Origin of the sequence: Enterococcus eurekensis (assembly GCF_042654605.1) — a bacterium.
In the GTDB taxonomy this organism is placed as follows: domain Bacteria; phylum Bacillota; class Bacilli; order Lactobacillales; family Enterococcaceae; genus Enterococcus_I; species Enterococcus_I eurekensis.
This window is the reverse complement of the sequence record NZ_JBHSGT010000063.1, coordinates 57,672-115,342: the sequence shown is the minus strand read 5'-3', so window position 1 is coordinate 115,342 and position 57,671 is coordinate 57,672. Positions and strand designations below refer to the sequence as shown.

Here is a 57,671-nt window from a genome sequence, read left to right as displayed (position 1 = left end):
ATTTCAAGAAAAAGCTTGATTGAAACTTTTCCTTCCAAACTAAATCCAACAAAATATAAAATTAATGGGAAAGAACTCAGAGAAGCGATTCATTTATCTTTTGACGACGAAAATATAAGAAGAAGTGGCAAAGGGGCAGGGTTTAGGGGAAGTGTTTTGGGGACTCTAGGATTTAGTCGAAATGTTAAAATTATTGAAGAGTCGCGTGTGATTACTATAGATGGTCAGCTGCTGGAAGATGATAAGAGCTATTTAATCATTACTGATGATTATCTCCAAAGAGGTAGTGGTTATCCTAGTCTTAAAGTAGCTGATAGTGAGGCGATCTTTGAACCAGGATTCATTCGAGACCTAGTCGAAAAGTATTTGATGGATGAAGAGCTATTTAAATTTTCTAAAGAGATTAGAATTTTTTAATACGCACTTCATATAATTAAAGAAGACAAATAAAAAGGTATTTATACTAAACTGGACCAAAAAAGATCAGCCCCTGAATACACTGTGACGAAAATCATAGCGTACTTCGAGGCTTATTTTTTTAAATACTGATTCATCTAATTGTTAATTTTTTATTGTATCGCCTGATCTAAGTCGGTAATCAAATCTTCAATGTCTTCAATCCCACAAGACAATCGGACTAAGGTTGGGGTAACGCCCATTTTTAGTCGTTCTTCTTCAGAAATGGCGGCATGTGACATTAGCCACGGTAAAGAAAGAATTGATTCAACGCCACCTAAACTGACTGCTACAATTGGTACTTTACAATTTTTTAGTAAGGATTCAACTTGTGCTTGGGACTCTAATTCAAAAGAGAGGACTGCGCCATTATTTTTTGCTTGTTTTTGATGAATCTCATAACCAGGATGTGTCGGAAGTCCAGGATAATAGACTTGTTTGACTTGTTTTTTGGTTTGTAAGAATTCAGCGATTTGTTGGGCGTTTTCTATTGAACGCTCCATCCGTAAACCCATTGTTTTCACACCGCGAAGTAGGAGCCAGCCGTCTTCAACAGAAAGAACAGCACCGAGCGCTTTTTGATGAATTTTTAATCGTTTATGCAAGCTCTCATTGTTGGTTGCAACAAGTCCTGCAATCACATCGCTATGGCCATTAATAAACTTTGTGCCGGAATGAATAACAAGATCAATCCCTAAAGGTAAGGTTTCTTGTCCAAGAGGGGTCATAAAGGTATTATCACAGGCGACTAAAATATCACGTTGTTTCGCCATATTTGTTACCGCTTTTAAATCAGTAATGGTTAATAATGGATTTGAAGGGGATTCTAAGTAAATCATTTTTGTGTTCGGTTGAATGGCGTTTTCCCAAGCCGACAGGTCAGCTTCATCGACCATCGTATATTCAATGCCAAAACGAACAAGAAATTCTTGAATCGTTTGAAAGGTTCCACCATAAATGTTTTTTGCTAGTAAGAGGTGATCGCCTTTTGAGAGTAAAAATAGTACGGCATTGATTGCTGCCATGCCAGAAGAAAAAGCCAGTCCGTATTCCGTGTCTTCAAGGATTTTAATGCATTCTTCTACCGCTGTAATTGTCGGGTTTCCAAATCGGGTATAATTATAACCTTCGTGATGGAATGCGTCCGGTTGATGAAATGTCGATGCTTGAAATTTTGGAATAGAAGAAGCGCCTGTGTCTTTACAAATAACAGGATATCCATGTAATAATTTGGTATTCATTTTCATGATAAATCCTCCCAATCGTCCATACTCTTAATAAATGAAAAAATATATAATAACTTACCGCCAAAGTAACATAGTTTGAAAGGGCTTGTCAATCACACTCAAAGAAAAAGAGTTTCACTCTTTTTTCAAAAAATGACCTAGCATGATAACGGATTCATTGCTTTTTTACAGAGAATAATGTAAAAAAAGTTAAATAAGATTTAGATGATAAAGCACAAAAAGCGATTGACCCCTATTGCATAAAATGGTAAGTTTTGGGTGTCATTTAACGATTACTTGTTACAATGACATTTTTTGGAAGATGAAATGATAGCGTTTTCTTTGTCGTTTTCGAAAAAAAATGAAACAAAAAGTGCGTTCTTTTCCAAAAAAAAGTAAAAAAAGGTACAATTAAGACAGTGTTAAATAAGGAAGGAGGAAGTCAAATGGAAATAGTTATCATTGGAGGGATTGCGGCAGGCATGAGTGTTGCTGCGAAAGCTTCAAGAACCAACAAAGAGGCAAACATTACTGTCATCGAAAAAGAGTCATTCGTCTCATTCGGAGCCTGTGGTTTGCCGTATTATTTGGGTGATCAATTTGATGATCAAGGAGAAATGTTTTCACGGACACCGGAACAAATGGAAAAAAGTGGAATCAACTTATTGCTAGAACATGAGGTAACGCAAGTTGATTTTACACAAAAAATCATTCGTTTTACGGATTTAAAGAGTGGTGAAAGTAAAACAAAAAGTTATGATCGCTTGATGATTGCAACGGGAGCGCAACCGATTGTACCGCCAATTCCTGGTATTGATTCAAGTAATGTTTATACGATTACGAAGCCAGAACCGGTGAAAGAATTAAAAGAACGGTTACCTGAGATTCAAAAGGTGGTCGTGATTGGTGGCGGATTTATTGGTGTGGAAGTTGCAGAACAATTGAGACATCAAGGCAAAGAGGTGACATTGGTTGAAGCTGATACGAAAATTATGGGCGGTCCGTTTGATCCAGAGTTTTCCGATAGGCTTGCGATGGCAATTGAAGAAGCCGGTGTACAAGTTCATTTAGAAGAACGGGCAGAACAGTTTGTGACTGACGGTGATCGTGTGACAAGTGTGAAAACCAATAAAGGCGAATACACAGCGGATGTTGTGATTGTAGCCATTGGTTTTAGACCAAATACGAAGTTCTTAGCTGGCCAAATTGAGATGCTTGGCAATGGTGCAATTATTGCCGATGCTTATGGACAAACATCGATTCCAGATGTCTTTGCAGCAGGCGATTGTGCAACAGTACCGCATCGTTTATCAGGTGATATTTATTTACCATTAGCGACAATGGCTAATAAGATGGGCCGTTTAATTGGTACGAATATTGCGGTTGAAAATCCGGAAGAACGCGTAGCATTTCCAGGAACGTTGGGCTCAAGTGCGATTAAAGCCGGAGAGTACGAAGCCTTTAGTACCGGTGTGACCGAAAAGCAAGCCAACAACTTAGGGCTTGATTTCAAAACAACAACCATCGAAACGAATAACCATTCTAATTACTATACGGTTCAAGAAAAAATCATGATCAAATTGATTTATGATGCGAAAACTTATGTCTTGTATGGTGCTCAAATGTTTGGTAAAAACGAAACAGTCTTGCGTGGAACGGGCTTAACAACCGCGATTCATGCGGGATTAACAACGAAAGAATTAGGGTTTGTTGACTATGCGTATGCCCCACCTTTTGCTTCAACTTGGGAAGCGATTAATGTGGCGGCAAATACGGCTAAATAAAGGGGAGAAAATAAATGATTGATTCACCATTTTTTACGCAGTTCTTAAAAATCAGTAACTTTTTTACTCTGATTGCTATTATTCTTTTTATCGCGGCACTCGTATTTTTAAAAGTCTTAAAAGATAAACGAGTGAGCTTTTCACAACGAATGATTATTGGTTTAGTCATTGGTTTAGTTTTAGGGGTTGGATTAGATGTAGTTGGTAGCTCCAATCCAATTTTTGTTGATTATGCACGAACAGAAATTTCCGTTTGGTTTGGATTAGTTGGAACAGGTTTCTTGAAACTAGTTCAATTATTAGCCGTTCCAGTCGTGTTCTTATCGATTATTAAAGTGGTTGTTGATGTTGAAGGTGACCGTATTAAGAGTTTAACGGGCCGGACTTTTGCAACATTATTAGGAACAACAGCAATTTCAGCATTAGTTGGTATTTTAGTTGTAAAACTATTCAATCTACAAGGTGCGAGCTTTGCCGCTGATTTAACCGATTCAAAAGCGGACTTCATGGGGAATATCGCCGCACAAAGTTTCCCAGAGTTTTTCTTAAAACTGATTCCAAGTAATATTACACAAGTCATGAGTGATAATGGTAGTATCGTTTCAGTCGTAATTATTGGAGCGATGTTTGCCAGTGCAATCCGTTTCTTGAAAAAGAAAAAACCAGCAGAAGTGGCTCCTTTTGTGACATTACTTGAATCATTAAAAGTAACCATCAATTCTGTTTTAACAAACGTTATTAAATTAATGCCTTATGGTGTTACCGCGTTAGTTGCAAATACCATTGTTTCAAATGGTATGCAAGCGATTATCGGCATGCTTGGTTTCATCTTAGCACTTTACACAGGTGTGATTATCATGTTACTCGTTTATGTCGTCATGCTTTTAGCAATGGGATTAAACCCAATCACATTCTACAAAAAATCATTTACGACATTAGTCTTCGCCTTTTCTTCACGTTCAAGTGTGGGTACATTACCTTACACGTTGAAAACATTACAAGAAGATTTAGGTGTGTCGGGAGAGACATCAAACTTTGTGGGAACATTAGGTACATCAATCGGAATGAACGGTTGTGCGGGTGTTTTCCCAGCAATGTTAGGAACATTAATTGCCGGCGCTGTTGGTGCTGAATTAAACTTCTCTTTCTACGTTTTAGTCGTTGTTGTTGTAACAATCGGCTCAATCGGGATTGCCGGCGTACCAGGAACAGCAACAGTAGCTGCGACCGTTACATTAAATGGTCTAGGTTTTGGTCATACGATTTCAAGTATCGGTGCGATTTTTGGGATTGACCCAATTATCGATATGGGTCGTACGATGTTAAACGTTGCTGGTGCAATGGTTTCAGCAATTGCTGTTGACCGTTGGGATGGCACCTTTAACCGTGAAATGTACGATGCGCCAATGGTGGCAAAATCAGACGACGAATAAAATCATGAGTCAAGAGCATGGGGTAAATCCCATGCTCTTTTTTGTGAAACAAACAAAAAAATGCTGTATTTTTATCATTTTAAAGAAGTAAAAAACATTGGTTTAAGATAACTAATATACGATGGCTATCTAGCAAGTTACCAAGTAAGAGATCAAAGTAGCCAGTCAGTTACATCCGCTTGCTTTTTTTGATGAAGCACAAATATGTAAATACTTCGGTTAGTCGAAGTGTTTTTTTGCATTTTAAAAGCTAAGATATTCCATTGAAAGGGCTTTTATCCGGTGTTAAGCTAAACTCAACAATCGTTAGGAGTGAAACAAATGACGAAAAAACCGAATATTGTCTTAATGGTCGTCGATCAAATGCGTTTTGATGCGATGGGAGCAAACGGGAACCCAATTATTTCGACTCCCAATTTAGATATGATGGCAGAACAAGGCCATAATTTTAATAATGCCTACGCTGCAGTTCCAAGTTGTATTCCGGCAAGAGCGGCTCTGATGACAGGTATGTCGCAAGAAAATCATGGACGGGTTGGTTATGAAGATGGTGTCTATTGGGATTATGAGCAAACACTCGGTAGTACTTTTAAAGAAGCCGGTTATCAAACGCAAGTTATCGGTAAAATGCACGTCTTTCCTGAACGAAATCGACTGGGCTTTGATCATGTGGAATTGCACGATGGCTATTTGCATGCCAATCGGAACCAAAATAAAAAACATTTAACCCAATATACTGGTAGTGATGATTATTTACGTTGGTTAAAAGAGAAAAAAGGTATGGCAGCTGATATTATCGATGATGGCTTGGATTGTAATTCGTGGGTAGCACGTCCTTATGGAAGTAGCCTTACAGATGAAGAAAGTAGGACAAGTATATGATTAAGATTCCAGGTGGACAGTATTTGATTGGAACAAATGATGGCGTTGGTTTTTCTGGTGATTTAGAAGGGCCGCAAGTCCAAGTGACACTCGAGGCTTTTGAAATTGCCGAAACACCTGTAACAAATGAGGAATTCGCACAATTTGTTGCAGCAACGGGTTATGTGACTGAATCAGAAACATTTGGTTGGTCATTTGTTTTTGATTATTTTATTCAAGAATTAGATGAGCAATACAAACAAATCGTGCCTAATCTAAAATGGTGGAAAGGTGTCCACGGTGCCGATTGGCGACATCCAGAAGGGCCGGGATCGACAATTGATAATCGATTGGATCATCCAGTTGTACATGTCTCACGCAATGATGCGATTGCTTATTGTCAGTGGGCCGGCTTACGTTTATCAACTGAAGCCGAGTGGGAAGTTGCTGCAAAAGGCGGTACGGAATATGAGCGTTATCCGTGGGGCGAAGAATTTTTAGTCGACGGTCAATACCAATGCAACATCTGGCAAGGCAATTTCCCAGTTGAAAATACATTAGTAGATGGCTACGGAAATACTGCGCCAGTTAGAACATTTGAGCCGAATGGTTATGGCTTGTATCAAGTTGTCGGTAATATTTGGGAGTGGTGCGTCAATCCAAGAGGGATCCCTCTAAGTGCTTTTAACCAGCTTCAAGGCAACGAATTTTGGCAGAAATTACAAACAATTGATGATGCACCATATGCGATTAAAGGTGGTTCATTCTTATGCCATGATTCTTACTGCAATCGTTATCGCATCACCGCAAGAAATGGCAACACGGGCATGTCAGCAAGTAATAATATGGGCTTTCGTTGTGTACGATAAAACAGTAAAAAACCTTCTTTTTGAATAATGATATGCTCCCCCTATATAGGACACTGAAATATAAAAGTCCAATATAGGGGGAGTTTTTATGTCTAAAAGAAAAACAAAGTTAGCTCCAGAAAAATTACTAATGTTGGTGGAAAGTTATTTGAACGGAAACAACAGTCTCGGTTATCTTGCAAAATTGGAAGCGATCAGTCGTACAACATGGAAAGATGGATTACAATCTATGAAAATGAAGGACCGACAGGATTGTTCGCCAAAAGAAAAAATACCAATTATCCTGTTGAATTGAAAATGAAAGCAGTCAATGATTATCTGAATGGTTTAGGAAGTTTACAAGAAATTAGTAAAAAATATAAGCTTAGAGACACTTCACCACTACGAGATTGGCTAAAGAGTTATAATACTCATAGAAACTTCAAATCAGAAAGCGGTGGAAGTCGAATGAGTAAAGCAAGAAAAACAACTTTTGAAGAACCAATCGAAATTGTGCATGATTGTCTAATGAATCAACGTAATTACGGACAAATGGCAATCAAATATCAAGTATCCTACCAACAAGTTCGTAATTGGGTTTTGAAATATGAGGCCATGGGTGAAATTGGTCTACAAGATCGGCGTGGACATCGGGCAGGGACTATCCCTAGTCGCACACCAGAAGGAACCATGCATGATCAATTAGCTATACAAGAACGTCGAATTAAACAATTAGAAATGGAAAATAATCTCTTAAAAAAAGTCAGGGCATTCGAAAGGATGTGGAACTAAACCTCACTCGCCACCTCTTTGAATATCAAGCAATAAAAGAATTGCATAAAGCAAACAATATTTAATGAGCAATTGGCGGACCTCATTCAATACATTCATGAAGCAGATGATGAAAAAGGTTACCGGCGAATTCGAGATGACCTCGTTCAGGATTTCGGATTACACGTGAATGATAAGCGAGTCCTAAGAATTTGTCGTATGAGACAAATCAAATCAACTGTAAAACACCGCCCCATGGGATTACAAAGAGTGCGAAAATCCCTTATTCTATCGCCAAAAAATACTTAAATTGCAACTTCCATGCAGATCATCCGAATGAAAAATGGTTAACAGATGTGAGTGAATTCAAATATTTCGAAAGCAATCAAGTAAAAAAGCTCTATCTTAGTGCCAGTTTAGATTTAGCCAATCATCGGATTGTTTCCTTTGTCGTTAGTGATCGAAATGATAATAAATTAGTTTTTGATACCTTTGATGAAGTGGTACACAAGGAGCCGAATGCGCACCCGTTGTTTCATAGTGACCGTGGTTTTCAGTACACGAGCAAGCAAATAAATCAACGACTTAAAAATTTCGGTATGTGGCAAAGTATGTCTCGCGTAGCAAAGTGCATTGATAACGGCCCAATGGAAGGGTTTTTGGGGATGTTAAAACGAGAAAAGTATTATCGTCGTCAGTTTACAAGCCGAGAAAGTCTTGTCTCCATGATTGAAAAATACATACACTATTACAATCATGGTCGATATCAGCGTTGTCTAAATTCCATGGCACCTTTACAAGTGCATCAACAGTTATTGTCAGTGGTTTAAAATCCATCGTTGTTTGGTGGAGAAAGTGCGATTCTTCATTCAACAAATAGAAAGTAAAAAACTACCTGCCAAAAATCGACAGATAGTCTTAAGAAAGCTTATTATATTTCCCTGTCCACTTGACGGGTAGCGCATCAAAATCAATCAACTTTTAAACGTAGAATCCGTTAGATTTTACATAAGCAGCAATTACACCGAGTGATGTTTTCGTCCTATTTTATAAGATGTTATACCTAATATTAAAAAAATCAGTGAACATAACAGAATCGGTGCATAATATGCGTACATGAAGTAATGCCATATAAAAAAACCTAGCATTAAAATGATAGATAACGATATGTATATTGTACCTGAGATTATATACATCATAGGTCCTCCTTTATTAAATCGCCGTTTGTATAATTAAGCGAGACAAATAAAAAAGCCACTTATGTTACACTCAAATTATAAGACCCGCTAAAACATACAAGGGGAGTGAAAATAAATGACTTATACCTATCTTACACCAAATGAGCTTGTAATGATAGAAACATATTTTCATCAAGAAACTCGGGTTGCTATCGTTGCTAAGCAGCTGAAACGTGGACGTCAAGCAATTTACAATGTCTATAACTTTCTCAAGCACGGTGGAGCAGCATTTGAATACTTGGAACAATACAAAGAAAATAAGAGACGTTGCGGGAGAACAGAAATCATTTTTCCTGCAGAGGAAAAAGAATACATTACAGAAAGAGCATCTGAAGATTGGACTCCGGATGTCATTATTGGCCGTGCAGAGCGAACCTTCTCTTGTTCAGTAAGTCCCCTCTACCACCGGTTTAATGCAGGTGAATTCGATGTCCTACATTTACCAATGCAAGGAAAACGAAAACCAAACGGTTATAAGGAAAAACGTGGAAAACAGGCATTCAAAAGAAATATTTCTGAACGTGAAAAAGGTTATGTTGTTTTCGAAGAAGAATTTGGACATTTAGAGGGTGATACGATTGTTGGTATTCACCATAAGAGTCCCGTTATCACGCTAGTTGAGCGACTTTCAAAAGCAATTATCGTCTTGAAACCAGAAGGCCGTAAGGCAAGTGACATTGAAAATGCGATTAATGAATGGCTTCGATCAGTGCCCAAAAATCTCTTTAAATCAATCACTTTTGATTGTGGAAAAGAATTCTCTAATTGGAAAAGTATTAGTAATGTGAATGATATTGATATTTATTTCTCAGACCCAAGAACACCTTCACAACGGGGATTAAATGAACATTCAAATGGACACCTCCGAAAAGACGGACTACCCAAAGAAATGGACTTCAACCAAGTCAATCAAGGATTTATCTCATTCGTTGCGTCCAAAAGAAACCATATTCCTAGAAAATCACTAAATTACCAAACACCACTGGAAGTTTTTTTGAGTTACGTAAATGGAAAGTTTTGTCTCGCTTAATTTGAAAAATGATAAATAATAATCACCACATTGTTTTAATGTACACTGTGGAATTGTAATTTTTTCTAGCATGCCAATTAGTACTTGTGGTACCACTCATATCGAATCCCATTCCTTCCATAACTTCAAACTTGAATCCCATACTGGTACTAACACTTTTGCTAATTTCAACTAAACCTTGAATATTTAAACCTAAACTAGTTGTTGGATATGTTGTATTTCGCACCGATTGGTTTTTATTTTTTAGAACCCAATCTCCAGAAGAATCTGGAGATTGCCATATCTTACTAGGACTTTTATTTATTTGGGCCCAACCTGTACCTGCTGAAATATTACGTAAATTTCAAGTTTAAGTTAGCCACCTTTGGTGACTAAAGATTTCTGTACCACTATTGATTTGTTGTTATGAAAAATAGTGAACCCCTGATAATGAGCTGAGGCATGGCTTGTTGCCAAGGGTTCACGGGTAAATCCACCAATCGTTCTTGCTTGAATGCACGAACAAACGTGTCATATGGTGTCACATCCCCCAAAAGTTTACGAGGATAATCGTTAATCCAACGTTGGATCTGCAAGATATGAATCTCGCTTACATTACTAATCGGGCTACCTTTTGAGATAAAACGGCGGATCAACTTATGCTGGTTTTCGCTCGTCCCACGCTCCTAAGAAGTATAGGGATGGCTGAAATAGACGTCCGCCACATTATGCAAGGCGTCGTGTAACCCAACTCTGGGCCATTATCTGAGGTGACGGTCTTAAATAGTTGGTCAAACGCATCACCAGCTCTTTTCTTCAGACTATGTATTGCTTGGTCAACCGATTCAGCATCTTTCCCAGTTAATTTCAGGATGACCTCAAAACGTGTCTGCCGTTCTGCTAGTGTCAGCAACACGGCAGACGATTTGATTTTGTTTCCTACGACTGTGTCGATTTCCCAGTGTCCGAAGGTTTCCCGGGTTTCAATTTCTTTGGGATGTTCTTCGATAGATTTTCCTAGAATACGCTTGTTAGAGTGATGTCTAGATCGGATCGTTGTGATTTTACGCGACAGTTTTTCGAGCAAATCGATATTCTTTGTTTTCATGGTGCCCCGATTAATCCATTGATAAAGTGTGGTTGTACTAGGAATGATAACGAAATCGAACAGCTCATGTTTTCTGGCAAATCCGACCACGACGTCCGGTGACCATATTTCATTTAACATTTTGTCATCGGCCCAGGCAATGAAAGTATCGGTGTTTGCCCATTTTGGGCGCCTGGCACAGTTCATTCGTTGCTTCTCATAGAAGGCTTGTCCTGCGTCAGCGGCATAAACAGAATAGTAAGTATCATAGACTTTCACATTTTGCGTTTGTCGTTTTAGCTGGGCGATAGTCCGCGACCAATCTCATTGTTTATTGTTTGCGGAACACGCCCTAGGACTTTGGCAATCTGACGATGGGAATAGTTTTCTTTTTTCAGAATGGTAATTTGCAGCGTTCTGAGTAGGAGAGGTGTTTTCCCTTGCGTAAATTTGTGCTGTTATAGATTTGCGGCATGTGAGTTCATCCTTGTCTATTGTTAGTTAGTGATAATTTCAATATATCATGGAATTCACGTGACGTTTTTTATTTCAACTGGTTAAGTTAATTATATAATCCTTTCTACTTTTTTATAAAAAAGTTATTTTATGAAAATGGATGTAACACTAATATACACAATAAACTCTTTCTGAAACATTCATGGTTTTATTGTGTACTCGATAAGTGGTTCGTTAAGAACGCTATGCGCAATAAGTAACAGAGTTTGTAGAGATACGAAAATAAATAAAAATTTTGGATTCATTGACTTATCCAGCATACCAAGGAAAATTTGATAAAAAATCAATAATGTAATTCATTTCCTCACTCCTTCCATACTTGTTATTGATTACAATTTATATTAAAAATAGCCAAAAAGAACATGACATGCATGTCATGTTCTTTTGGCTATTTTTGTAATATGGAAGTTTAAAAAATGAAACCATAGCCACGGAGGGGATTGTTTACTATGATTTTAATATACCTAGTGAATTTAAATGAATTTTAAAAACTCTTAAATGTGATATAATAAGTTGAATGGAACCATTAAAGTATTGTTAAAAAAGATAAAAATAAGTAGTCGAAAGGGAGGTTACTAGAATGAAGTTAGTTTTAGGAAGAAAGATACGAGAAGCCAGAGAAAAACAAAAATTAACTCGTGAAATGATTTGTGAGGATGAGTCTAAAATCACCGTTAGGCAGCTAGTTAGGATAGAGTCAGGAGAGTCGATTCCAACGTTAACGAAATTAATTTTTATAGCAAATAAATTAAACCTCTCTTTAAATCACTTTATTGATGAATCACATATCAAATTACCGAAAGAATACATCATATTAAAAAATAAAATCATAAAACAGACAATTTATAAAGATCCTACTCGAGCAGAGAAAATTAATTTGTTATTTGATCAAATTTATGAAAAGTTTTATGATTATATTGGAGAAAGCGAGCAAGTAGTTATTGATGTTTTAAGAGCTACTACAGATATTCTAGTTTTTGAAAATATACAATTTGAATCAGGTTTGTTAAAGGAATACTTACAACAGTCCTTAATAAAGCAAGAATTAGTTGAAATCGATTTCTTGTTGATTTACTTATATCTTTTATATACTTCTGGAAAAAATACTTTTTATAAGATGACAAATCTGACTAATGAGGTATTAAAAAAGATAATCAGTAACTCTAATTATTCGAATGATTCGAATGCATACCTTGCTATTAGAGTGCATATTTTTGCACTTCATTTCTTATCTGAACTAAAAGACTATGAAACGTACAAACAATTACTCGATATTTCCAAGACAATCTCGGAGGAAAATCAAGAATTTCAAAAGAAACCCATCTTGCAGATGATGGAAGCGAAGTACCTATTATTCCATTTAAGAGATATAGAAAAAGCAAAGGAAATGTATGGTGTAGCAGCAAAAACAGCGATGTTATTAGGGGATGGAATAGCGCACGATCAAATATTGTTAGAAATGGAAAAAGACCTAAATATATTTGAAACAAATCAATAGTTAATTGTATATGTTTGATTAAAAAATTTCAAAATCACTCAACGATCATAAATTAAGGAGGGATGAGGATGTCAAAAAAATGGAAAATGGTTGTTGTCGGTATTGCCGGAATTATCACAGGTATGCTTCTTTCCTACATTCTTAGACTTTTTAAATGATTTTGTATATAGTGGTTAGGAAAAAATGAAAAAGAACATGCTCTCAAAGACATGTTCTTTTTCATTTTTTCTTATGGAGTAATTAAAATCTAAACAGAAGTGTGGATCGACCTTTTTCTTTCGTTACAATCGTTATTTTCAGTAGAACCCAGAAAATCAGACTTAATATAATTAAGCTCATATACATGATGTAAATTTGTTCAGAATGATTTTCAGCTATAAATTTAGGCATGTTAAAAAAGTTGCCAGGATAAAAGCCGTTTGATGCTAGGGCATCGTTGGATAACCCGTTACTTATTAGTATTAACCCAAATGAAATGCCCAGTGTGAGTGGATAATTATGACAAATGGTTGCGATAAATGCACACATAGTAGTCAAGAAAATCACTAAAAGAAATATTCCTACAAAAAGTTGTAACAAGTATTGATAGGCAAATTTCATTGTGACATTCTGTTGATTATCGATAAAAAATAAAGGATACTGACTGTCTCCTAAGCCATTCCAAAGACTAATCAAGCCCGAAACAAGCGTTAATGGCAGCAAAAGGCTGAGACTCATCCAAAACCAATAAATCAAACTCTTTTGTTTTAATATTTTATATGGATTACGTGGAACGGCCCAATTCCAGGCAATCGTTTTATCCGTGTATTCGTCCGTCAAAAACTTAGTCATAAAGAGGAGTAGGATGCCCCAAATTGCGATAAAAGGAATGAATTGACTAAAATAGATTAGATAATTAACTAAGGGAAGCCGCTGGGTTTGTATAGGTTCAAAGATGACCTTTTCTTTTTCGATAAAGTAATCCAGCTTTGCAATCAGAATTTTTTGATCAGTAACTATTTTTCCAATTTGATTGGAGGCTAACATGTCTTCGTAGTCGATTTTGGCAAGATCACTTTCCGCTCTTAGACGATCGAAATAATGATTTTTTGCCATAGAATCGAGTAATTGATTGTATAACGTTAACTTCTTTTCCAACGTTTCAATTCGGTTTGCATTCCCATTATTTTGTTTAAGTCGCTCAATTTCTTGCGTATCGGATACGAGACTTGCTTCGACGGTACGATATTTCTGTTCATCTCTTTCGTTTTGTGAAATGGTTAATTGTATCAATAAAGGAATCATGAGTATCAATAAAAATAAAAGAGGTGGGAGAAAATTTATTTTTCTACTGCGTAGCTTTTGTATTTCCCATTTCATCTGCTCACCTACTTATCGTTTGTTGTGTTTTATTTTTCATAACGACCAAATTTAAAATAAAGAGTAACATAATACTAAGAATCATAAAGAAGATTCCTTTTTCAAAAGAGATTGCTGCGCTCCCCCAAGGGTTATATCCTAGAATTAATCGTGGGAAATCCCAATAATTTGTAGGCAATATTCTAGCAATCATAACGGGAATAAAATCGCTCATCCCACCTAAAGCTAATGGGAAAATACTTAGTTCTAAAATGAAAAAAATTAAAAGAAAGGGTGTAGAAATACTTTGTAGTAAGTAACCGATTAGGGTGAGTAAAAAGAAAAAGAGTAACGTACTAAAAAACAGTAATAATAGATAAGATAGAATCGTCGTTTGGTGGATCGCCTCCTTCGAATCTAAAAAGAAAATGGGATAGTCAAAATTTCCGACGCCACCTTTCAAAGCTGCAAAGATAAAAATACCACTGGTTCCGATGATTAAGAATCCTGAAAGGGTCAGCATCATGACGCTAATTTTATGCCACATAATAGCGCTCGGTTTTTGCGGCGTGATTCGCATAAAGTTCACTGTGTTTTTACGCTGTTCATAACTACAGACCAAAGCAATAAATAAAGCACCCATACTTAGTAAAAGAGGGTAGGACAGCTGTAAAAAAGTATCAAGCAAAAAATTACTAGCGGGAGGAACAGCCGTAAAAAAAGGGTCGACCCATTTGAGCTTTGAATGTTGGAAAAAATTAAGTTCTTTGACTTTTAATTCTAATTCAGGAATTGTAGCGCCAAGTAAATAGCCTTTTTTTGCTTTCTCTAGTTGAATCTCAGCAATCTTAAGCTCGGCTGTGATTTGTTGTTGCTGATTATTACGAGCTAGTCCGCTTAAACCGTCTTGATAAGCAGCTAATTCTCTTTCACTTGCCGCAATCAAATCATCAGGTGCTTCGGTAGCTTTCATCGACTGAACCGCGCTTTGTAATAATTCATGATTTTCTTGATAAAAGCGCTCTTTTTGACTGTTGAGATCCGTTTGATTGTTTTTATTTTGTAGCAATGGCAGGATGCCAATTCCGATAAAAATGGTGATTAAGATCAATACAAGCCAACGATTGAGTTTTAAAAATTCATACTTCATTGAAAAAATACCTCCGGAGAGTTGAAGAGTTGATTGTATTGCTCTTGGAGATTTTTAGTGACACTATTGGTTTCATGTAATTTGCCTTCATGTAAAAAAGCTACTTTCGTACATAATTCAGCAATATTTCCTAAATTGTGAGAGGACATGATGATCGTTTTTCCTCGTTTTGCGAATGACTGTATCAACGAATTGAAAAGTTGAGTATTCGTAGGGTCCAAACCATTCAAGGGTTCGTCGAACAAGAGCACTTTAGCATCGCTCATATAATATAAAGACAGAAGTAGCTGTTGTTTCATCCCTAAAGAAAGTTGTCGTACTTTTTTATTTTGGAAACGATCAATATGAAAAATATTTAGAGTGTCGCTGATTGATAACTCTGATTGCCAAAGGTCTTTCACCATCTCTAAATGTTGCTGAACAGTTAAATCAGGATATAAATTTTGAGAACTTTCAAGGAAAAACACTTCTTTTAAATAAGCTTCTCGCTGTTTTTCATAAGCAATCGAATCATTCAACACGAAAGAACCCGATTCTCGAGGAACTAATCCGACGATACTGTTGAGAAAAGTAGTCTTCCCAGAACCATTCGGCGCAATTAATCCTAAGACTTCGCCTTCGTTCAATTGGAGCGTTAAGTGATTCAATACTTGCTGTTTTTTATAACGGACCTTTAAATTCGATATTTCTAACATATGTACCTCCCTAAAATGGCTGACGTTATTTTTTTACTTATTGTTTAATATATCAATCTTTTAATATAATGAAAAGATAAAAACTGACTTCGCATAACGAAGCCAGTTTATTTCAGGTTTTTATCCAATCGACAAACATTGAAGTACACTAGAGTCATGAGTAAATCATTTGTTTTATAGATTGGAAAATGTATATTGAGAAAAGTACCCCCCTATCTTATCAATCAAGAGTTATGGTATATTTATACTGATACCATCTATCTAAATCGATTATTTAAAATAAATTATATGGAGAGAAATAAATAGTTATTTATTCCTTGAGGTTTAATAGGGTTGTGGAAGATTTGATACAAAGTGAGGTAAAAAAATGACGAAAAAGATATATAGTGCAGGATTAGTTTCACGAGGTTTTTGGTTTCACGAAACAAAACAGTACATCGAACTTCTTAATGAAGGGAAAACGGAAGCAGAAATAAAAATGTTAAGTGAAGAGTCTAATATTTTTACTGCAGTTAGTACTAGTCGTGCGAATGAAATATTTAATGGAGCAAAGAGAAGAGTGAATGCACTTGATTCAGAAATGCATTTATTATTTCCAAAATTGAATATTGATAATCAAAAAATGGTTGTGTTAGTAGCAGTATTGATACTAAATGATTTATTTCTTGAATTTTTATTAGAAGTTTATCAAGAAAAAATAAATAAAGAAATTTATAAATTAACACTTACAGATTATCGTTCGTTTTTTTCCGAAAAACAAAGAGTAAATGAAGTAGTTATGTCGTGGAAACCCTATACATATCATCGATTGGCTAGTGCTTACAAAAAGTATCTTTTAGAAGCTGGACTAATACGAGATGAAAAAGGAGAAGATTTAATTACTCCCAAAATGATTGATGATAGAGTAGTTCAATGGTTGAAAAAAAATAATCGAATAGATATTTTAAAAGCAATTGCTGGAGGATATTAAGATAATGAATAATTCAATTCAACAACGACTTAACCACTTAAAAGAAACGATAAACTCACAAGATTTTTTAGCCAATCGCGGACTAGGTAATGAGGTTGGCTACTATATTTTTGATTATAATCCTAAAGATGAATTATTCGTTAGAGAATATATTCGTAACCTATTAAAGAATAACAGTCCACAATTGGAAGGCTATACGATTCAAGTTTTTAATCTTTATGAATTGATGGTGAATTACATTGAAGAAAAAGGTTATACGAAGGCGATAGCAAAGATGGAAGAAAAGCATGGTATTTCATTTGTTGCTTCTCGAATTAATCGATTATTAAAGATGGAAGATTTTGATGATACTGAAATGTATTTCACAAAATATATTACTGAAAGAATTGTGGAGAATTCGGTAGTAATACTTACGGGAGTAGGGGAAATATACCCATTGGTACGAGCGCACTCGGTATTAAATAAAATGCACTTAGTATTCACTAAGTCACCTGTAATTATGATGTATCCAGGTGAGTATGATCGTTTAAGATTAACGATATTAGATACAAAAAAAGATAATAATTATTACCGAGCTTTTCGGATTGATTGAGGAGGACAGAAATGAAAATTAAAGAAATGTTTTTAAAGGATATCCAACGAAATATTGAAGGCGTCATCACTGCCACGAAATCGAATGATGAGCAAGTTTATCAAGAATTAGATGAATACGTAGTAACGAAAGAACTACAAGGCCATTTTAAGACTTTTTTTGATGCCTATAAAAAAGGGATTATTGGTGATACGAGTAAAATGGGAGTATGGGTTCAAGGTTTCTTTGGATCTGGTAAATCCCATTTTCTTAAAATATTATCGTATATCCTTGAAAATAAAGAAATTAATGGTAAAAATGCGTTTGATTTTTTTACAGAAGGAGATCTAGCAACTCGAAAAATAAAAGACGACATAACAATTGCGGATATGAAGTTAGCTGTTGATACACCAACAAATGTAATTTTATTTAATGTTGAGTCAAAACATCAAACAGGAATTGAAGAAAAAAATAGCTTGGTAAATGTATTCCTAAAAGTTTTCAATCATAGTTTGGGATACTCTACAATTCCTCAACTTGCTGATTTGGAAAGAAATCTAGATAAACAAGGGAAATTGATACATTTTAAGGAGATTTTTGAGCAAGAATATGGAAGTAGCTGGGAAGAAGCGCGCCACGAGATCGATTTTTTAGAAGATATTATGGTAGATTCTTTAGTTCAAGCAGAATACTTCTCCGAATTAGCTGCACGTAACTGGTTTAACAAATATGCATCAGATTATAAAATTAGCATTGAAGAATTTGCCGATTTAGTAGAGGAATATTTACAATCAAAAGGCAATAATGAACACATAGTCTTTTTAGTAGATGAAATTGGACAATATATCGGAGGAAATCGTTCGTTAACGCTTCAACTCCAAACGATTGTTGAAGAATTAGGAAATAAATCACGTGGAAAAGCTTGGGTGATTGTTACGAGTCAAGAATTAATTGATGCAGTAACGGATATTTCCGGAAGTTCAGCAATGGATTTTTCTAAAATTAAAGGACGTTTTGAAACAACATTATCTCTTTCTTCGGCAAATGCTGATGAAGTTATTAAAAAAAGAATTCTTAAGAAAAATACGAATGCACAACAGTATTTAGAAGCGGATTATCCAAATCATGAGAACGATATCTCCATGAAACTACAATTTGAAGATAGCCCAGAATTGAAATTATATACAGATGCTGAAAATTATGCAGATGTTTATCCGTTTATTCCGTATCAATTTAATTTATTGGCTAATATCTTAACCCAAATTTCTGAACACAGTATACAGGGAACCAATCTTTCTCGAGGGGAGCGTTCACTATTAGCATTTTTTAAGGAAACAGCCGAACGAAATGCGGATAGAGAGAATGGCTCATTGATTTCTTTAAATCAGTTCTATCCCTCACTTGAAAAATGGTTAAATGAAACAAAAAATGACGCTGTGATAAAAAAAGCTGCAGAAAATTCCAAAATTGTGTTAGATGAGAATGATTATTTCAATGTGGATGTATTGAAGGTACTGTTTATGATTAAATATGTTGATCAAAACATTAAACCAACGCTAAATAATATTACGAATTTGATGCTCAGTCATGTCGACGAAGATAAATTAGAATTGAAAAAAAGAGTTGATATCGCTTTAAAAATACTAATCGACCAAAATTTAATTCGTCAAAATTTACAAAATTACATTTTCCAAACAGATGAAGAACAAGAAGTGACTCGTGTAATTAATAAGATTGAATTAACAGATTCTGATATCAAGAAAAAATTAGCGATAGATATTTTTGATGATAAAGTTGGGAAGAATAGTTTTTCTTATTTAAATCGTCATGCCCGAGGGAAGGCTTTTGAGAATCGCTATAATTTCTTTTATAACCGTTATGTCGATGATTTAATGCATTCTAAGAGTGTCAACTCACAATTAGAAGTAAAAATTATCACTCCGCTAGATGTTGAGTTATGGGGGGATTCCGATCGATTAGTTTTAGCCAGCACCAAAAATTTATTACTTGTTCATTTACCGTTAGATGATCCTTTTATGAATGATTTAAGAAAGTATTTACGAGTTGAAAAATATGTCACAACCACATTTGCGAACAACACCATTAAGAACTTTCAAACCGTAAAAGCAGAGAAAAGCTCTGAAAACCAAGAATTAAATGAAGTGATGAGAAATCAGCTTAATGATTTCTTGAAAGATACAACATTCTTTTTTAATAATACGCAACTAGAAGTAAAAGGTAGCGACTTTAGAATGCGATTAAATGATGCCCTACAACAAATGGCAACACTTGTCTATCATAAGAATGACTTGATTGATTCAGCGATAAACGAACAAGATATTAATCGTTATTTAACTTCCAATGCCAATGAACTGTTTGCTCAAAAAGAGAATCAAAATGCGTTAGAGGAAGTTGAAAGATATATCAAACTGCAATCTAAAATTAGTTTGACTGTTACGATGAAGTCACTTAGAGATCATTTTGTTGGGAAAGAACCGTATGGTTTCGTGAACGAAGACTTAGAGTGGATCATTGCTCGGTTATTTAAAGAAGGCGCTATTAAAATAATCAAAAATGGGATTTCATTATCTATCACAGATAACTTAAAAGAAGTTTCAGAGGCCATCTTTACACGTCGTATGCCCGAAAAAATTCGGATTGAAATGAAGGAAGTCATTGGAGCAGAGAAAAAATTAGTAGCGAAAGAACTAGGGGTAGAATTATTTGATGTTCGGAGCCTAGTTGATGATACGAATGACGATTTAACGAAGGCAAGTTTCAAAGAAAAAGTGGATAAAATGATTAAGGAATTTAGTAACTATAAAAATCACAATGGCTATTATTATCCGGAATCAGATGTGATTGCTACAAATATACGATTACTTCAAAAAATAGAAAATACAAAAGATACGAATGATTTCTTTAATGTGTTGGTGGCAGAAGAAGATAATTTATTAGATTGGGCAGAAGATTTAGTTGATATTCGTAATTTCCACAAAAGTAGCCAGAAAATAATCTGGGAAGAAGCAACGAATTATATCAATAAGATTGAGTCAAGTACGATTCAAGATTCAACAGAAGTCATTGATGAAATTATTTCTGAGATGAAACAAATCATGCAAAAGAAAAATCCTTATCGAGAGATTCCAAACTTAAGTGGATTGAATAGTCGATTTAAAGTAGCTTATGCTGAGTTTATTGAGAGTAAAGCTCTAAATGCTGCTAAAAAAGTTGAGGGATTAAAGAAAGACGCCATAGAAAATATGCAAAGTCGTTCATTTGAGAAAGAGATGGCAGAAGACTTCAAGAGAAGAATCAACCAAAGATTTGATAATTTACTAGAATCGCTAATGACTTATGAAAAGTTGGATGAAGTGGCGCTTGCACCGGTGCAGGCAGAGACTTTCAAATCGAATTTTATTACGGAATTTAATCGAAAAGAAAATGAATTGCGGATGAAACCACCAGTGGTACCCACAATTGATGAGGAGCTACCAAAAGTTAAGCCATCCAAAGAAGTAAAAAGTATTCAAGTTCGCTCGCTAATTGCTTCGCCAACACGCTTAAAGAATGAGGCGGATGTTGATCAATTTATCCGTCAATTGAGAAAGACATTGATCGAGCAATTAGGATCGGATAGTGAACTCGATATTCAAATCTAACAATAATCAGATATTAAGAAACGGAGATTGAAATGGATAAAAAAGCGATTCGAAATTTTGCAATTAATGCGAGAAATATCCTCATTGCGAGAGTAAGTGCCAAACTTGCTAAATTAGGTGTTACAGAATCAGGCATTGATGAGACCACGCAAATCGATTCAAGCTTGATTGAGATTAAGAGTAACGGCGAGCGGTTTGTCGGTAAAGATATTATGAAACGGGCTAAATTAGTAGAAGAGCTCCAAAAAAGAGAAGCGTATTCTGGTTATAAAATTGCGTATCAAACACTAATAGAAGAAGTTGCTTACACTTGGTTTAACCGTTTAATTGCTATCCGATTTATGGAAGTAAATAATTATTTGCCAGATAGACAGCGAGTTCTTTCTAGCGAATCTGTTGGAAAAAAAGAACCAGATATGATAACTAATTTATTAGAAACGAACTTGTATCAAGAATTTGATGAAAAGACTAAGGAAAAAGTCATTGAATTAATCAGTGACGGATCGGCACAGGCGGTAGATGAACTCTACCAACTCGTATTTATCCGAGTATGTAATAATTTAAACCAACAATTACCAAATTTATTTGAAAAAATTGATGATTATACAGAATTGCTATTTAGTATTTCATATATTGATGATAATGGTGTTATTGCGAGCTTGTTGACGATTCCAGAAGAGGATTTTGATGTTCAAGCAGGTGGACAAATTGAAATAATTGGTTGGATGTACCAGTACTATAATACAGAACCAAAAGATAAAGTCTTTGCACGAGGAAACCGAAAAATCCGCGCCGATGAAATCCCAGCTGCAACACAATTGTTTACGCCGGATTGGATTGTTCGTTACATGGTAGAGAACTCTCTAGGACGTTATTATATTGATCAAAAATTAGCGAATCGATTTGAGACTCGAACAGAAAAAGAAATTGCCGATTCTTTTGGTTGGAAATATTATTTACCATCTGCAGAACAACCAGAAGAGGTCCAACTTCAAATTTTAGATGAACGAAAAAATAAAAGTGATTTCGCTCTACAAGAGATAAAGCTTTTAGATAACGCCATGGGTTCTGGGCATGTTTTGGTTTATGCATTTGATGTTTTTATTAAATTATACAAAGAAGAAGGTTACAGTGAACGCGAAGCTGCTGAACTTATTCTGACACATAATTTATTTGGATTAGAAATTGACAAACGGGCATTTCAACTAGCTTATTTTGCAATTATGATGAAAGGACGTCAATATAGTCGTAGAATTCTAAATAAAAAAATTAAGCTAAATGTACACCAATTTATTAACATTAGTAATATTTCTGATGAATTTTATTCTCGAATCGAAGAGCTATCTTTACTTGACCAAAGTCGATTTAGTGATACTTTGAATCGCTTTAAAGTATTGGTTGATAAGTTTGAAGTAGCGACTGAGTTAGGCTCTGTTATTAATGTTACTGATGTGAATATAACCGATGTGGAAGAGTTTAGAAATCTTATTAATGTTTTTCCTGAGTTTAGCAATATGGATGAATTGTACGCCATTCCAGTTATTCATCAACAATTAAACGAGATGTTAGACATTGTTACAATCATGATTGCTAAATATGAGGCAATTGTAACAAATCCACCGTATCTCAATAAAATGAGTGGTACTTTAGGATCTTATGTGACTAAAAACTATAAAGATGTAAAGACCGATTTATTCTCTGTATTTATTAAAATGAATAGTGATTTACTTGAGGAAAATGGTTATGCCGGTTTTATGACACCATTTGTATGGATGTTTATTAAATCTTATGAACAACTTCGAGATTATTTAATCAAGAACAAAAGTATCTCTAGCTTGATTCAAATGGAATATTCTGCTTTTGAAGAAGCAACAGTTCCTGTTTGCTGCTTTACTATAAAGAATACACAACTGGAACCTGTCGGAAACTACTTTAAATTATCTGACTTTAAAGGCGGTATGAAAGTTCAAGAAGAAAAGGTATTAAAAGGTATCCAAGATCCAGAAGTCGATTATTTTTATCAAACGAATCAAGAGAACTTCAAGAAAATTCCAGGGGAACCGATTTCTTTCTGGGTAAGCGAACAGTTAATTCATAATTTTGTTGTAGGTAAACGGATGGATGAAATTGTTAATCCTAAGCAAGGTTTGGCAACAGCAAACAATAATCGTTTTCTTCGATACTGGTGGGAAGTTGACTTGGCTAGCATCAAGTTTGATGCTACTTCAATATCTGATTCTAAAAAATCAGGAAAGAAATGGTTTCCTTATAATAAAGGCGGTTCTTTCAGACGTTGGTATGGAAATTATGATTATGTGGTGAATTGGGAGAATGATGGACAAGAAATCAGAAATTTCGTTGATGATAAAGGAAAAATTCGTTCACGTCCTCAAAATACAGATTATTACTTTAAAGAAGCGATAACTTGGTCGGATGTCACAAGTGGTGATTTCTCAATGAGGTATCGTGAATTCGGTAGCATATTTGATTCAACAGGACATTCAGCCTTCAGTGATTCTATGATGGATAAAAAATACTTACTAGGTTTACTCAACACACCTGTGGGAAATTATATTTTTAAAATTTTAAATCCAACAATTCATATGCACATTGGGTATGTTTCGCTATTTCCTACTCTTTTTAATCTAAATAACGATAAATTAATTCAAAGAAATGTTGCTCAAAATATCGATGTTTGTAAAAAAGAATGGCTGAGTGAAGAAACAGGTTGGGTAACTTTCGAAAGGCATCCTTTGGTATAAAAAAACATAGAACTATGATTTGACTCTCAAAAATCTACTTAAAATTTTTAATTTTCGGGTATTGTCTTAAAGTAGTTTTCACATCATTTTTGGATGATAAGAGGAGATTTCCATTTTATGATTAAAAACTAAAAGGATCGTTCCTGAGATACTTTTGACTAATTAATCTATCGCGTATACGATATCGTTTTCCTCCAAATAATTCTCTAAACCTAACGATAAAATGATTTACTTATTGTTATATTAGTATACTGTTTTTTGCACATAAACATTACTCTTTTAAATTTGATCTTACCGCTTTAATTATATAAGATAGTGCCATTTTTTATCTAAAAAAGGAAGAAAATCGAAAATAGATTTTCTTCCTTTTTATTTAAGAATCTTTTGAGCAAGCCTCAAAAAGTCCAACTTTCGGTGGGACTACAACGCTTAGCAATATTATTTTTTTATATTAAATTAACGGATGTTTAGCAAATTCCCAACGATCATCAAATTGATTCCAATCTGTTTTTGTAATACCAATATTTGCTTTAACCAACTCAATTATTCTGAAATTAGAAGCATCAAAAATCACTGGTATATTCTGGAAATCCCCCACTTGTGAATTAATTGTAGGATTTAATACTTTTAAGATATTATTCCCAATTGGCGTATTAACTATCCCTAAAACGTAATAAGTATTGATTCGGGTACCTGAAAATGCTGACATACCTGAGACATCATGTATACTTCCTTGTTCACGAAAACGAGCACTCAACCCACCTGATGTTATAAGAGGCCAAGTTATCGCTTCTTTAAAGTAAAAACCTGGATTACGTACAACACTCCGTTGCTTTCCGTTATCATCAACGAAATTTCTGATTTCTTGTCCATCATTCTCCCAATTCACCACATAATCATAATTTCCATACCAACGTCTGAATGATCCACCTTTGTTGTATGGGAACCATTTTTTCCCAGAGTGAATCGAATCAGGAATTGAAACTGTGTCATATTTAACTTTTGTTTGATCCACTTCCCACCATAAACGAATAAAATTATCGTTACTTCCTGTTTGCAAACCAACTTTTGGTTGAACAATTTCATCCATGCGTGTGCCTTCAACAAAATTATGAATGAGCTTTTCACTTACCCAGAACGTTACTTTATTGCCTCGTCTAAAATACTTAAAATAAGATCTGTTTCTCGTTCTTCCATTTCTTTAATGACGTGAAAATACACGCTTTGAGTAGTTGTGACATCTTTGTGTCCGAGGCGCTTACTGACGCTAATTAAGTTGACACCTTTAAAGAGGAGTATGGAAGCGTGCGTATGCCGTAACCCATGGAACGAGATAATAGGGATTTCTAATTCCTGACAGAGATTCTCTAAATACCGATTGATTGTGGCACTTACAGGTAAAGAACCTTTAGAATCAACACAAATTTGTTGAACTTCTTTTTTAAACTTACGAGTAACTAGTAATTTTCTCAGTAACTTCAATGTTTGGCGATCCAAGTCAATCGTTCGAATAGAACTTTTATTCTTAGTTCTTTTAAAACCAGTGTGGTATTTGTAATCCCACGTTTTATTGATAGTGACGGTTTTATTTTTAAAATCGATATCAGCAACGGTTAATCCTAGAACTTCTGCATAACGCATGCCAGTAACAGCGGATAAATAGATGATTAGATTTAAAGAGCTTGTACAGTTATTAGAAGTGTAAGTAATTAGTTTTTGCCATTCAGTATAAGAAAGAAATTTTTGCTTCTTCTTATTTTTTCGTCCAGTAATAATTGCTTTTCTAGTGAAATCAGTTGAAATAAGACCTTCTTCAACGGCATCCAAAATAGCCGCTCGAATTTGTTTATGAAATCCTGCAGTAGTTCTTTTTGCATGCGTTTTCGCAAATTTATTCAATGCTTGTTGGTAAGATAGACGAGAAATAGAGTGAATACTTTCATCGTTGAAATAGTATTTAATTTGACGGTAGGTGTTTTGATATTTTACATAAGTGACGGGCGCGAGTGCAGGTTTTTTGAAAGTCTCCATCCATTGGTAAAAATAGTCTGCTAAAGTTTCTTCTTTTTGCATAATCTCATTCCTTCCCATTTTTAGTTGTTCCTATCGAGTTTATCAAAAAATAAATTGAAAATTTAATAGAATGACTCACACGCAATGCGTGGTATACTTAAAGGGAGAATATTTAATTGGAGGGAATAATTTGGCAACTTTAATTGAAGATAAATTCAAGGCGTGGGAAGCGGAAGCACAAGCGCGTTTTGATCAACTAAAAGCAAATGAAGAAGAACTGAATAAAATTTTTATTGATTTATATGGATTGCAAGATGAACTTGATTATCATGTAAAGGATTCTGAAGTATCGGTATCTCTAGCCGATCGTGAAAAGGATATTAAATCTCTAATCAGTTATGCGGTAGGTTGTATGTTTGGACGCTATTCACTAGATGTTGAAGGCCTGGTTTATGCAGGTGGCGAGTTTGATGCTTCGAAATATACAACGTTCAAACCTGTAGAGAATAATCTTTTATTGATAACTGAAACGCAATTTTTTGATGACTCTTCGCTTGATATTGTTGAAAAATTTGTTGAGTTTGTTTCAGTTGTTTATGGAAAGGAAACGCTAGAAGTAAATTTACAGTATATTGCGGACACGTTAAAAGGGACGGGAACCAGTCGTGAGATTATTCGTCGGTATTTTGTTAAAGATTTTTATAGCAACCATTTACAAATTTATAAAAAAAGACCGATTTATTGGCAGTTTGATTCAGGAAAAGAAAATGGGTTTAAGGCATTAATGTATTTACATCGTTATGATGCGAGTTTACTTGGAATTCTTAGAACAGAGTATATCTCAAAACTTAATCAAGCGTATAATGGTCGGATTGAACAAAGAGAAATTGAAAAAACAGTGACTTCAAATCCAAAAGATAGTGCTAAATTTGAAAAGGAAATCCAAAAAATTCATAAACAAATTCGTGAGTTGAGAGAATTTGATGAAAAAATTGGTCATCTTGCTTTGAAGAAAATCGAACTAGATTTAGATGATGGGGTCGTTATAAATTATGATAAGTTACAGCGAGATCCGGATGATAAAACAAAATATATCATTTTATCTAAAGGTGTAAAAGAGCCGTAAACAAGGAGAATGTATGTATGTCTGATTTAAATTTAAACCAAATTCAAAACCGGTTGAATGAGTTGTTTGTGTCTTACGGCGAACGTAAGCTTATTTTTTGGTTTGATTCAAAAAAGGAATTTGAAGAGGATATCGATAGTGGTGCTATTCAATTAGAAAACGCACAAATAAAAAAAATCGATGCCCATACACAGTTTTTGACGAAGCGTTTTTTTGAGCTAGAAGATACAGAAAATAATTATTTAATTTATGCACCATTCCAACGCATGAGTGATGAAGACAATAATAACCATCTACTAAGTTTATTAAAATATTCTAGTTTATTTAATGCAGATCGAATTTCATTGGTTATGAACCAACTTGAAATACCAGCAGATCTTCATGAAGTAATGACTAAATATCACACGTTCTTTTCTGCAAAATCTCGGATTGTATCATTTGAAAAGATGCTGTCTGATGTCATTCAGACTAAAGAAGAACTTGAAATCAATATAATGGCTGTCTTAACTAAATCGAATGCACCTCAACTATATAGTGTGATACAAGCGCTATTTGTTGAATACTCTTTTGGAGAAAACCGTTTGTATTTACAACTTGAAAAATATGATTTGTTAGAAGCATTTTGGAATGCTATCCTTAAGTATTATGGCTTTCAATCGGAACAACCAACAATTCAAAAGTTGATTATCTGTTTTTACAGTAATGCGTTTTACGGTCAACTAGGGTATCAAAATCTTCCAGTGAACTTAAAAGAATATGAGGTAATAGAGCAAACAAACGCGATTGTATCATTCATGGATCTGTTTATGAATGATTCTCGCTATCAAAAGGCCTCTGATATTCTAAGTGAAGAAGTTTATCAATTAATAAATGGGGAACGTCTTTTAAATAAGATTTCTATTGAAGAGTTAGTCAACTCAGATACATTTGAGCCCATTCATCAAAGAATTATACGATACTACATCAATCAGTTGCTTAGTGGTGATTCGACAACGGTAATTGATGGCTCGACGATAGAAGATGTGATTACTCATAAGGAAAGAAGTCATTTTGGTAATAAGTACCACCATCACTATCAAGTTGTTTTAAACGCACAAATGTTATTAAATTTACTGGGACAATTAAATATTCGTCAGTTATCGAATGTACTATTACATTATGAAGAGGAATCTTTTGCCATCGATCAGTATTATCGGAAATTTATTTGGCATATTGATAAAATTGAAAACCAAGACAATTTCTTAGATTTACAGACCTTAGTCGAAAAGCAATACAAAATTTTCTTGGATGAAATTTCCTATGTTTGGAATAACTTACTTTACTTAAATGAAAGACCATCCTTATTAGATTTTTATGATAATTATGCAAGGAATAAAGTGAAAACAGTTGTAATTATATCTGATGCTTTTCGATATGAAGCAGCTCGCGAATTACAAATGGTTCTTCAAAAGGATAAGAAGTATTCAACTAAAATGGAGACCAATTTCACCGTTCTACCTTCCGTTACAGAATTTGGGAAAGCTGCCTTGTTAAAATCAAGAAATCAAACATTAAATTATGAAAATGGTTTTGAAGTGAAAATTGATGGAAGTAGTACGACAGGAACAATAAATCGCGATAAAATTTTAAAAAATAAAAATCCAAATTCGCTCGCAATTACCTATGATGAAGTCATTTCAAAAGGGAATGCAAAAGAGTTAAGGGAATTATTTAACGGATTAGAAGTGATTTATCTCTACCACGATCAAATTGATAAAACAGGTGATCATGGACAGGAGCATCAAGTGTTTGATGCTGTTCAAAAAACGATTGATGAATTATCTTTACTGCTGCCACGTATTTCAAATGGAGCTAACGTGTATCGTTTTATTATTACAAGCGACCATGGTTTTATTTATCGTCGCTCAAAAGTAGAAGAACATGAAAAAATCGAAAATCCCTCTTTTGATGACTCGGATCGAGTGGAGCGTCGTTTTCTGATTAGTGATCATCTGTATGAAGAAGTCGGAATTACGAGTATGAGATTAGGAGAGGTGCTTCGAAATGACGACCCTCGCTATATTCACTATCCTGAGACAGCAAGGATCTTTAAGAAAAAAGGTGGAGGACAAAATTATGTCCATGGAGGCTCTTCACCACAAGAGTTATTGGTACCTGTCCTAGAAGTCTCAATCGCTAGAGGATCAAGTACAAAAGAACAAACGAAAGTACAATTAATGACAACGAAAAGAAAAGTTATTGGTCTTTCTATTTCTTTAGAATTTTATCAAACAGATGCAGTAAATGAATCAGTGACAAAAGCACAATATCAATTGTACTTCGAAGATGAGAATGGGAATCGAATTTCAAATGAACAAGCATATTACGCGGATTCTGATTCAATACTTGCAAGCGAACGATTCATGAATTTTACTTTTGATTTTATTAATCGTAAATATGGATCGCAAGAAAAAGTTTATTTAATAATGAAAGATGGACAGACAAATGTAGAAATGGATCGAGTGGAATTTGTCGTAGATAATCCTTTTGCAGGAGATTTTGACTTTGGTTTTTAGGAGGAAAAATGAATGGAACAAGTCATTTTAGACAAGCTTTCATCAAATTTTGCGGGGAAGTTTGTCCGTAAAGACTTAACAAAAAAAATAAAAGAAGGTGCAAATGTTCCAGTCTATGTACTAGAATATTTGTTAGGAATGTATGCCTCTTCTCTTGATGAAACATTAGTGAGTCAAGGGGTCGAAAATGTAAAAAACATCTTAGCGCGTAACTATGTCCGTCCAGATGAAGCAGAAAAAATAAAAGCACGGATTCGTGAATTGGGTGGTTACACGGTTATTGATAAGATATCGGTCACATTAAATGCATCAAAAGATTGTTACGAAGCCTCTTTTTCTAACTTGGGACTTAGAGATGTACAAATAAGTGATGAGTATGTTAAAAAATACGATCGTCTGCTTGGTGGCGGTATTTGGTGTATTGTTGCTATGGAATACTGGTACGATGAAAATAACCGTATGAATAGTCCTTTTGTGGCAAGAAAAGTAGACCCCATTCAGATGCCAGGCTTAGATATTGATGATTTTAAAGATGCGAGAAGTGCATTTACAACAGAAGAATGGATTGATTTAGTTTTACGCTCTGTAGGGATGGAACCAACTCATTTTTCTGAAAGGGTTAAATGGCTTCATTTAGCAAGATTGATTCCTTTAATAGAAAACAACTATAATTTATGTGAACTAGGACCTAGAGGAACTGGGAAATCACATGTTTATAAGGAAATTTCACCGAATTCTATTTTAGTATCGGGTGGTCAAACGACCGTAGCAAATTTATTTTATAATATGGCGACGCGTACCATGGGATTAGTTGGAATGTGGGATTGTGTCGCATTTGATGAGGTCGCAGGTATTCGATTTAAAGATAATGATGGCGTTCAAATTATGAAAGATTATATGGCTTCAGGCTCTTTTGCTAGAGGAAAAGAAGAAAAGAATGCCTCAGCATCAATGGTATTTGTTGGAAATATCAATCAAAGTGTGGATGTTATTCTAAAAACCTCAAACTTATTTGAACCTTTCCCAGAAGTAATGGGAACCGACTCGGCCTTTTTAGACCGTATGCATTGTTATTTACCAGGATGGGAAATACCCAAGTACCGTCCAGATTTTTTTACAGATGACTATGGTTTTATTACTGATTACTTTTCTGAAGTTATGAGAGAGATGCGGAAAATAAGTTTTTCAGATTCCTTTGATCCATTCTTTAAATTAGGTATGCAGTTAAATCAAAGAGATACGATTGCTGTTAGAAGAACTGTCTCAGGTATGATGAAATTAATCTATCCGGATGGTAATTATAATAAAGATGATGTTGAAAAAGTATTACGATTTGCTTTAGAGATGCGCCGACGTGTGAAAGAGCAACTTAAAAAAATAGGCGGAATGGAATTTTATGATGTGAATTTCTCTTATATTGATTTAGAAGAAGGTAGAGAAGAATATGTTTCAGTACCTGAACAAGGTGGTGGTACACTAATTCCTGAAGGGATGGGAAAAGCTGGGCATCTTTATTCTGTTTCTTATGGAAAAGGTGGACAATTGGGTACCTATAAACTAGAGACTCAAATTAGTTCCGGAAATGGTCGTTTTGAAAGAACTGGGATTGGTTCTGATCGTGAAGCAAAAGAAGCAATGGATTCAGCTTATAAGTATTTACGTGCAAACGCCAAAAATATTAGCCAGAGTATTAGTCTAGCAACGAAGGATTTTGTCGTACATGTACAAGATTTAAATGGGATTGGTATGACAGCGGTTTTGAATTTGCCAACAATGATTGCTTTATGCTCATCGCTTTTAAATAAGCCCGTGCTACCAAGCTTAGTTATCTTAGGAGATATCACGATTGGTGGTTCGATGATTAAGGTGGAAAATCTAGCAAACTCTTTACAAGTAGCTAAAGATGCAGGAGCAAAGAAAGTTCTAGTACCAATGACAAGCGCAGCGGATTTAGGAACTGTGCCGCCTGAATTAATGGGTACATTTAATTTGATTTTTTATCAAACACCTGAAGATGCCGTATTTAAAGCGTTAGGAGTAGAATGATTTTTTCTCTCATAAAAGATAATAATAGTGCTATTTTTGTACAAAAAAAGGAAGGAAATCGAAAAAGGGTTTTCTTTCTTTTTATTTGTTCAAGAGATTTTTGAGTCTCCTCTATTGACAAATGTAATCGAAGTGTTTATAGTAAAGATGAATCATCGATTACGTTCGTAAACGAAATAAAAATAAGGAGTGGGCAACCATGGAAAAAACATATAATGTACCAAATATGAAGTGTGAAGGCTGTGCGAGTAATATTCGAAAAGCGCTAAGTGAGGTCGAAGGTGTTAATCAATTAGTAATTGACATGGCAACCAAAGCAGTTAATGTTCAATTTGATGAAGCAAAAGTGAATGATCAAACACTAAAAGCAGCTTTAGTAGCAGCCGGTTATCCAGCGGTTTAAAGAAACGAGGGGATTTGTAAAATGAAAAAAGAAAGTTTTGCGGTCGAAGGGATGACATGTTCCTCTTGTGCCCAAACGGTTGAAAAAACTGTTCAAAAATTATCTGGTGTCAAGGATGCTTCGGTCAACTTTGCGACAGAAAAATTAACTGTCTCGTATAATGAAGACGAATTAGACGTTCAAAATATTAGTGAAGCTGTTCATCAAGCGGGTTATGAAGTGATTCAACCAACGCAGGAGCTGACCTTTGCAGTCGAAGGAATGACGTGTTCTTCTTGTGCTCAAACGGTTGAAAAAACAGCTAAACATTTAGCGGGCGTTAGTGAGGCAGCAGTCAATTTAGCGACTGAAAAAATGGTCGTGCGCTTTAATCCAGGTAACATTCAAGCACGTGACATTATCGGTGCCGTCAAAGATGCTGGTTATGACGCAAAGGTTTTTACTTCGAGTCAAGAAAATGCGACGGAAGAGGCAGATAAAAAGGCGAAACATTTAAAAGATATTTGGCATCGTTTTGTTGGTTCAGCGATATTTACCGTTCCTTTATTATATTTAGCAATGGGAGAAATGATTGGTTTACCAACACCCGCCTTTTTGAGTCCGATGGAAAACAGTGTCACTTTTGCGACGCTACAATTATTATTAACGATTCCTATCATCTATTTCGGGCGTAGTTTTTTCATCGTTGGCTTCCGTACGTTATTTAAAGGGCATCCGAATATGGATTCACTTGTCGCATTAGGTACCAGTGCCGCTTTTTTATATAGTATTTATAGTACTGTTTTAGTTTATCAAGGCGATGCACATGCGGCGATGAATTTATATTATGAGTCAGCGGCAGTTATTTTAACGCTAATTACTTTAGGGAAATATTTTGAGTCTGTTTCAAAAGGAAAAACGTCAGAAGCGATTAAGAAATTAATGGGATTGGCACCTAAAACGGCTAATGTTGTCCGTGACGGTATGGAAGTTGAGATTGCGATTGAAGAAGTCCAAACAGGTGATATTTTAGTCGTTCGTCCAGGTGAAAAGATTCCAGTAGATGGTACGATTGTTGAAGGAAGTTCAGCGATTGATGAGTCGATGTTAACGGGCGAAAGTTTACCCGTTGAAAAGAAAATTGGTGACAATGTCGTTGGTGCAAGTATCAATAAAACGGGTTCGTTTAAATTTGAAGCGACAAAAGTTGGCGAAGACACGACCTTATCACAAATTATTCAATTAGTCGAAGAAGCGCAAGGCTCAAAAGCACCAATTGCTCAATTGGCGGATAAAGTTTCAGGGATTTTTGTCCCTATCGTGATTGCTTTAGCCATTTTAGCTGGTGTGGCTTGGTTCTTCTTAGGTCAAGAGTCGTGGGTTTTTGCCTTAACAATCACGATTTCCGTGTTAGTGATTGCTTGTCCGTGTGCCCTTGGATTGGCGACACCAACAGCGATTATGGTTGGAACGGGTAAAGGCGCGGAAAATGGCGTCTTAATTAAAAGTGGCGATGCGCTAGAAACCACACATAAAGTCCAAACGATTGTCTTTGATAAAACCGGAACGATTACAGAAGGTAAACCCGTGGTAACCGATCTATTGACTTATCAAGGAATGACAGAAGAAGGACTCTTAACATTAGCTGCTGCAGCAGAAGTTGGATCAGAACATCCATTGGCACAAGCGATTATTGAAAGAGCTAAAGAAAAGAACCTTGTGTTACCTGAAAGTAACGCTTTCAACGCCATTCCAGGACATGGAATCGAAGTCGTTATCGAGGGTCAAAAAGTTTTATTTGGGAATCAAAAATTAATGGTAGAAAATAATATTCCAGTAACCACGGAAGTAACGGATGCACAGCATTTAGCATCCGAAGGGAAAACACCGATGTATTTAGCTTTAGAAAATCAATTAGTCGGCATTGTCGCAGTGGCTGATACGGTCAAAGCAAGTAGCCAAGCAGCGATTGCTCGTCTTCACAAGATGGGGTTAGAAGTCGCAATGATTACCGGTGACAACCATCAAACCGCACAAGCGATTGCCAAACAAGTCGGCATCGATCGTGTCTTCAGTGAAGTCTTACCAGAAGACAAAGCGAAAGAAGTCAAAAAACTTCAACAAGAAGGAAAGAAAGTCGCAATGGTGGGTGATGGCATTAACGACGCTCCCGCATTAGCACAAGCCGATGTCGGGATTGCGATTGGAACAGGAACCGACGTCGCGATTGAATCGGCGGATGTTGTCTTGATGCGTGGGGATTTAAATGATGTGCCAACTGCCATCGAATTAAGTCGCGCAACGATTAAAAACATCCGAGAAAATCTCTTCTGGGCCTTTGCGTATAACGTATTAGGAATTCCAGTTGCGATGGGTATCTTATATGCATTCGGTGGCCCCTTATTAAATCCAATGTTAGCAGGAGCGGCAATGAGCTTTAGTTCCATCTCCGTGGTGTTAAACGCGTTACGCTTGAAACGCTTTAAACCAAAACAAATTTAATTATGAAAAGAATCGTTCGAGTCAGATGAACGATTCTTTTTTTATTATTTAAGATTCGATTAATTAAAAAAATAGTTGTAATTAAATTTCTGTCGATTTTAGTATACTAAGATTTAAAGGGATGGAGGTCATGATTTGATTATAAATTTGAGCTTTTTGAGTTTGATGTTAGCAGGTGGATTACCAATAATTGCCATGTTTCATCCGAAAAAATATCACTATTATTCTTTTTTTAGTGCGATTTCTTGTGCATTGGGTATCTGGCTACAATACCGTTATCTTGAAGTTCTAATTCGAAAAGCAGATTGGAATGCGATGATGGATATCGTTCCAACCCTACAATTATTTTTAGGACTCGCTATCTTAGGAACCATCCTAATCAATGTTATACTTTGGTGGCGCGTAGCAAAGATAAAAATAGAATGAATAAATCGCCCCTTTTCTGATTGTGTGAAGTCAGAAAAGGGGCTATTCTTATGCGTTAGTAAAATTAAATTTCGATCAGTGCTTCAACTGGAAAGTGGTCTGGAGGGAATTTGTTGTCGACACTGTTAGTTAAGGTGTGTATATGCAAAGCAGGGCTTCCAGTAGATTCCTTATTTTTTTTCAATACAAAATAAAATTGGTGGTTGGTTCTTTTGATTAATGAATTGGTAATTTAGGACATTGTATAATTCTTGTGGGAGTTGCTCACAGTAATTACGAACGGTGAGTAGTTCTTCTGCGCCACCTTTATGGCCGTAATAAGCGACAATCACAATTCGTCCTTTTGGTGCTAAACGTTCGAGTAAAGCATCAAGGGCTTTTTTGGTCGTATTCGGCAAAGTGATAATCGATTTATTACTTTTCGGCAAGTAACCTAAATTGAAAATGGCGCCTTTAATGATGGTTTCTTGGGGTAAATAAAGTGCTAGATTTTGGTGTCCATCAAAAATCAATTGGACTCGTTGCTCAAAAGGCGTATCCGTTAAGCGAGCTTTGGTTGATTCAATCGCTTGTGCTTGAATATCAAAAGCATAAACAAAGCCGGTTTTTCCGACACATTCCGCCATGAATAGGGTATCGTGACCATTACCCATTGTCGCATCAACGGCAATGTCACCAGGCTGTAAGACTTCTTGTAAGAGTTGGCGACTGTAGTGTAGAGCTGTTTTTAACATGAGGGCACCACCTCTTCACGGACGTTGAATTTCCCTTGATAAGAATCACGTCGACGCATTTCTTGATCGATTCCATTTAGGACTTCCCATTTTTTTAAACTCCACATTGGTCCAACAATGGTATCGCGAGGAGCATCGCCAGTTAACCGATGAATAATCACTTCTTGCGGAATCATTTCCAATTGGTTGCAGACAATTTCCGTATAATCATTTTGCGAAAGCAACTGTAGCCTTCCTTCGTGGTAGTCACGCAACATACGGGTATTTTTCATTAAATGCAACAAATGCAATTTAATCCCTTGAATATCTGAATCTAGAATTGTCCGACGAACGTTCTCTTCCATCATTTCTTTCGTTTCGCCAGGCAAACCATTAATTAAATGGGTACAAACGCGAATGTTATGGCGACGTAATTTTGCGACACCATCGATATAAGTTTGATAATCGTGTGCACGATTAATCATTTTACTTGTCGATTCAAAAGTTGTTTGTAAGCCAAGCTCGACCCATAAATATAACCGTTCGTTGAGTTCAGCCAAATAATCGACAACATCATCTGGTAAACAGTCTGGACGTGTACCAATCGATAGACCAACGACACCCGGCAAATTCACGACTTGCTCAAAGCGTTCTTTAATAACGGAAAGTGGGGCATGAGTGTTGGTGAAATTTTGGAAATAAACAATATATTGTTCGACGCCGGGCCATTTTCGATGCATCATATCAATTTCTTTTTTGAATTGCACCGGAATCGGATCTTCAGGCGCAACAATCATATCGCCTGAACCTGAAACACTGCAAAACGTACAGCCGCCATGAGCTACGGTCCCGTCGCGGTTTGGGCAATCAAAGCCACCATCAATGGGCACTTTAAAAATTTTATCGCCAAAAACTTGTCGTAGCGCATAATTCCAAGAGTGATAGCGTTTGTTGGGATCCTCGGTATAAATAAAAGACATAATCGATTCGCTTCTTTCTTAATGTTGTTTGTTTTGAAAACGCCAAACGAAGCGTTTTTCTTGATAGACAGGAAATGACCAAAGGAGCCAGCCAAGCGCTAATGAAAAGCCACCGATGACATCTGTTGGGTAATGCACGCCTAGGTAAATCCGGCTTAAACCAATGGTGAAAATGACTGTTCCTAATAAAATTTGTAACGTTAGACGCAGTGTCTTATTTTCGATAAAAATCGGTAATAAGAAAATCAAGGAGCCGTAAAGAATCATACTCGCTGTCGCATGACCACTTGGAAAACTTAGGCTATGTTCTGTAACGAGGTGCTCGAGACTTGGGCGCACGCGGCCAAAAGCAAGCTTCAACAATGGGTTAATAAGACCGCTTATCCCAACAACCCCTAGGCCAAACCAAATTGCCTCTGCGTATTGTTTTCCATAAATAAGCACGAACAAGACTGCTAGAAATAAGATAATGATCGTCGAAGGATTCGCAAATTTTGTAACCCATACGAAAAAAGGGGTGAACGAATCATTCACATTGTAAATCATTCCTGTTAGCCATTGGTCAAAGGGTTGAATGAATTTAGGAAAGGATTTAACAAAATAACCTAAAATAGTAAAACCTAGTAAAAAGCAGCTGCCAGCAAATTGATAATAAAGTTTATTTTTCATAAAAATTCCTTTCGATTGATCGTTATTTTGATAAAAACAAAAGTAACCGATAAATTAAATGTTGAAATCTTTTTTAGTATACCGTAGCTAGTAGATTTCGCAAGAGTCTGATGAAAGTAAATTAGATGTATAACGTGTTACAGCCAGATTACAATTCAAAAAAAATAGCTGTTAAACTTTTCTTAAGAAAAAGGAACAGGTATACTAAAGTTATGAGTTTTGTAAATTAATATCGGAGGTAAGGTAATGGGAGAGTCTTTGTCACGTAAAGAACGTCGAAAAATAGAAGAACAACGGACTTTTTATCGCAATATGAAAAAAAGTGCGGCTGTTTTAGGTACAACAATCACGGCAATTTCAGCAGTTGCGCCACTATCACCAATCGTTACAGTACTTGCGGATGAAACAGATACAGTTACTGAAGAAATCAGCGCAAATACAATGGATCCACAAGTATTCATTTCAATGGTTTCACAACATGCGGTATCTATAGCAAATGCCAATGATTTATATGCTTCCGTGATGATTGCTCAAGCAATTATCGAAAGTGGTTGGGGCGGTAGTACCTTGTCACAAGCACCGAACTATAATTTGTTTGGTATTAAAGGAAGTTATCAAGGTCAAACGGTGTATATGAGTACTTTGGAGTATTTAAATGGTCAATGGGTAACGAAAAATGAACCTTTCCGTAAATACCCATCATTTGCTGAATCGTTTGCGGATAACGCTTATACTTTAAGAAATGTATCATTACAACATGGTGTTTATTATTATGCGGGCGCTTGGAAGAGTAATACGACAAGCTATCGTGATGCTACAGCTTGGTTAACTGGTCGTTACGCGACAGATCCAAGTTATGCTTCTAAATTAAACAACGTTATCGAAGCGTATCAATTAACTCGTTTTGATACGCCGGCTACGGGGAATCCGACAACACCAAGTGTACCAGAACAGCCAAGCCATCCAGGTAATAGTAATAGCCAAGGGGCAGCAACTTATACGGTGAAATCAGGGGATTCCGTCTGGTCAATTGCGAATCGTCATGGGATTACCATGGATCAATTACGTAGTTGGAATAACATTAAAGGCGATTTGATTCACCCTGGTCAAAAACTAGTTGTTAAAAAAGGGGCAACGGATGAGTTAACACCGTTACCACCAGTTGAAAATCCAAATCCGCCGACGAATGTAGGCACAGGCCAAAAACCATCAACAAGTAATCAAACCTATACGGTAAAATCAGGGGATTCAATTTGGTTAATTGCGAATAACCATGGGATTTCAATGGATCAATTACGTAGTTGGAATAACATCAAAGGTGACTTCATTTATCCAGGCCAAAAGTTGATTGTAAAAAAAGGCACGGGTTCAACGACGAATCCAACGCCACCGACGAATCCAGCAAAACCAACCCCACCAACGAATGTGGGAACAGGTCAAAAACCGTCAACAAGCAACCAAACGTATACGGTAAAATCAGGCGATTCAGTTTGGTTAATTGCAAATAACCATGGGATTTCAATGGATCAATTGCGTAGCTGGAACAACATCAAGGGTGATTTGATTCACCCAGGTCAAAAGTTAATTGTCAAAAAAGGCACGAGTTTAACCATTAACCCAACGCCGCTGACGAATCTAGCGAAACCAACCCCACCAACGAATGTGGGAACAGGTCAAAAACCGTCAACAAGTAATCAAACGTATACGGTAAAATCAGGTGATTCGGTTTGGTTAATTGCGAATAATCATGGGATTTCAATGGATCAATTGCGTAGTTTAAATAACATTAAAGGTGATTTGATTCACCCAGGTCAAAAGTTAATTATTAAGAAATCAACAGCCAATACAGCAAATGCAAACAATCAAGTTCAAAATAAACCAGTAACGCCATCGAACAATCAATCACATAAAGTGGTAAGTGGTGATAGCTTATGGGCGATTTCTGAACGTTACGGTGTTTCGATTCAACAATTAAAAACAACAAATAATTTGAAATCAGACATAATTTATGTGGGTCAAACATTAAAAGTTTAAAAAAGGATTGAAAAGCCTAGTAAAATTTGCTAGTATACACGTAAGTTCAAATATTAAACACATTTGAAAAGGAATAGTAGAAAGCCCTTCTGATATAGAGAGTACATGGTTGGTGGAAATGTACATAGAATCTTTTGAACTCGCCTTTGAGTGCATATCCGATTGAACCTTAGTAGATTGGATACGGTGACGACCGTTAACACGTTGAGGCTAGTTTATAACTAGTGAATTTAGGTGGTACCACGTCTTTAACGTCCTATAAAGAGCAATTATGCTTTTTATAGGACTTTTTTATTATTTTTGAAGAGGAGAATGTTATCGTGAACTACAATCACAAAGAAGTAGAAAAGAAATGGCAAAAGTATTGGGCGAAAAACAATAGCTTTAATACAACGGACAGTTCAGAAAAACCAAAATTTTATGCATTAGACATGTTTCCTTACCCATCAGGTCAAGGTCTTCACGTAGGACATCCAGAAGGATATACAGCAACGGATATTTTATCACGTATGAAACGTAGCCAAGGTTACAATGTTTTACACCCAATGGGTTGGGATGCTTTTGGTTTACCAGCGGAGCAATACGCGTTAGATACTGGGAATGACCCTGCGGAATTTACCAAAAAGAATATCGAAACTTTCCGTCGCCAAATCAATTCATTAGGCTTCAGTTATGATTGGAATCGTGAAATTAATACAACGGATCCAGAGTACTATAAATGGACACAATGGATCTTTACAAAATTATATGAAAAAGGTTTAGCCTATGAAGCGGAAGTTGCCGTTAACTGGGTACCAGCATTAGGAACAGTTATCTCAAATGAAGAAGTCATTGATGGTAAGAGTGAACGTGGAAATCACGAAGTTATCCGCAAACCTATGCGTCAATGGATGTTAAAAATTACGGAATACGCGGATCGTTTACTCGACGATTTAGATGATTTAGATTGGCCAGAAAGCATTAAAGAAATGCAACGCAACTGGATTGGTCGTTCATATGGAGCCAATGTTACTTTTAAAGTTGCTAACCACGATGCAGACTTTACGGTCTTCACTACACGTCCAGATACATTATTCGGTGCTACTTACTGTGTACTAGCACCAGAACTTGACTTAGTTCAAGAAATTACAACACCTGAGCAAAAAGCAGCGATTGATGCGTATATTACAGAAGCTAGTAAAAAATCAGATTTAACACGTACAGAATTAGTCAAAGAAAAAACCGGTGTCTTCACAGGTGCTTATGCGATTAACCCAGTCAACGGAAAAGAAGTACCGATTTGGATTTCAGATTACGTTTTAGCATCATACGGTACAGGTGCAATCATGGCTGTGCCCGCACATGATGAACGTGATTATGATTTTGCCAAAACTTTTGATATTGAAATTATTCCAGTACTTGAAGGTGGAAACATTGAAGAAGCCGCTTTTGTGGGTGATGGTGCACACATAAACTCTGATTTCTTAAATGGTATGGATAAAGAAACAGCCATTCAAACGATGAATGAATGGTTAGAAGAAAAAGGTATTGGTAAAAAAGAAGTCAGCTACCGTCTACGTGATTGGTTATTCTCACGTCAACGTTATTGGGGTGAACCAATTCCTGTAATTCATTGGGAAGATGGCACAACAACAACTGTTCCAGTAGAAGAATTGCCACTACGTTTACCAGTAACAGATGATATTCATCCAAGTGGTACAGGTGAATCACCATTGGCAAATATTACCGAATGGGTAAATGTTGTTGATCCAGAAACAGGAATGAAAGGTCGTCGCGAAACAAATACAATGCCACAATGGGCAGGTAGCTCATGGTACTTCTTACGTTTCATCGATCCACATAACAAAAATGAAATCGCAAGCTACGAAAAATTAGAACGTTGGTTACCAGTGGATATTTATATTGGTGGCGCAGAACATGCGGTATTGCATTTGCTTTATGCTCGTTTCTGGCATAAATTCTTATACGATATCGGTGTGGTTCCAACAAGCGAGCCATTCCAAAAACTTTACAACCAAGGAATGATTTTAGGCGAAAATAACGAAAAAATGTCTAAATCTCGCGGTAACGTGATTAATCCAGACGACGTTGTAAATAAATATGGTGCTGATACTCTAAGACTTTATGAAATGTTCATGGGTCCATTAGATGCTGCGATTGCTTGGAATGAAAATGGTTTAGAAGGAAGCCGTAAATTCTTAGACCGCGTATGGCGCTTAATTGTCGATGAAAATGGCAAAATGCGTGATCGTGTAACAACCATTAATGATGGAAAATTAACCAAAGTTTACCATCAAACCGTTAAAAAAGTCACTGAAGATATGACAGCTTTACGCTTTAATACAGCTATCTCTCAATTAATGGTCTTTGTGAATGAAGCTTATAAAGTCGATGCTTTACCATTTGAATACTTAGAAGGTTTTGTTCAATTATTAGCACCAATTACACCACACATTGGTGAAGAATTATGGGCGATTTTAGGACATAAAGAAAGTTTAACTTATGTTCCTTGGCCAACATTCGATGAAGCAGCATTAGTTGAAGATGAAGTGGAAATCGTTGTTCAAATTAACGGAAAAGTTCGTGCGAAAATGATGGTACCAGTCGAAGCAACTCGCGAAGAACTAGAAGCATTAGCAACCGCTGACACTGATGTTCAAGCACAACTCGATGGAAAAACCATCCGCAAAGTCATCGCCGTACCGAAGAAATTAGTAAATATTGTAGCAAATTAAGAGGTTATAATAAAAAGCGATCAATGACGAGTAATAAGCAAAAAAATCTTTCGAAAGTGTTTTTTCTTTCGAAAAGATTTCGGCTTATTACCGAGTCATTGCTTTTTTTATACCGTTTTAAATAAGAGGTTATAATAAAAAGCGATCAATGACGAGTAATAAGCAAAAAAATCTTTCGAAAGTGTTTTTTCTTTCGAAAAGATTTCGGCTTATTACCGAGTCATTGCTTTTTTTATACCGTTTTAAATAAGAGGTTATAAATGAAGCGATTAGGGGTGAGTAATAAGTAAAGAATCGTTTGAAAGTGTTCTGTACTTTCAAAAAGATTCTGACTTATTACCGAAACACTGCTTCAATTTATACCGTTTTAAATAAGAGGCTATTTTATGAGTGTTTAGACTTGAAAGATAAGAATAACCTTCGAAAAAATGGTTTTTTCATTTTTATCGAATGTGACTTATCTCTGAGAGTCTGCTCAGAAAATGCCGTTTTGTTTAAGAGGCTATTTTATGAGTGTTTAGAGGTTTTAATAAAAAGCAACTACTGATTGTTTATCTGTCAATTGACGCAAGACAATCAGTAGTTGATTTTTTAATTGTTTTGTAAATCATACTCCAAGGCGCTACCTTCATGGGACGTGACAAATCCCTGTTTTGTATAAAATTGTGCCGCTTGTTTGCCGCCGGTCATAAGAAAAATTTTGTTTATTTGTTCATCCTTCATTACGTTAGTAACAAATTGGAGTAGTCTTCCTCCAATACCTTTTCCTTGTAGAGAAGGGAGAACGTTAAACTCATCAATACAAAATTGACTCCAATTTCCGTAGTAATAATCAATTCTACCTAAACACATCGAAATAATTTTATTATTTTGCTCAATGACATACCCTCGTGAATTAAAGCCGCTCATTGTGGCTTCGATTCTAAGAAGCGCTTCTTTTTTAGTCCATGAGTTATTCCACGGTTCCCCGTTATATGCTTCGACTAAAATATTAGCACATGTGGAAAAATCTTCTGTTTTTATTTCTCTAACATTTAAGTGCATTTACAAACCCCTTCCTATGAAATTTTACCGTTCATCATAACAATAGATTCATTAAGAGTCAAACAATTCTATGAGAGTGAGGTAGGAGTGTTCTGCTTTTAAAATAATAAAAAGCAATCAATTATTCCTTGTTTTTGTTTTTCTCGTCCATAAGAAATGGTACAATGAATAATATCTGAGCAATAGAAGGAGTTGGAATACGTGCACTACTTGGATAACAAGTTGTTGGGTAAGTATTTTAAGAGTAAAAATGGGAAATCCCGAGGAATCATTCCGGCGAATGGGCGTTATATTGAATATGTTGTGATTGAGGGAAAACCGATAGAAGGTAGTATGTTGGAGATTTTTTCGATTGATAATGGAATTGCCTATGTGCGAGTCAATGATTATTTAATTGAAGAAAGCGAAGACTTTATTGTTATTTAAGTTAAAGGAGGAGGAAAAGAAGTGTTTATCGTACAAGTTTTATTATTTATTTTTGTTTTAGCAATGATTATCTGGTTATTATCAAGTATTGCGGTTGTTGTTCATCAAGGAGAGGTCAAGGTCGTAGAAAGTTTTGGACGCTTTGTTAGAACCTTGGATCCGGGGTTACATTTCTTAATTCCGATTTTATATACTGTTCGTCAAAGAGTTTCGTTGAAACAAGTACCGTTAGAAATTCCACCCCAAAGTGCGATTACACGCGATAACGTAATTGTTCAAATTGATGAGGCGATTAAATACCATGTGACGGATGTTCGCGCGTTTGTTTATGATAACGAAGATTCCGTAACCGCGATGATTCAAGATGCACAATCAAATTTACGTGGAATTATCGGGAAAATGGATTTAAATGAAGTGTTGAATGGAACAGAAGAAATTAACGTGGCACTTTATGAATCGATTAAAGATATTACTGCGGGCTATGGATTAGCGATTGACCGAATTAATATCGGTGAAATTTTGGTTTCAGATGAAATTATTAACTCAATGAATAAATTAATTACCGCATCGCGTGACAAGGAATCAATGATTACCTTATCAGAAGGTCGTAAGCATTCCGTTATTTTAGACTCAGAAGCTAAAGCCTCTGAAATGGAAATCGATGCCGAAGCACGTTCGAAACAAACAAAAATTGATGCCGAAGCAAGAGCGGAACGGATGAAAATTGATGCGGAAGCAGAAGCTGAGAAGATTCGAGTAATTACCGAAGCGGAACAATTACGTATCCGTTCATTGAATGAAGCAATTAAGAATAGCGAGTTGACACCAGAAGCTTTACAATACTTAGGGTTAGAAGCCTTTAAAGAAGTAGTCAATAGTTCAACGAATACAGTCATTATCCCTTCAAATATGACTGAATTAGGCAATGTCCCAGCGATGAAAACATTGTGGGATGCGACAGAAGGTAAATAAAAGCAAACAAAAAAACAATCCATTTTTCTGGATTGTTTTTTTGTTTATAACAGTTTATCCTTCTTGATCGATGGCATCTTGTTTCGTTTCTTCTTCGGTATCAAATGGATGATTGGCTGGTGAATAAATGGAGTACAATTTCATCGGTTCATTGCCAATATTGGTGACATTATGCCAAGTGTTGGCTGGAATAATAATCGCGTCATCGGCTTTAACGACTTGACTAAAAGTGATTTGATCTTCTGCAGGACCCATTTCAACACGGCCAGTTCCAGCTTCTAATCTTAAAAATTGATCGACATGAGGATGTACTTCCATTCCGATATCGCCACCGCCAGCTGGAATACTCATTAAAGTCAATTGAAAATGTTCACCTGTCCATAAAGTCGTCCGATAATTCTCATTTTGCAGTGTCACTTCTTCCATGTTAAATGCAATTGGTTCTTTTCCATAATCTTTTAATTCCATTGGTAATCCCTCCATCTGTTTTGATACTCTTAGTTTAACGCTTTTAAAATATTTTGACCAATAGAAACCCTTAATTGAATACCGTTATCAATTAGGAATAGTTGGGTCAATCTTAATAATAAGTTCCAGTTGTTTGACAAAAAAACGGTAGAGAAAAATTCTCTACCGAATTATGACCTATTTTGATTTTATAAAGTATCGTAAACAATCGTTTCTGTTTTTGGTATTTCCTCATCGATAAAGTAGACTTTGTACCAAGTTAAGAATGAATAAATCGCCCAAATTTTACGTTGGAGATCGGCTTTGCCGTCGTGGTGGTCTTCAACCAATTGTAAAATTTTTGCTTGATCAAAAAATTCTGTAACAAAATCCGCTTCAAATAATGCTTTGACTTGTTTATAACCTAAGTCTTCACGTAACCAAGCTTTAATTGGCACCGGGAAGCCTAATTTTTCACGGTTGGCCCACGCTTCTGGTAAGTGGCGATTCGAAGCTTGACGGAAGACGTCTTTTGTATTGTTTTGGTTAATTAAATATTTTGTTGGAATACTTTGTGCTAATTTCATCATTTCAATATCTAATAAAGGCACACGTGATTCTAAAGAACTAGCCATTGTTAGCTTGTCAGCTTTTAATAAAATATCTTTAGGCATCCATTGGTGAACGTCTAAATATTGCATTTTATTGACTTCTTCTTTTGCTAGTTGATCGGCTTTGTCAAAGTATGGTCCGACAATTTCAGCGACTGTTGGAGCCTCTTGAAAAGCCGGTGTTACGTAGCTACTTGCTTCTTTTTCACTAAAGATTTCGGCATGTCCGATAAAATATTCTCTTGATGGGGCAGTTGCCGCATAGAGATGCATCCGACCGTGGAAGTTTTTCATTTTACCTAATGAACGGCCAATAGAATAACGAATTCCTTTTGGTAATTTACGTAGACCTTGTGCCACGACACGAATCACTTTTGAATTGGTGTGTAAACCATAAGCACTATAGCCGGCGAATAATTCATCGGCACCTTCACCTGATTGGACAACACGCACGTATTGTGAAGCTAAATTTGATAAGAAATAAAGCGGCACACACGATGGATTTGCATCAGGTTCATCTAAATGGTATTGAATTAATGGGAAAGCTTTAAAGGACATTTCACCATTAATAATTGCAGCCACGTTATTTAAACCGAGAGTTTCAGTTAATTTACGCGCTTCAATCGCTTCGTTATATGTTTTATCATCAAAACCAATGGAGAATGTATGCTCAGGTCTTAAAATCGATGCCACATAACTAGAATCGACACCACTTGATAAGAAAGAACCGACTTCAACATCGGCATTTTTATGAATCGCAATTGATTCTTGAACCGTTGCATCAATTTTATCAACCCATTCTTTTTCAGAAAGGTTTTCTTTGTGACGGTAATCCGCATCCCAATATTCTTTGATAGTCATTTGCCCATCTTTGTAAGTAAAGTAGTGGCCTTCTTGTAAGCGGTGAACGCCTTTAAAGAATGTTTCACCATTTAATGGTGAGTATTGGAAGGTTAAATAAGGTTTCAAAGCTTGTTCGTTCAATACTTTATTGAAATCTGGGTGTGGTAAGAAACTTTTGATTTCTGAACCAAACATAAATGTTCCATTCATTTCTGCGTAATAAAAGGGTTTGATTCCAAAATGGTCACGCGCACCAAAAAGTTCTTGTTTTTTAATATCCCAAATTACAAAAGCATACATGCCCCGAATTTTTTGTAATAAATCAACGCCCCACTCTTCATAACCGTGTAAAAGGACTTCGGTATCGGTATTCGTTGTAAATACATGTCCAAGTAGGACTAAATCTTCTCTTAGCCGTTGGTAATTATAAATTTCACCATTAAAAATAATGACTTTGCTACGATCTTCGTTATAAATCGGTTGCGATCCACCTTCAAGGTCAACGATAGATAGGCGTCTGAACCCTAGAGCAATTTGGTCATCGACGTATTTTCCGGCACTGTTTGGCCCACGGTGAACAATTCTTTCCATCATTGCTTCAATGACTGTTTCTTTTTGTTGTTGTGAGCTAATAAACCCAACAATACCGCACATAATGTCACTTCCTAATCATTTAATATCAATTTTAAATCGTACGTTTACCATTCTAGCATAAAATGGGCCTATCTAAAAATAGAAACAATTAATTTAAAAAAAAACAAAGGAATATCTTCGGTCGATTGAAGGCATTCCTTTGTTAATTGATTAATTCTTTCTCCAAGTTAAGCCAAGTAACAACGTAATCGTTGCTAAAAGAGGGACTAGGAAAACTAAGGCCACGCTATATGACCCACCAGAACGTGTGTAACTTTTTGGTGCAATTTGGTTTAAATTGATGATATTAAAATTCACAAGTAATTTCCAAAAAATAACTAAAGCGACAACACTCACTAGCGATATTCCAGCAACAATCAAATATTTTCTATACGTTTGTTTCATGTAACAGACCCCTTTGCAACATCTTCGCATTCATTATACCGAATGTTTGTATAAAAAAGTTCAATGTTTTAATAAAGTAATCTTTGTTACATAATTGAAATAAATGCTAGGTTTTTTGGTTGTCAATCCAGTGCTGTGTATAGTAGACATCACCCAAGTAATCAATGCTTTGTCCTTTAACTTTCATGCCCGCCTCGGTACCTTTTCCGGCAACAATCACAATATCTGAAGGGGTAGCTAAAGACAGTGCGAGCGAGATGGCTTTACTACGGTCTAATTCACGGAGAACTTCCACTTCTGGGTTCGTAATATGCGATTGGATTTCATCGGCAATGCTAGCTGGATCTTCAAAATCAGGATCATCTTCTGTTAGGACGACAACATCATACGTTTCGGAAATGGCTTGACCCATGTCTTTGCGACGAGAAAGGGCTTTGCCCCCTGCACTCCCTGTCACTAAAATGACGCGACCTTCTGGACGTAAATCTTGAGCAAATGTTCCAAGGGCCGATAAACTTAAATAGTTATGGGCGAAATCGACGAAAGCATATGCGCCATTTTTTAACTCAAAGAAATTCATTCGTCCAGGAATGGTAGTCTGAAGCAAACTATGTTTTAACGCATCTTTTGAGGTATCGACTAAGGCAGTCGCAATTAAAGCCGCCGCAGCGTTTCCGTGATTAAAGTCACCAAACATGGACAAATGATAATCGCCATTTAATTGTAAGAAGTCTTCTTTTGCAACTAGTCGAAACTCACGTAACTCAGGACCATGAATAACCGGGTAATCGGCCGTTTGGCTACCATAAGTGACTGCTGGGATTTCATGTTCTTGACAAAGTGCGGCTAATTCATCAAAACGATCCGATTGGTTATTCAAGACGACTTGTTGACTATTTAACAGTAGTTGTTGTTTACAAGCAAAATAATCCTCAAAAGTCGGGTGTTCAATCGGGCTAATATGATCGGGGCTAATATTCAAAAAGACACCGACTTCAAAAGTAATACCAAAAACGCGTTTGGTTTTATAGGCTTGCGAAGAAACTTCCATGACTAGATGGCTAACGCCAGCATCAACGGCTTGGGCCATTTGTTTATATAAAACAAGTGCTTCGGGTGTTGTTAAGACAGAAGCTTGGTAAGTTTGCCCATCTGTTGTCGTTTCTTCGGAAGAAAAGAGAGCAATCTTTGGACCGAAAGCATCTTTTAAAAGCGCATGAATAAAATAGGCAGCACTTGTTTTACCTTTCGTACCTGTAATGCCAATTTTAATTAATTTATCTTGGGGATTTTGGTAAAAAGCTTGAGCGATTAGGGCCATGGCTTCGCGAATATCACGCACAAGAATTTCGTTTTCCGAGAAACCATAAGAAACTTCAGTTAGATAAGTTGTGACGCCAGCATCTAAAACATCGATGAGCCATTCTTTTTTAAAGTTGATACCTTTACAAAAAAACAAGCAATTGCCTGGAAGCTCTTTCGAGTTATACGAAAGGCCGTCAAATGGGACTTGATCAATATCATTGTTGTCTTTTTTTGGTGTAATTAGTAAGTTGTGTTTCATTAATAATTGATAAATATTGTCGATTGTAATAGTATACATCGCATACTCCTCCTCAAATCGGGAATTTCATTATTTATTATAGCATAGAGCTTTCAAAAAAAATAAATAGATTGCTACTAATGAGATTAAGCATTAAAATAGGAGATATGTAAAAAAAGAAAGTTGGGAACGACGGAAATGGCGAATCGAGTGAATCTAGAAGGACCGGCATTAACCAATGAAGAAAAAATGGCCCGTGGTTCAGCCTGGCTGACCATCGGTAACATCGGCTCTCGGTTAATTGGTATCATCTATATTATCCCGTGGTATTACTGGTTGGGCGAAAATGCCGAAGCCTCCAATACTTTGTTCAATATGGGATACAATATTTATGCCTTGTTTATTATGATTTCTACGGCAGGAATTCCGGCAGCGATTGCAAAACAAATCGCTTTTCATAACTCAAGGGGAGAATACCAGACGAGTCGCAAACTTTTCCATACCGCGGCGAAAGTCATGTTAGGATTTGGGCTATTCAGTGCCATCATTATGTATATGGCTTCTCCTTTGTTATCAAATGGAGCGGGTGGTGGAAATGACTTAGTACCGGCGATGCGGTCGTTGAGTGTGGCAATCTTAGTAATTCCATTTATGAGTGTCTTACGAGGATATTTCCAAGGGACACAAAACGTGGCACCCTATGCCATCTCACAATTAATTGAACAACTGTTTCGAGTAATTTATATGCTTTCTGCGACCTTCATTATTATGCGTTTAGGTAGTGGGAATCATGTAGAAGCAGTCACGCAATCAACTTTTGCGGCTTTTATTGGGGCATTAGCGGGTATAGGAATCTTATTGTATTACTTTAGAAAAGAAAAAGTGAAGATGGATATTTTGGCGGAAGAAAGCCACGAAACAATACAAATCAATAGTGTTGCATTATTGACGAGTGTTGTTCGCGAAGCCATTCCCTTTATTATCATCGGGGCTTCCATTACCATCTTTAAACTGGTCGATCAATATACATTTATTCGCGTAATGGGCGGATTTACCGAGTATACGAATGATCAATTAATGAGTTTAATGGCCTTATTTGGTGGAAATCCAGATAAATTAACAATGGTTGTTATTGGCTTAGCAACAGCGATGGCGACAGTTGGTTTACCGCTAATCACTGAAGCGTATGCGCAAAAAAATAAAAAAGACCTGAGTCAATTAGTGACAAGCAATTTACAGTTATATTCTTTTATTATGTTTCCAGCAACGTTTGGTATGGTGATGTTGGCCTATCCGTTAAATACGTTGTTTTATACACCAAACGAATTAGGCAGTCGCTTGTTAATCGTTGCTTGTCTATCCGGACTTGTCTTAGGTCTGTATATGATTACTGCAAGTATGCTCCAAGGGATTTACGAAAATTCAGCGGCAGTTGTCTTTTTTGGAATCGGGTTACTGGTTAAAATTGTTTTACAAGTACCAAGTATTTATTTACTAGAATCATACGGTCCACTATTTTCAACAACGATTGGTTTTGCAGTTGCTTCTTATTTCAACTTGAGAAAATTGCAGCATAAGACCGGATTTAATGTTAGTCTAGTACTTCGTCGTACGTTGCTAATTATTATCTTAACCGTTATGATGATTTTAGCGACATGGATTACAAGATTAGGTCTGGAAACATTCCTAAGCGTTGAAAGAAAATTCAGTGCCTTTATCTTGATTATGGGTGTGGCTGCGGTCGGAGGTTTTGTGTACATTTACTTAGGGCTAAAAACACGTTTAGCAGATAAGTTATTAGGTCCGAATGTCATCCGATTACGTCGAAAATTAAAAATCAAATAAACAATCGAAAAAGAGTTGGCTGATTTCAAGTCAGCTCTTTTTAAATTTTCTAGAAGGAGAAAACAATGCGCTTAGATAAATTTTTAGCCGATATGAATTTCGGAACACGAAGAGAAGTCAAAGGATATATCAAAAAAGGACTTGTGATGGTCAATAATCAAATAATCAAATCCGATAAATTTCATGTAAATGAAAAAGAAGATATTGTAGAGTTTGATGGCGAGCCTGTCAATTATCAAAAAAACTTCTACTACTTATTACATAAACCGGGCGGTGTCATTTCAGCGACGGTCGATAATTATGACGAAACGGTTCTTGATTTATTTCAAGATGATGATTTTCGTGATGATTTGTTTCCAGTCGGGCGTCTTGATAAAGATACCGAAGGCTTGTTACTGATTATGAATGACGGGCAATTGGCTCATCGTCTATTGTCACCAAAAAAACATGTCGATAAAGAGTACTATGCAAAAGTAGCCGGAATTATGACGACAGAAGACCAAGAAAAATTCCGGGAAGGTCTCACGATTGATGGTGGAGAAGTTTGTTTGCCGGCAGAACTTACGATTGAATCGGTCGATGAAGCAAGCCAAACTTCTGAGATTCGTTTGATTTTACATGAGGGAAAATTTCATCAAGTCAAACGTATGGTCCAAGCAGTTGGAAAAGAAGTAACCTATCTAAAACGCCTACGAATGGGTCCAATTTTATTGGATGAATCTTTAGATTTAGGCGAATATCGCCCATTAACGCAAGAGGAACTCACATTACTTCAAGGTTAAATCACATCAATTTTGTAATTGTCTTGTCACAAAAGCCTTCATTTTTACGAAAATGAGGGCTTTTTGTCATACTGGACGCTAGAATGATACCAATTTGTTGTTGTTTTGTTACCCCTTCGCTAGTGAAAGCATGTTAGAGTAGCGAAGGATTAAACAAAGGAGCGTTTTATTTGAAAAGAAAATCAATTTTAGCAATAGCAAGTTTAAGCTTACTATTTTTATTACCGCAAGTTGCCCAAGCAAATGAGATGTCACAAAAAGTTCAAGAGCAAACCCAAAAAATCGAAAAACTTCAAAAGGAAGTTGTAACGATTAATGATAAACAAACAGCCGTTAAAGAAGAAATCGAGGCGTTTGATACCCGCGCAGTCACTTTAGAAAATGAATTAGCTACTTTACATACAGAAAAAACAATGGGTGAAGAAGAAGTAAAAATTCAAAAAAATCGTTTAGCGGCGTTAGAAAAGATGGCTTTATTACAAGCTTATTCTCAAGTAACGACGGTAACTGACAATAGTATTGAAAATCAAGAGGAACGAATTGAGAGTGTTACAGAAGAGTTAGCACTTGTTGAAGCGGAAATTGCGGCAACGATGGCCACGATTGAAACAGAAGAAACAACTAAAATCGAAAAAATGGCAGAACAATCTTCATTAGCTAAGTCCGTTGAAAAAATGGAAGCCAAAATTGTTAAAGAAGAACAAACAATGGAACGTTTAAAAGTCGAAGAGGCAGCTGCTAAAAAAGCGGTAGAAAAAGCCGAAGCTGAGAAGAAAGCTGAAGCAGCACGTTTAGAAAGAACTGGTTTTATCTCACCGTTGACACGTTCTTACTCAATTAGTAGTGGTTTTGGACAACGTGTCGATCCAACCGGTTATTCAGGTACAGGACATGATGGCATTGATATGCCAGGAAGTGCGGGCGAAGCGATTTTAGCAGCACGTTACGGCACAGTTGTTGAAGCGGGATTCCATGCCAGCGCAGGAAACTATGCGATTGTGAAGCATGATAATGGGTACTATACTTATTACATGCATATGACTGAAAACTTTGTTAGCGTTGGCCAAACATTAGAAACTGGGCAACAAATTGGTACAATGGGCACAACTGGGAATTCAACCGGTGTTCATTTACACTTTGGAATTGCAACTGGCGTATGGAGCGGATTTGTAAACCCAACAAGCTTTATTTGAAAATAAAAAACGATTCTCCGAAAATAGGGGAATCGTTTTTTTGTTAAATAGTATAACCAAACAGCTAACCGATTTATTTATGACCTCTTTTTAAACGGTATAAATAAATCAGCTACTCAGAAATAAGTCAATCTGGAAAAAATGAAAGAGCCATTTCTTTCCAGATACGTGCTTATTTTTCGTAGCTAACCGATTTATTTATGACCTCTTTTTAAACGGTATTGTTGGAGCAGCTGTTCGGTGATAGCTCTTCCTCTGGATAAAATCAAAGAGCAATTTTTCCATAGGCTTCGCTATCACTCACAGCTAACCGCTCCAAAGCAATGACCTCTTTGATAAACGGTATAAGTGAAGCAGTGACTAGGTAATAAGCCAGAATCTTTTCAAAAGTAAAGGACACTTTTGAACGCTTCTTTGCTTATTACTCGTCACTAATCGCTTCATTTATAACCTCATTTAAACGGTATAAGTGAAGCAGTGACTCGGTAATAAGCCAGAATCTTTTCAAAAGTAAGGGACACTTTTGAACGCTTCTTTGCTTATTACTCGTCACTAACCGCTTCATTTATAACCTCATTTAAACGGTATAAATAAATCAGCTACTCAGAAATAAGTCAATCTGGAAAAAATGAAAGAGCCATTTCTTTCCAGATACGTGCTTATTTTTCGTAGCTAACCGATTTATTTATGACCTCTTTATAAACGGTATTGTTGGAGCAGCTGTTCGGTGATAGCTCTTCCTCTGGATAAAATCAAAGAGCAATTTTTCCATAGGCTTCGCTATCACTCACAGTTAACCGCTCCAAAGCAATAACCTCTTTTTACCATAGGCTTGGTTTGGCTGTGAAGATCATTTTTTCTTTGGTAAATGGATGAACTAAATGCATTTCGGATGCGTGGAGCATTAAGCGTTTGGCGGGTTTATTTTGATACAAAGGATCGCCAACGATTGGAAAGCCTAAATGTGCGAGATGTACGCGGATTTGATGGGTGCGTCCGGTTTCTAAAACGCAAGTGATATTCGTTGTGCGTTCGTTGATTTTTTCAACGGTCACGTGCGTAATCGCCATTTGACCATTTTTAGGATCGACCACGCGTTTACGTCGGTCATGGCGGTCACGGCCAATCTTTTGGCGAATCGTCTGATCTTTCGTTAAGCGTCCGTGAACAATTGCTTGATAGCGCCGATAAATTTGCTTTTCTTCTAAAAGTCGGCCTAAAATTGGCAGAACAAATGGATTTTTGGCAAATAAGAGTGCACCGCTTGTTTCTTTATCGAGGCGATGAACCACATAAGGTCGATCGTTTAAATAAGCGGCTAAATGGTTAAACATTGTATCGTCTTCATCGGGTTGATTGGGATGGGTTTTGATGCCATAGGGTTTATTAACGACGATTAAATGCTCATCTTCATAGAGCACGTCAACAAGCGAGGCATCGCCAAAAACAACTTCTTGAAACGTATAATCACTTTCTTCCAAATGCAATGAAATTGTATCGCCTGCTTGGACTTCTTGATGGAACATCGCAACGGTGCCATTTAGTTGGACATCTTTACGCGTTCGTAAAAAATGACGGACTTTACGTGGAACGAGCCATTCTTTTTCAAATAAGTCACGAATTGTCATAGTCTTTTGGTTTTTGGGTAAGGTAATGGTGAAATCCATTTGTCGTCACGCCTTTCATAGAATCATCCTATTATAGCAGAGGATTTGTGTAATTTAGAAGAAACTTAATAAAAAAATCAAGCCTTTCTAATAATTGGATGCTAGAATAGGGAGAAATTTTAGCAAAGTACAACTTGGGACCTAGGTTGCTCGTTGAGATTTTTGCTATACTAAGACAAGATAAGGAGGAATTCGATGGATTTTAAAGCATTATTAACAAAAATAAAAGTGCTAATCACTCGTTTTTGGCACTGGATAAAACCTTACTTAGCTGAATTTCGTCAAGGATTAGGACGTTTCTGGAAAAAATATCATTTAAATAAAATTATTCTTTTGTTCATGTTAACTGCAATTTTAATTACGAGTATTTATTTGTTTTATGTGGCGAAAGCGACCAACGTAGAAGATTTGTCTTCTGGTTTAAAAGACTCCACAATTATTTACGATGCTTCCAATGAAGAAGCAGGACGTTTTCGTTCGGAAAAAGGCAACTATGTCGATTTTGATGAAATTTCACCAGCAGTTGTTGATGCGGTGATTTCAACTGAGGACCGACGCTTTTACGAACATCATGGTTTTGATATAAAAGGGATTGCCCGTGCGGCTGTTCGAATGGTAATCAATCGCAATACGAGCGGGGGCGGAGGAAGTACCATTACGCAACAACTCGCTAAAAATGCGTACCTCACCCTCGATCAAACATTTACACGTAAGGCTAAAGAATTATTTTTAGCAATTGAAATTGAGAAGAAATACAGTAAAGAAGAAATTATGACGATGTACTTAAACACCTCCTATTATGGAAATGGTGTTTGGGGTATTCAAGATGCTTCAATGAAATATTTTGGGGTTGCGGCCAGTCAATTAACAACGGAACAAGCAGCAACGCTCGTGGGTCTTTTGAAAGGGCCATCGATTTATAACCCAATTGATAACTTAGAACAAGCAACCAATCGACGCGATACGGTTTTACAGTTGATGGCAGATAATGGAAAAATTACGGCAGAGACAGCTCAAGCTGGGCAACAAATTGCGATTGCCGATCAACTATATGATGCCTATGATTCATCTCAAATCAACTACCAATATCCCTATTATTTTGATGCGGTTATTGATGAAGCGGTTCGAAAATATGGTTTAGATGCGGATGATGTCATGAAACGTGGCTATAAAATTTATACGTCATTAAATCAAGATTATCAACGGAATATGCAAGAAGTTTATATTCGAGATGATTATTTCCCACCGAATTCTTCAACAGGAGATATGGTGCAATCAGGTTCGGTTGCAATGGATCCGAATACTGGAGAAATTCAAGGATTGGTTGGCCGTCGTGGAGAGTATACATTCCGTGGTTTCAACTTTGCGATGGATATGAAACGACCACCAGGTTCAACGATTAAACCTTTTAGTGTTTATGCACCTGCTCTTGAATCCGGCTACCGTCCAGATTCAATTTTAAAAGACGAACCACTGTCTTATTATGATGCAAAAAACTTTGATGGAACGTATCAAGGGGAAGTGACGATGTATCACGCGGTTGCCCAAAGTTTGAACTTACCGGCTGTTTGGTTGCTTCATGAGATGGGGATCAATAAAGGCTATAATAAAGCCAAAGAGTTTGGCATACCTTTAGCTGCATCGGATAAATACTACGGCTTGGCTTTAGGGGGATTGGAAACAGGAACGTCTCCAGCAGTCATGGCGAGTGCTTATGGTGTCTTTGCTAATGGGGGAACACTCTATGAACCACATTTAATTACGAAGATAATCGATTCGACAGGTGCAGTGATCGTGGACAAAACGAAACCAAAAGGTAAACGAGTGATTTCAAAAGAAACAAGCGATGAAATGACGAGTATGCTATTAGGAACTTTTTCAAACGGAACGGCAGCAAGTGCCAACCCGTATGGTTATACGATTGCGGGTAAAACAGGTTCAACCGAAAATATTCACGATACAAGTAAATCTGCCGATCAATGGTTGATTGGTTACACGCCAGATGTTGTGATTTCTAGTTGGATTGGTTTTGAAACCAACAGTGCTGAAAATGCGATTGAAGGAACGAACGGTGCGAATATGAGTCTGATGTTTAAAGCGCAAGCAGAAGGCATCCTACCTTATACCCAACAAACACCATTTACGGTCGCGGATGCCTATGCTACCGGTGGTAAAGTCATGGCAGCAGAAGATGTACCGACGCAAGAAGAGGTACCACCTGCATGGAAAGAAGAGGTCGATAAAGTGACCGAAAAAGCCAAAGAAGGCGCGAAAGAATTTGGTAAAAAAGTTTTTGAGAAATCCAAAGATATCTTACGTGATTTACGTGATCGATTGCCTTAAATCAGTCGCTAAGTCCGAATAATAATGATACAATAACAAAGTAATAACTAATTAGGAGGATGACATATGTCAGCAAATTTATATGATACAGCGAATCAATTAGAACGTGAAATCCGTGAAGATGCAGCTTTCCAAGCATTAAGCGACTCATTCAATCGTTTAAAACAAAATGAAGAAGCTTTTGGTTTCTTTAAAGAATTCCAAATGTTCCAACAAGAAATGCAACAAAAAATGATGTCAGGTGAAGAATTATCTGATGATGATGCAGCTAAAGCACAATCATTAGCTGAAAAAGTTCAAAATGAATCATTAATCAACGATTTAATGCAACATGAACAAGCTTTCAGTGTTGTTGTGAATGATTTAAACCGTATCATCATGAATCCATTAAGAGAATTATATAACGCAGAATAATTTGTGAAGAAGCGATGCCGAAAGGGTGTCGCTTTTTTGATTTTAATTTTTTACTTATCACTCGTACCAAACCGCTCGATCACTCACCTTTATTTGAAACGGTATTCCATGAGCAGTGACTCGGTAATAAGCTAACTTCCAATAAAAATCAAAAAAACGATTTTTTTGTAAGTCTTGCTTATTACTCGTCACTAACCGCTCATGTCATAACCTCTTAAACTATACGAACAAACTTTCGTATTTTGCTGACTTTTTTAGTTGCAAATGGTAAAATGAAAAGAAAAAGGGAGGTTTTCAAGTGTTACGTTTTTTACATTGTGCTGATTTACATCTCGATCGTTCTTTTGAAGGCCTACAGTTAATTCACGATCGTGTCACGCATTTAACCGAGGCCAATGAACGTGTCTTAGAAAACATTGTTTCACTTGCGTTAGCAGAACAAGTTGA

At 36.3% G+C, this 57,671-nt stretch carries 45 protein-coding genes, 2 pseudogenes and 1 other annotated feature (2 of these 48 cut by a window edge); of the genes and pseudogenes, 31 read left to right on the top strand and 16 right to left on the bottom strand.

The annotated features are described in order from the left end of the window. On the top strand, positions 1-417 hold the final stretch of the coding sequence (locus ACFO3L_RS10770) for a 5'-nucleotidase C-terminal domain-containing protein (RefSeq protein WP_379967297.1). The gene continues 951 nt to the left of window position 1, outside the view; the window shows 417 of its 1,368 coding nt (coding positions 952-1,368); its start codon lies beyond the left edge, outside the window; the stop codon is at positions 415-417. A 152-nt stretch (positions 418-569) separates the two neighbouring features. On the opposite strand, the gene ACFO3L_RS10765 is transcribed toward ACFO3L_RS10770, so the two are convergent. Continuing rightward, on the bottom strand, positions 570-1,703 hold the full coding sequence (locus ACFO3L_RS10765) for a trans-sulfuration enzyme family protein (RefSeq protein WP_379967294.1): 1,134 nt from the start codon (positions 1,701-1,703) through the stop codon (positions 570-572). Between the two features lie 425 nt (positions 1,704-2,128). Here ACFO3L_RS10765 and ACFO3L_RS10760 point away from each other — a divergent pair, with 425 nt between their 5' ends. From ACFO3L_RS10760 to ACFO3L_RS10720, 9 genes and pseudogenes are all read left to right on the top strand, one after another. After that, positions 2,129-3,466 (top strand): CoA-disulfide reductase, encoded by a 1,338-nt coding sequence (locus ACFO3L_RS10760; protein WP_379967291.1) that lies wholly within the window; start codon positions 2,129-2,131, stop codon positions 3,464-3,466. 14 nt (positions 3,467-3,480) lie between these two features. Next, positions 3,481-4,899 (top strand): cation:dicarboxylate symporter family transporter, encoded by a 1,419-nt coding sequence (locus ACFO3L_RS10755; RefSeq protein WP_379967288.1) that lies wholly within the window; start codon positions 3,481-3,483, stop codon positions 4,897-4,899. 321 nt (positions 4,900-5,220) lie between these two features. Then, positions 5,221-5,739, top strand: a pseudogene (locus ACFO3L_RS10750) (sulfatase-like hydrolase/transferase); the annotation flags it as partial. Between the two features lie 38 nt (positions 5,740-5,777). Next, complete coding sequence (locus ACFO3L_RS10745) at positions 5,778-6,629, top strand: formylglycine-generating enzyme family protein (protein ID WP_379967285.1); 852 nt, start codon at positions 5,778-5,780, stop codon at positions 6,627-6,629. An 88-nt stretch (positions 6,630-6,717) separates the two neighbouring features. Then, a complete protein-coding gene (locus tag ACFO3L_RS10740; protein WP_379967282.1) occupies positions 6,718-6,924 on the top strand; it encodes a hypothetical protein in 207 nt (68 codons plus the stop codon). Positions 6,925-7,076: 152 nt separating this feature from the next. Then, positions 7,077-7,400: a transposase gene (locus ACFO3L_RS10735; RefSeq protein WP_379967279.1), complete on the top strand. Its 324-nt coding sequence runs from the start codon at positions 7,077-7,079 to the stop codon at positions 7,398-7,400. A 72-nt stretch (positions 7,401-7,472) separates the two neighbouring features. Beyond that, a complete protein-coding gene (locus tag ACFO3L_RS10730; RefSeq protein ID WP_379967276.1) occupies positions 7,473-7,688 on the top strand; it encodes a transposase in 216 nt (71 codons plus the stop codon). After that, complete coding sequence (locus ACFO3L_RS10725) at positions 7,592-8,209, top strand: IS3 family transposase (RefSeq protein ID WP_379967273.1); 618 nt, start codon at positions 7,592-7,594, stop codon at positions 8,207-8,209. Before ACFO3L_RS10730 ends, ACFO3L_RS10725 begins: the two co-directional genes overlap by 97 nt. A 484-nt stretch (positions 8,210-8,693) precedes the next feature. Further along, positions 8,694-9,647 (top strand): IS30 family transposase, encoded by a 954-nt coding sequence (locus tag ACFO3L_RS10720; protein ID WP_379967270.1) that lies wholly within the window; start codon positions 8,694-8,696, stop codon positions 9,645-9,647. A 389-nt stretch (positions 9,648-10,036) separates the two neighbouring features. Here ACFO3L_RS10720 and ACFO3L_RS11530 read toward each other — a convergent pair. Further along, positions 10,037-11,188, bottom strand: a pseudogene (locus ACFO3L_RS11530) (IS30 family transposase). Positions 11,189-11,809: 621 nt separating this feature from the next. On the opposite strand from ACFO3L_RS11530, the gene ACFO3L_RS10705 reads away from it, so the two are divergent. Next, on the top strand, positions 11,810-12,727 hold the full coding sequence (locus ACFO3L_RS10705) for a helix-turn-helix domain-containing protein (protein ID WP_379967264.1): 918 nt from the start codon (positions 11,810-11,812) through the stop codon (positions 12,725-12,727). 240 nt (positions 12,728-12,967) lie between these two features. On the opposite strand, the gene ACFO3L_RS10700 is transcribed toward ACFO3L_RS10705, so the two are convergent. From ACFO3L_RS10700 to ACFO3L_RS10690, 3 genes are read right to left on the bottom strand one after another with little or no spacing between them, the layout of a single operon-like run. Continuing rightward, positions 12,968-14,086: a hypothetical protein gene (locus tag ACFO3L_RS10700; RefSeq protein WP_379967261.1), complete on the bottom strand. Its 1,119-nt coding sequence runs from the start codon at positions 14,084-14,086 to the stop codon at positions 12,968-12,970. Positions 14,087-14,090: 4 nt separating this feature from the next. Next, on the bottom strand, positions 14,091-15,215 hold the full coding sequence (locus ACFO3L_RS10695; protein ID WP_379967258.1) for a hypothetical protein: 1,125 nt from the start codon (positions 15,213-15,215) through the stop codon (positions 14,091-14,093). Beyond that, positions 15,212-15,910, bottom strand: coding sequence for an ABC transporter ATP-binding protein (locus ACFO3L_RS10690; RefSeq protein WP_379967255.1), 699 nt, complete (start codon positions 15,908-15,910; stop codon positions 15,212-15,214). The genes ACFO3L_RS10695 and ACFO3L_RS10690 overlap by 4 nt, the downstream gene beginning before the upstream one ends. Positions 15,911-16,277: 367 nt before the next feature. Here ACFO3L_RS10690 and ACFO3L_RS10685 point away from each other — a divergent pair, with 367 nt between their 5' ends. From ACFO3L_RS10685 to pglX, 4 genes are read left to right on the top strand one after another with little or no spacing between them, the layout of a single operon-like run. Then, the gene (locus ACFO3L_RS10685; protein ID WP_379967252.1) at positions 16,278-16,880 is read left to right on the top strand and encodes a DUF1819 family protein; all 603 of its coding nucleotides are present in this window, start codon (positions 16,278-16,280) and stop codon (positions 16,878-16,880) included. A gap of 4 nt (positions 16,881-16,884) precedes the next feature. Then, positions 16,885-17,472: a DUF1788 domain-containing protein gene (locus ACFO3L_RS10680; protein ID WP_379967249.1), complete on the top strand. Its 588-nt coding sequence runs from the start codon at positions 16,885-16,887 to the stop codon at positions 17,470-17,472. Between the two features lie 11 nt (positions 17,473-17,483). Further along, the gene (brxC, locus tag ACFO3L_RS10675; protein ID WP_379967246.1) at positions 17,484-21,113 is read left to right on the top strand and encodes a BREX system P-loop protein BrxC; all 3,630 of its coding nucleotides are present in this window, start codon (positions 17,484-17,486) and stop codon (positions 21,111-21,113) included. 32 nt (positions 21,114-21,145) lie between these two features. Beyond that, positions 21,146-23,875, top strand: a complete 2,730-nt coding sequence (gene pglX, locus ACFO3L_RS10670) for a BREX-1 system adenine-specific DNA-methyltransferase PglX (RefSeq protein WP_379967243.1) — start codon at positions 21,146-21,148, stop codon at positions 23,873-23,875. Positions 23,876-24,326: 451 nt separating this feature from the next. Here pglX and ACFO3L_RS10665 read toward each other — a convergent pair whose 3' ends face one another. Together ACFO3L_RS10665 and ACFO3L_RS10660 are read right to left on the bottom strand one after the other, a co-directional pair. Then, positions 24,327-24,965, bottom strand: a complete 639-nt coding sequence (locus ACFO3L_RS10665; protein ID WP_379967240.1) for a hypothetical protein — start codon at positions 24,963-24,965, stop codon at positions 24,327-24,329. A 50-nt stretch (positions 24,966-25,015) separates the two neighbouring features. After that, positions 25,016-25,948, bottom strand: coding sequence for a tyrosine-type recombinase/integrase (locus ACFO3L_RS10660; protein WP_379967237.1), 933 nt, complete (start codon positions 25,946-25,948; stop codon positions 25,016-25,018). A 130-nt stretch (positions 25,949-26,078) separates the two neighbouring features. Here ACFO3L_RS10660 and ACFO3L_RS10655 point away from each other — a divergent pair, with 130 nt between their 5' ends. The 6 genes from ACFO3L_RS10655 (at position 26,079) to ACFO3L_RS10630 (ending at position 34,925) form a co-directional block, all read left to right on the top strand. Further along, positions 26,079-27,014, top strand: coding sequence for a BREX-1 system adenine-specific DNA-methyltransferase PglX (locus ACFO3L_RS10655; protein WP_379967234.1), 936 nt, complete (start codon positions 26,079-26,081; stop codon positions 27,012-27,014). 17 nt (positions 27,015-27,031) lie between these two features. Continuing rightward, on the top strand, positions 27,032-29,569 hold the full coding sequence (gene pglZ / locus ACFO3L_RS10650; protein WP_379967231.1) for a BREX-1 system phosphatase PglZ type A: 2,538 nt from the start codon (positions 27,032-27,034) through the stop codon (positions 29,567-29,569). A gap of 12 nt (positions 29,570-29,581) precedes the next feature. Next, complete coding sequence (gene brxL, locus ACFO3L_RS10645) at positions 29,582-31,615, top strand: protease Lon-related BREX system protein BrxL (protein ID WP_379967228.1); 2,034 nt, start codon at positions 29,582-29,584, stop codon at positions 31,613-31,615. Between the two features lie 199 nt (positions 31,616-31,814). Then, positions 31,815-32,018, top strand: a complete 204-nt coding sequence (locus tag ACFO3L_RS10640; RefSeq protein WP_379967225.1) for a heavy-metal-associated domain-containing protein — start codon at positions 31,815-31,817, stop codon at positions 32,016-32,018. 21 nt (positions 32,019-32,039) lie between these two features. After that, positions 32,040-34,499 (top strand): heavy metal translocating P-type ATPase, encoded by a 2,460-nt coding sequence (locus ACFO3L_RS10635; protein WP_379967222.1) that lies wholly within the window; start codon positions 32,040-32,042, stop codon positions 34,497-34,499. 135 nt (positions 34,500-34,634) lie between these two features. Beyond that, a complete protein-coding gene (locus tag ACFO3L_RS10630; RefSeq protein ID WP_379967219.1) occupies positions 34,635-34,925 on the top strand; it encodes a hypothetical protein in 291 nt (96 codons plus the stop codon). Positions 34,926-35,095: 170 nt separating this feature from the next. On the opposite strand, the gene mnmM is transcribed toward ACFO3L_RS10630, so the two are convergent. The 3 genes from mnmM to ACFO3L_RS10615 are packed head-to-tail and all read right to left on the bottom strand — an operon-like array spanning position 35,096 to position 37,287. Beyond that, the gene (gene mnmM, locus ACFO3L_RS10625; protein ID WP_379967216.1) at positions 35,096-35,659 is read right to left on the bottom strand and encodes a tRNA 5-(aminomethyl)-2-thiouridylate-methyltransferase MnmM; all 564 of its coding nucleotides are present in this window, start codon (positions 35,657-35,659) and stop codon (positions 35,096-35,098) included. Beyond that, the gene (mnmL, locus tag ACFO3L_RS10620) at positions 35,653-36,618 is read right to left on the bottom strand and encodes a tRNA modification radical SAM protein MnmL/YtqA (RefSeq protein ID WP_379967213.1); all 966 of its coding nucleotides are present in this window, start codon (positions 36,616-36,618) and stop codon (positions 35,653-35,655) included. The genes mnmM and mnmL overlap by 7 nt, the downstream gene beginning before the upstream one ends. Positions 36,619-36,636: 18 nt before the next feature. After that, positions 36,637-37,287: a phosphatase PAP2 family protein gene (locus ACFO3L_RS10615; protein ID WP_379967210.1), complete on the bottom strand. Its 651-nt coding sequence runs from the start codon at positions 37,285-37,287 to the stop codon at positions 36,637-36,639. 246 nt (positions 37,288-37,533) lie between these two features. Between ACFO3L_RS10615 and ACFO3L_RS10610 the strand changes: the two genes are divergently transcribed. Then, on the top strand, positions 37,534-39,321 hold the full coding sequence (locus tag ACFO3L_RS10610; RefSeq protein ID WP_379967207.1) for a muramidase family protein: 1,788 nt from the start codon (positions 37,534-37,536) through the stop codon (positions 39,319-39,321). 53 nt (positions 39,322-39,374) lie between these two features. Then, positions 39,375-39,583: a binding site (T-box leader), on the top strand. Positions 39,584-39,641: 58 nt separating this feature from the next. Continuing rightward, positions 39,642-42,056: a leucine--tRNA ligase gene (gene leuS / locus ACFO3L_RS10605; protein ID WP_379967204.1), complete on the top strand. Its 2,415-nt coding sequence runs from the start codon at positions 39,642-39,644 to the stop codon at positions 42,054-42,056. A gap of 591 nt (positions 42,057-42,647) precedes the next feature. On the opposite strand, the gene ACFO3L_RS10600 is transcribed toward leuS, so the two are convergent. Beyond that, positions 42,648-43,100: a GNAT family N-acetyltransferase gene (locus ACFO3L_RS10600; protein WP_379967201.1), complete on the bottom strand. Its 453-nt coding sequence runs from the start codon at positions 43,098-43,100 to the stop codon at positions 42,648-42,650. A gap of 201 nt (positions 43,101-43,301) precedes the next feature. Here ACFO3L_RS10600 and ACFO3L_RS10595 point away from each other — a divergent pair, with 201 nt between their 5' ends. Both ACFO3L_RS10595 and ACFO3L_RS10590 read left to right on the top strand, forming a co-directional pair. After that, the gene (locus tag ACFO3L_RS10595) at positions 43,302-43,526 is read left to right on the top strand and encodes a hypothetical protein (RefSeq protein ID WP_379967198.1); all 225 of its coding nucleotides are present in this window, start codon (positions 43,302-43,304) and stop codon (positions 43,524-43,526) included. A gap of 63 nt (positions 43,527-43,589) precedes the next feature. Continuing rightward, the gene (locus ACFO3L_RS10590; protein WP_379967336.1) at positions 43,590-44,498 is read left to right on the top strand and encodes an SPFH domain-containing protein; all 909 of its coding nucleotides are present in this window, start codon (positions 43,590-43,592) and stop codon (positions 44,496-44,498) included. A gap of 54 nt (positions 44,499-44,552) precedes the next feature. On the opposite strand, the gene ACFO3L_RS10585 is transcribed toward ACFO3L_RS10590, so the two are convergent. From ACFO3L_RS10585 to murE, 4 genes are all read right to left on the bottom strand, one after another. Then, positions 44,553-44,966, bottom strand: a complete 414-nt coding sequence (locus ACFO3L_RS10585) for a cupin domain-containing protein (protein WP_379967195.1) — start codon at positions 44,964-44,966, stop codon at positions 44,553-44,555. A 188-nt stretch (positions 44,967-45,154) separates the two neighbouring features. After that, positions 45,155-47,053, bottom strand: coding sequence for an asparagine synthase (glutamine-hydrolyzing) (gene asnB / locus ACFO3L_RS10580; protein WP_379967192.1), 1,899 nt, complete (start codon positions 47,051-47,053; stop codon positions 45,155-45,157). Positions 47,054-47,203: 150 nt separating this feature from the next. Continuing rightward, entirely contained in the window at positions 47,204-47,437 is a 234-nt protein-coding gene (locus ACFO3L_RS10575; RefSeq protein ID WP_379967189.1) for a hypothetical protein, read from the bottom strand. Positions 47,438-47,543: 106 nt separating this feature from the next. Then, on the bottom strand, positions 47,544-49,040 hold the full coding sequence (murE, locus tag ACFO3L_RS10570; protein WP_379967186.1) for a UDP-N-acetylmuramyl-tripeptide synthetase: 1,497 nt from the start codon (positions 49,038-49,040) through the stop codon (positions 47,544-47,546). A gap of 138 nt (positions 49,041-49,178) precedes the next feature. Here murE and ACFO3L_RS10565 point away from each other — a divergent pair, with 138 nt between their 5' ends. The 3 genes from ACFO3L_RS10565 (at position 49,179) to ACFO3L_RS10555 (ending at position 52,800) form a co-directional block, all read left to right on the top strand. Continuing rightward, positions 49,179-50,825, top strand: coding sequence for a putative polysaccharide biosynthesis protein (locus ACFO3L_RS10565; protein ID WP_379967183.1), 1,647 nt, complete (start codon positions 49,179-49,181; stop codon positions 50,823-50,825). A gap of 65 nt (positions 50,826-50,890) precedes the next feature. Continuing rightward, entirely contained in the window at positions 50,891-51,607 is a 717-nt protein-coding gene (locus ACFO3L_RS10560; protein WP_379967180.1) for a pseudouridine synthase, read from the top strand. Positions 51,608-51,777: 170 nt separating this feature from the next. Continuing rightward, the gene (locus ACFO3L_RS10555; protein WP_379967177.1) at positions 51,778-52,800 is read left to right on the top strand and encodes a peptidoglycan DD-metalloendopeptidase family protein; all 1,023 of its coding nucleotides are present in this window, start codon (positions 51,778-51,780) and stop codon (positions 52,798-52,800) included. 821 nt (positions 52,801-53,621) lie between these two features. On the opposite strand, the gene ACFO3L_RS10550 is transcribed toward ACFO3L_RS10555, so the two are convergent. Further along, positions 53,622-54,467, bottom strand: coding sequence for an RluA family pseudouridine synthase (locus ACFO3L_RS10550; RefSeq protein WP_379967174.1), 846 nt, complete (start codon positions 54,465-54,467; stop codon positions 53,622-53,624). A 195-nt stretch (positions 54,468-54,662) separates the two neighbouring features. Here ACFO3L_RS10550 and ACFO3L_RS10545 point away from each other — a divergent pair, with 195 nt between their 5' ends. The 3 genes from ACFO3L_RS10545 to ACFO3L_RS10535 form a co-directional block, all read left to right on the top strand. Continuing rightward, on the top strand, positions 54,663-56,810 hold the full coding sequence (locus ACFO3L_RS10545) for a PBP1A family penicillin-binding protein (RefSeq protein WP_379967171.1): 2,148 nt from the start codon (positions 54,663-54,665) through the stop codon (positions 56,808-56,810). A gap of 66 nt (positions 56,811-56,876) precedes the next feature. Then, positions 56,877-57,224 (top strand): YlbF family regulator, encoded by a 348-nt coding sequence (locus tag ACFO3L_RS10540; RefSeq protein WP_379967168.1) that lies wholly within the window; start codon positions 56,877-56,879, stop codon positions 57,222-57,224. 298 nt (positions 57,225-57,522) lie between these two features. Continuing rightward, a protein-coding gene (locus tag ACFO3L_RS10535) for a metallophosphoesterase family protein (RefSeq protein ID WP_379967165.1) crosses the window boundary here: on the top strand, positions 57,523-57,671 show its 5' end (the start). It continues 1,066 nt past the right edge of the window; 149 of the gene's 1,215 nt are visible here — the first part of the coding sequence; the start codon lies at positions 57,523-57,525; its stop codon lies off the right edge, out of view.

Excerpts from the sequence above, each read along its gene's own strand:
- ACFO3L_RS10585 (WP_379967195.1), bottom strand. The coding sequence starts at position 44,966 with ATGGAATTAAAAGATTATGGAAAAGAACCAATTGCATTTAACATGGAA.
- ACFO3L_RS10550 (WP_379967174.1), bottom strand. The coding sequence starts at position 54,467 with ATGGATTTCACCATTACCTTACCCAAAAACCAAAAGACTATGACAATT.
- ACFO3L_RS10690 (WP_379967255.1), bottom strand. The coding sequence starts at position 15,910 with ATGTTAGAAATATCGAATTTAAAGGTCCGTTATAAAAAACAGCAAGTA.
- brxL (WP_379967228.1), top strand. The coding sequence starts at position 29,582 with ATGGAACAAGTCATTTTAGACAAGCTTTCATCAAATTTTGCGGGGAAG.
- ACFO3L_RS10685 (WP_379967252.1), top strand. The coding sequence starts at position 16,278 with ATGACGAAAAAGATATATAGTGCAGGATTAGTTTCACGAGGTTTTTGG.
- ACFO3L_RS10680 (WP_379967249.1), top strand. The coding sequence starts at position 16,885 with ATGAATAATTCAATTCAACAACGACTTAACCACTTAAAAGAAACGATA.
- ACFO3L_RS10540 (WP_379967168.1), top strand. The coding sequence starts at position 56,877 with ATGTCAGCAAATTTATATGATACAGCGAATCAATTAGAACGTGAAATC.
- ACFO3L_RS10760 (WP_379967291.1), top strand. The coding sequence starts at position 2,129 with ATGGAAATAGTTATCATTGGAGGGATTGCGGCAGGCATGAGTGTTGCT.
- ACFO3L_RS10545 (WP_379967171.1), top strand. The coding sequence starts at position 54,663 with ATGGATTTTAAAGCATTATTAACAAAAATAAAAGTGCTAATCACTCGT.
- ACFO3L_RS10575 (WP_379967189.1), bottom strand. The coding sequence starts at position 47,437 with ATGAAACAAACGTATAGAAAATATTTGATTGTTGCTGGAATATCGCTA.
- ACFO3L_RS10745 (WP_379967285.1), top strand. The coding sequence starts at position 5,778 with ATGATTAAGATTCCAGGTGGACAGTATTTGATTGGAACAAATGATGGC.
- ACFO3L_RS10735 (WP_379967279.1), top strand. The coding sequence starts at position 7,077 with ATGAGTAAAGCAAGAAAAACAACTTTTGAAGAACCAATCGAAATTGTG.
- ACFO3L_RS10695 (WP_379967258.1), bottom strand. The coding sequence starts at position 15,215 with ATGAAGTATGAATTTTTAAAACTCAATCGTTGGCTTGTATTGATCTTA.
- ACFO3L_RS10700 (WP_379967261.1), bottom strand. The coding sequence starts at position 14,086 with ATGAAATGGGAAATACAAAAGCTACGCAGTAGAAAAATAAATTTTCTC.
- pglX (WP_379967243.1), top strand. The coding sequence starts at position 21,146 with ATGGATAAAAAAGCGATTCGAAATTTTGCAATTAATGCGAGAAATATC.
- mnmL (WP_379967213.1), bottom strand. The coding sequence starts at position 36,618 with ATGTCTTTTATTTATACCGAGGATCCCAACAAACGCTATCACTCTTGG.
- ACFO3L_RS10640 (WP_379967225.1), top strand. The coding sequence starts at position 31,815 with ATGGAAAAAACATATAATGTACCAAATATGAAGTGTGAAGGCTGTGCG.
- ACFO3L_RS10560 (WP_379967180.1), top strand. The coding sequence starts at position 50,891 with ATGCGCTTAGATAAATTTTTAGCCGATATGAATTTCGGAACACGAAGA.
- ACFO3L_RS10765 (WP_379967294.1), bottom strand. The coding sequence starts at position 1,703 with ATGAAAATGAATACCAAATTATTACATGGATATCCTGTTATTTGTAAA.
- mnmM (WP_379967216.1), bottom strand. The coding sequence starts at position 35,659 with ATGTTAAAAACAGCTCTACACTACAGTCGCCAACTCTTACAAGAAGTC.
- ACFO3L_RS10660 (WP_379967237.1), bottom strand. The coding sequence starts at position 25,948 with ATGCAAAAAGAAGAAACTTTAGCAGACTATTTTTACCAATGGATGGAG.
- pglZ (WP_379967231.1), top strand. The coding sequence starts at position 27,032 with ATGTCTGATTTAAATTTAAACCAAATTCAAAACCGGTTGAATGAGTTG.
- asnB (WP_379967192.1), bottom strand. The coding sequence starts at position 47,053 with ATGTGCGGTATTGTTGGGTTTATTAGCTCACAACAACAAAAAGAAACA.
- murE (WP_379967186.1), bottom strand. The coding sequence starts at position 49,040 with ATGTATACTATTACAATCGACAATATTTATCAATTATTAATGAAACAC.
- ACFO3L_RS10705 (WP_379967264.1), top strand. The coding sequence starts at position 11,810 with ATGAAGTTAGTTTTAGGAAGAAAGATACGAGAAGCCAGAGAAAAACAA.
- ACFO3L_RS10740 (WP_379967282.1), top strand. The coding sequence starts at position 6,718 with ATGTCTAAAAGAAAAACAAAGTTAGCTCCAGAAAAATTACTAATGTTG.
- ACFO3L_RS10610 (WP_379967207.1), top strand. The coding sequence starts at position 37,534 with ATGGGAGAGTCTTTGTCACGTAAAGAACGTCGAAAAATAGAAGAACAA.
- ACFO3L_RS10615 (WP_379967210.1), bottom strand. The coding sequence starts at position 37,287 with ATGAAAAATAAACTTTATTATCAATTTGCTGGCAGCTGCTTTTTACTA.
- ACFO3L_RS10590 (WP_379967336.1), top strand. The coding sequence starts at position 43,590 with ATGATTATCTGGTTATTATCAAGTATTGCGGTTGTTGTTCATCAAGGA.
- ACFO3L_RS10565 (WP_379967183.1), top strand. The coding sequence starts at position 49,179 with ATGGCGAATCGAGTGAATCTAGAAGGACCGGCATTAACCAATGAAGAA.
- ACFO3L_RS10755 (WP_379967288.1), top strand. The coding sequence starts at position 3,481 with ATGATTGATTCACCATTTTTTACGCAGTTCTTAAAAATCAGTAACTTT.
- ACFO3L_RS10665 (WP_379967240.1), bottom strand. The coding sequence starts at position 24,965 with ATGGATGAAATTGTTCAACCAAAAGTTGGTTTGCAAACAGGAAGTAAC.
- brxC (WP_379967246.1), top strand. The coding sequence starts at position 17,484 with ATGAAAATTAAAGAAATGTTTTTAAAGGATATCCAACGAAATATTGAA.
- ACFO3L_RS10635 (WP_379967222.1), top strand. The coding sequence starts at position 32,040 with ATGAAAAAAGAAAGTTTTGCGGTCGAAGGGATGACATGTTCCTCTTGT.
- ACFO3L_RS10720 (WP_379967270.1), top strand. The coding sequence starts at position 8,694 with ATGACTTATACCTATCTTACACCAAATGAGCTTGTAATGATAGAAACA.
- ACFO3L_RS10600 (WP_379967201.1), bottom strand. The coding sequence starts at position 43,100 with ATGCACTTAAATGTTAGAGAAATAAAAACAGAAGATTTTTCCACATGT.